This window comes from Paenibacillus sp. YIM B09110, from assembly GCF_037167145.1.
GTDB lineage: Bacteria > Bacillota > Bacilli > Paenibacillales > Paenibacillaceae > Pristimantibacillus.
Window position 1 is genome coordinate 173014 of the sequence record NZ_JBANSP010000009.1, and the last position, 57671, is coordinate 230684.

The window sequence follows — 57671 nt, forward strand, 5'->3', positions numbered from 1 at the left end:
GTGTCCGTGCTCTCCGGCAGCTTGAAGTTCGGATTGTTCTGAATGAAAATCGGGAGCTTGTCGCCCGCAGCTACACGCTCTGCAAGCTGTACCGAGCAGACGCCATTGCGATCTCTTCCATTCGCCTCATAACGAACCGAACGAACGGTAATATGAACTTCTTCAGGGTTTGCGTTCAAGCTGCTTGAGATCGAATACAAGCGAGCTGGGATTTTGCGAAGCAAGGAGACGAATGACTGTGCAGACAATCCCTTAAGCGAATAATCCTTCACAAGATCGATCAAGTCGCGTCCATTCAGGTATGCCTTAAGCTTCTGCTCTTGTCCTTCGCCAACTAGTTCCGTCAACTCTGCGTTTGAAGTTGTCTCCGCGAACTGCTTCAGCAAAGGCTTCGTTAATACAGTAATTTCATAATAAGAGATCAGCGCATCACGCAATGCACGCTGCTCGCCATTTTTGTTGACGGTTACCTTCTCGTCAGCTTGCCAACCCATTAAAGCGATTAGCTCATCGGCAAGCGCCGAGTCGTTCTCAGGAATAATGCCGATGCTGTCGCCCGGCTCATAAGTTAAGTCCGAGCCTTCCAGCGATATTTCGACATGGCGAGTCTCACGATCCGAGCCGCGTCCGTTCAAATTCAAGTTCTCAAGCACTTCCGCTTGGAACGGGTTCGCTCTCGAATATTCCGATTCAACTGCAGCCGCTGCCGGTTGACCGACTGCACTGCCCGCCGCTTGTGTTGCAGCGCCAGATTGCGCTTGCACAAGATTCGCTAATGCGCTAGATACTTGAGAGATCCATTCCGTAGCCGTCTCGTCGAAGTCAACATCGCAATCCGCGCGGTCGACAAGTCTTGTACCGCCCAGCTCCTCAAGGCGTTTGTCGAAGTCTTTGCCGGTTTGGCAGAAGAACTCATAAGACGTATCGCCTAGCGCCAGTATCGAATACTGCAAACCTTCCAATTGCGGTGCACGCTTGGAATGCAGGAATTCATGGAAAGAAATAGCCGTATCAGGCGGTTCGCCTTCGCCATGCGTACTAACGACGATAAGCAAATGACTGATCTTCTTCAGATTGTTAGGCTTGAAGCTGTTCATCGAAGCCGTTGTTACCTCGAAACCTTCGCCTTCCAAACGCTTCGCCATCTTCTTCGCCAGCTTGTCGCTGTTGCCTGTCTGCGATCCGAATAGGATCGTCACGTCTTTTGCAACGGGTGCGAGTGCCTGTACTTGAGCTTGGCCTGCAGCTTGCGGCGCTTCTGCTATCGCAACAGCCGAACCCGCCGATACCAATGCAGCGCTTTGCGCAGCCGATAAATAACCACTTAACCAAATACGTTGATAATCCGTCAGAGTCGGCAGAAGACGGTTAAGCCAATCTGATTGCTCTTGATTAAACGGACTGTTTGTTGCCTGGATTTCCAATAGTATCCACCTCGCGCAGCTTCCTGTTTAGAATTGCTTCATTTTTTCATTAATCGACATTAATCGCATTGAATCTTTCATTACATGACCGTACCATAACTATCGCTATGCGGGCAATTTAAATGAATTTATAACTATTATTAGTTATTCTGATAAAAGGCAAACTCCTTCAAATGGAAGGTTACGCTTGCGGTCCAAAACGCTTGAGATTTCTCGCGCGCGCACGCTCCTGCTCGACCTCGCGATTTCGTGGTTCGGCGCTCGTAACGAGAGAATCCATTAACTGCCGCGCTATGCCTGAAATGTCATCAACTGCCTTATGGAATGCTTCTTCGTTCGCCTTGGATGGCGTATGGAAGCCAGACAGCTTCCGAACGAATTGAAGCGAAGCTTCATGAATTTCTGAATCAGCGACCGGAGGTTCAAAGTTGAATAACGTCTTAATATTTCTGCACATCGACTATTCCCCATTCCTTGACGTACAGGAAAGTATATGATTTTCTCATACATTCTCTATACGTTTCGACGAAACGCTGGCGTCTATAGATAGGACGCCGTCAGCGGTTTCTTCTTAAAATAAAGGAAAGTATGAGTTTCACTCCTATACGTACGCCTATATTTCACCGCGAAACGAAAGCTTACGCCGCCAAAGGACGGCGATAGCCGTTTACGCTTGTCCGACTTCACTACTACATCCTACTACATTCTGCTGCTGTAATCTAGCCATTTCCTACAAGATTAGTGTGGATTCGACTTGACTTTTATCCTTTAGCTCTGGACAACGACCGTTTGCCCGAATAAGAGCTGTACATCCTCCAACCAGTCAATATTGCCGCTGCGAGACATATACATGCCGACACCGTGAATACGGTATGCATGCCGCTTAAGAACAGCTCCGGACGATCAGGGACTAAACCTGTCACCCGGTATCCGGCTTCCCTGCTCATAACGTGGAATAAAATAGAAGTTGCTAATGTTATACCTACAACCATGCCGACATTGCGTACAAGCGAATTGACGCTGCCAGCCGATCCAAGCTGCGTGCGTGGAACTTGCGACATAATAAGTGAATTATTCGGCGATTGGAACAAACCGCTTCCGATCCCGATCATTCCAATCCAAAGTCCTACTAATAGAATGGAGCTTTGTTCATGAAGTCTAGCCAAGCCGAACTGAGCGATGAACATCACGATAAGCCCGGCGAACGTGAGCAGCTCCGTGCCGATTTTGTCGGATAACGCACCGCTTAGCGGCGAAACGACAACCATGCAGATTGGAAGCAGCATGAGAAGCAATCCTGCCTCGAATGGCGATAAGTTCAACATATTTTGCGTATAGAACGGTGCAATAATGTTCACGCAGAAGTTCGAGGCGAAGACAAGAAAACCGCATAAAATACTGACCGAGAACATCGGGTTTTTGAACAGTGACAATTGAAGCAACGGCTCTTCCCTTGTTGTCTCGATTCGCAAGAATATAACGAATGCAATGACTGCAACGGCCAAAGATATAATAATCCATGCATTTCCGTAACCCGTCTGCTGTCCAAGCAATAAACCAGCGAACAAGGTAAGGATGAAGATCGCGAACATTGAGGTGCCGGGAACGTCGATCTTGGACTTTACTTTGACCAAGTCGACAGGAAGCAGCTTCCAGCCCATTACGAGCGCAATAAGGCCGATCGGCACGTTAACCCAAAAGATATATTCCCACCCGATTGAGGAAACGATAATGCCGCCTAGACTCGGACCGGCGATACTTCCAAGCGAGACGAAAGTGCCGATTAATCCAAGCGCCTTGCCGCGTTCCTTAGCTGGGAAAATATCGGTAACGATGCCTTGGCTGTTCGCCATCGTCATCGAAGCGCCTATTGCTTGCACAACTCTGGATACAATAAGGAAAGGCAGCGATTCGCTGAATCCGCAGAGCAGCGATCCAATGATGAAGATGACCGTACCGAGCTTGAATACTTTTATTTTGCCAATCATATCTCCAAGCTTGCCAAAGAAAAGGATCGCCGCGCATATCGCCATGAGATAAGCTGTCGTTACCCACTCAATCTCTGCAATAGGTAGGCCGAGGTCATCCGATAACGCGGGCAATGCAATATTAACGATGCTGCCGTCCAACGTCGCCATAAACGTAAATAAATTAAGGACAATAAGGATAATCCACCGTTTCTTCTGAACGGCGGCGTCCTCTTGATAAGTGCTCATATTCGTCTTCATTTAAAGCGCCTCCTGTTAGCGAATTGCAATTTGTTGCGTACGCAACTATTAACGACGTTATTGTATCACCAGTTAGTTGCGCACGCAACAAAATTCAGTTAAACTAACGGCAGACGTTAGTGGAATGAGGTGCCAAGTTGAAAAATGAACCGATCGGCAAGCTAATTTCTTATATTCACCGGCAAAATCAAAAGGAGCTTAACAAGCATTTTACTCCCTATGGGATCGGAAGCGGCGGCCAGTACAGCTTCTTGAAAGCAGTTCTTGCTACACCAGGGGTAAACCAGGACCAATTGACCCAACAATTGAATTTCGATAAGGCGACAACCGCTAGATCGCTCAAGCATTTGGAATCGGAGGGATATATCGAGCGCAAGCCAGACCCTAATGACCGAAGATCGCTGCTAGTATACCCTACGTCAAAGGCTGAGCAATTTCAGCCGACGCTGCAGCGCATTTTGGACGATACGAACAAAGTGATGCTTTCGCATTTGAATAAGGAAGAAGAAGACCAGATCATCTCCCTGCTTCAGAAAATACGACAAGGGCTTCATGAGGAATGAAGTCTCTTTGTAAATCATTAGCGTGAAATCATTTACCTATCCGCACATCTAGGCATATAGTGGAGCATCTACACGTGGAAGGAAAATGAATATGCATCCCTATTCAAATCCGTATGGCTACACTAATGTTGGCTATGTGCACAATCCTCAATACAATCGTCACCCCCTGCTCCCTCAAATAGCCTGGCCGGCGGCGGCTCAAGTATCCGACACAAGTCTCGGATATGAGCATATCCAGCGGCTAACCTTCGTGCTTGTGCACGGCTCCTGGGCAGATGCCACCTTCTGGCATCCCATTGCTGAGCAGTTAAGAAGGATGGGCCACGTCGTCTATACGCCGAATTTGCCGGGACACGGCTCTGATCCCAATAAGAATGTCACGCATCAGATGATTGTCGACTCCGTGACGAACGATATCGTATCGCATCAACTGCAGGATATTGTTCTCGTTGCCCATAGCTTCGGCGGGACAGTTATCCAGAAGGTAGCGGAACGAATTCCAGATCGGCTTAAGCGGCTTGTCTTCATGAATGCCTTCGTCTTGGAGGACGGTCAAAGCTTGTCCGAACAATTCCCACCTCAGGCGCTTGCACTGTTCGAGCAGCTTAGACAGAGCTCCAAAGACGACACGATTACGCTCCCCTTCCCACTCTTCCGGGAAAACTTCACGAATTTAGCCAGTCTCCAGCTCGCAGAACAGCTGTATCGCACAACTACGCCCGAGCCCGCAGTCCCTGCTTTCACGAAGCTTGATCTCAAGAAGTTTTACAGTCTCCCTACGCCTAAGAGTTATTTGTATTTAACCACAGACAATCTACTTCCCCAAACCGACCAATATAGCTTCCACCCGCTTATGTCGAACAGACTCGGTCTGCATAGGCTCATTAAGATGCCTGGCGATCATATGACGACACCGAAGACACAGCCGAAGCAAGTTGCTTGGAAGCTGTATGAGGCAGGTCGGGATTAGTTCACGAGCAGAAACAAGAAAAGGCTATCATGCGAAGTCTGTTGGACTTTGCATGATAGCCTTCGTATTTCTTGAACAACTAGCCTTTAATCGCTTTGGCGATCATCTCGGCGAAATAGATTGCGCCTTCCTTACCTAAATGGACGCCGTCCTTATTGAACAATTGTTCCTTGTCCTTGCTTGCCGAATACCAATCAATCAGCGATACATTATCGTATTTCTCGGCAGCTTCAGCGAGCGTCTTGTTCACATCATCCTGCCACTCGCGCGGTACGCGCGTATTAATGAGCATAATACGGCGTTCCGAGCCGATGGCGTCCAGCAAAGCGTTCAACACCTTCGGCTTGAATGAGCCATTCGTTCCTAGCTCAAGTATGACGATATCACCTAGTCTGCCGCTTTGGATGAAAGCATCGATGACCTCGGATGCATGCGCCATTTGTCTCCCGACCTTGCCATCGACCGTTAGGTTAGGGAATTGCTTCTCCAAATAAGGTGCAGCATTCAGAATAACCGAGTCGCCAATAATCGTGATATCGTCCTTCACAACCTGCTCCTGCTGAGAACCGTTCGGCGTAGTCGTCGGCTGCGTTAGCGGCGGAGCTTCAGTAGCAGGATGATCCGAAGGGTCAGTTGCATCCGGCTGCGGTGTGCTTGTAGGCTTCGTCGTCGGTACCGGCTTCTCCGTAGGCTGCTCCTCAGGAGGCTTGCTTGTGGGCTCAGGCTTGTAACCGGCATGCGTTCCGTCTCCCGGCTCATTCGGCGGCAAGCTCGGCGTCGGCGTGTTGACTACTTCGCTGTACGGCGGTTCTGGTATCGAGCCAGCAGGCAGTGCAGCCTCATGCAGCAGCTCTGCATGACTAGCGTAGGATACCGACACCGTCACTAACAACGCGGTTGGCAGTAACATCATCATCTTGCGGAAGTTAAAGCTTAGCAGCATCGCGTTGCTTCTGAGCTCGGCGAACAGCTTCGTGAGCGCACCTCTGCGAATCGGCTCTTCGATATAACGCCATGACAATTCGGCAATTGCCAATGTTGCCGCTACCTGGAGCAACGCTCTTACCGCGTGGAATTCCCCGAATTGCGCTTGCGGCGTACTAAGTACGATAATCGGATAATGGTAGAGATAAATGCCGTAGGAACGAACGCCAAGCCACCTCAGGGGCTTAAATCCTATAAGCTTGCCGAGCTTCACGGCAGGATGCACGATTGCGGCCACAATGGCCGCTGTCGCTACTGATGCGACAACCATACCGCCTTGATATAAGAAAGAATCATATTCTTTCGTCATTACAATCATCGCGATCATAATACCGAGTCCGATCGAACCAAGCGTATTCAGAGCGACCCGCGATCTCAAGGAAATGCTGGCCGCAAGTCTTCGGCTAGGCCATACAATTGCAAGCGATGCGCCGATAAGCAGCGAGAACGCTCTAGTGTCCGTTCCGTAATATACACGGCTAGGATCTTCGCCCGGTGAGTAGAGCAGCGTCATCAGACAAGCCGATATAGCTGTTGCAGCGATCGTCCACGATAGCAGTTGACCGCGCATACGCGCGATATGCAGCCCTCCTAACAGCAAAAGAGGCCATATGAGATAAAATTGCTCTTCTACCGCCAATGACCAGAAATGACCAAGCGGTGATGGAGGACCGAAAGATTCAAAGTACGATACATCGTGAAAAATCAGCCACCAATTGCTTATATAGAGCAGCGCCGAGCCAATATCTCCTCCAATGGAGTAAAGCCTGCCCGTATCGGTTAAAAATAACCATAGCGACACTAAGGTGAGCATAATGAACATAGCCGGGAGCAATCTGCGCGCTCTTCGAAACCAGAAGGTTTTGAAATCAATTCGTTTGTGCTCGGACCACTGCGCAAGCAGCAGATCCGTAATGAGATAGCCGGATAAGACGAAAAACATCGTTACTCCTAACAAACCGCCAGGTGTCCAATCAAAGCTTACATGGTAAGCGATTACCGCAAGAACGGCGATCGCTCGAAGGCCATCAAGGCCGGGGATATAACGGGAGCTGTTACCGATTGGTTTAGGCATAATGGTCATTTCCTTTCTTTAAAGGAACGCCATAATGACTTCTCTTTCTTCTTGATGTGTGTGTTGCTCTCCTGCTTCGGCGGTTGTCGTACATGGTGCACAGCCCTTTCTAGTTGCTTCTTGTTTATAGGGTTAATTATATAGCTCATTTATGAAAATGTCGTTACAGAAGAGTAACAAAAAAACGCATTCTTGCCGCCGGCAAAGTCATACCCATTAATCCATATGTATGCGCAACGAAAAAAAGCATGCTTACGCCGAAAAGATCGACATAGACATGCTTTTTGTCGCCGTTCAGATGGCAGCTGCAGCTCTCTATCGCGGAGCTAACCCGTAGACGGGCTGTTTGGCACATGCCCCTTCTGATTTCGGTTCTCGTCCGTCGATGCCGCGACACTATCCTCCGCTTGCTTCGACTTAGCCGCCAGCGCTTGCTGCTCGCCCTGGAAAGAGCGATGTTTATTCCGAGCCATCGTGCAGACCTCCTCGATCTCGATTCGCATGTATGCATATATAGACGTAATTACGTACGCAAGAGCATGCGATCCAGCCTAGAATTCCCGATACGGCTCTTTATTAATCACGAGACCCTAAGGTTACCTTAATCCCATGGATGTGTAACCGTTAGGAAATCCGCCAGCTTCTTGCTCTCTTCGCGGCGCATTTTGCGCATATCTGCGCGTTGCGGCGCAGTCTCGTAAAGCTTCTTTTCTTCCTCGGTTTCCGGTGTAACGCCCGGTACCGGTACTGGCTTACGATCCGCATTCAGCGCAACGAAGGTTAGGAAGGAAGTAGCCGCTATGATTCGATCACCGCTAAGCAAATCCTCCTTGATGACCTTGACGAACACCTCTACGGACGATCGGCCTGTCCACGTCACGAATGCTTCAAGACATACGGAGTCGGATGGCCGAATCGGATGCAGAAAGTCAACCGAATCGGTTGATGCCGTAACGACGGAGCGTCTGCAATGTTTCGTTGCCGCAATCGAAGCAATATCGTCGATATAAGCCATCAACTTGCCGCCGAACAATGTATTATGATTGTTCACATCAGTCGGAAATACGCGAGCGGTTTTGAAGCATTTCGATTCTCTAGAAAAACGTTGTTCCATCGTTATCTTTCCCCTCTACTATATACGGACAGCAGTTGCTGTATCGCTCTCTCTGAATCCACCTCTACGCAGATCTCGACCGCACGTCCCACCGTTGGCTTCACTCGTCGATCGGTTATTATCATCCCTGCCGTCAGGTCGCTGCCGCAATCGATAACGGCTGGCAGCGTCTGGACTTGAACAAGCGATGGATTCAGCGCAACGAGAACCGCAAGAGGATCATGCATCGGGCATTCACCCAAGAAGTTGTTGGACCTATTGTAGAAATCGAAATAAACCTCCATCGATTCCGTTAGAAACTTAACGATCGGCTGTCTCTCTTCTGACGCATGTTGCGACAAGTAGGACAGATGCGATCGGGATAGTCTTGTCTTCTGCGTTACATCAAGACCAACGACAGTAAGCGGTATATTCGATTCGAATACAAGAGCTGCCGCTTCCGGATCGCCGTGCAGATTAGCTTCGCTGACCGGCGTCGCATTGCCCGGCGCGAATACCGTACCGCCCATGACGAACACTCGCTTCAGCTTGTCCGCCACTGACGGATCTTTCATCAGCGCAAGCGCCAGGTTAGTCAGTCTTCCGACCGTAACGAGCGTCAGCTCGCCCGGATTCTCGGATGCCATGCGGATGATGAAGTCAGCCGCCGATTCCTCGAGTAGCTTCTGAGGCGATCTTGGAATGTCCGCATCGCCAATGCCGTTATGTCCGTGAATATGAGGAACAGCTCCTTTGAAAGCACGCTTTAATGGAGCTGCCGCGCCTGCTGCAACCGGAACTTCATAGCCGCAATTAGCGAGCCTAATGACTCGCAGCGTATTCTCCGTCGCTTGCTCCATGTCGATATTGCCGAATCCCGTCGTAATGCCCTCTACTTTAATGTCTGGCGAGAGCAGTGCGAACAATATAGCTGCAGCGTCATCGACGCCTGTATCTACATCTAATATCATACGTAATGGATTGCTCATGTCATAAAACCTCCCTCGTGTACGTCCATTGTAATCGATAGAGGCGAATGTTGCCAAAAACTTTTTATACAGCTCTCTCCCGTCTCCATGTCCGTCTCATTATCCGAAGAAATAGCTAATATAGATCATAACGAGCAGTCCGATAATGAACGAATACGTAGCCGATCGCTCATAACCATGCCCATGTGTCTCTGGTATAAGCTCCTTGTAGACAATGAACAGCATCGCACCGGAAGCAAAAGCCAGACCATAGCCGATTAATTCTTGTATGTAACTTGCCGTGAAGTAACCTACAATAGCCGATACAACCTCCATTAAGCCGGTCAGCGTAACTAGAAGCATCAGCTTCAGCTTGCTTACCTTCGAATGGATCAGGAAAATGGCGAGCACAAGTCCTTCCGGCATATTCTGAGCGCCGATAGCGATTGCAACCATCGGACCTAAGCCGGCATTTTCGCTGGCATAGCTGAAACCAGTGCTTAATCCTTCCGGAATGTTATGGATGAACAGCGCAATGATGACAAGTAACGACTTGGAATCAAACGATGAAATGCCCCGTTCATTCTCGACATCAATATGCGGAATGTTCTTCTCAAGCAGATCGAGCGCTATAATACCGATCATCAAACCGATCGTGAGAGGGATAATGCCTGATTCATTCAGCGCCTGAGGCATTAATCCGAATGTTGAGGCGGACACCATGATGCCCGCGGTAAAAGCGATGAGCACGTCCTTCCATCTCTCGGACAAGCTCTTCACGAACAGCAATGGTACGGCGCCGAGCACCGTTGCCATTGCTGATATAAAGCTGCCTATAAGTGCCGCTGTCATGTTGTTTATGGATTCTCCTTGTCACCTGTTAGGTATGCATTCCGCGTCCGCTGCCCGTAACGCTATTCGCAGGAGCCGTGTCGGCCTGGTCTTTGCGGATTTGCTCCAGCAGTGCCTCGACCTCTTTTCTTGACTTGGCGATTATAATCGTTTTCTCGCCTTCAATAGCTTCAAGCTTCCTGAGTATCGTCGGCCGGTTTCGTTTCCTATAGTTCCATACCCAGACGATGAACGACCAATCCAGCTTCTCCGGGCATTGCTCGTTCAGATCGGGTCTCGTACGCCCTTGATATTGCATTCTGCGCTTAATTATACGATACATACATAATAATCGCGGCGCATCGAGAAAAATTACGGTATCCGCTCGAGAAATGCGCAAATCGAGCGTGCGAGAGTAATTGCCGTCCATAATCCACGCCTCTTGCTCGGCGAACGACTTCACAACCTCATCCCACTCGTCATTTGGAGTCGCTACCCAATTCGGCTGCCAATAATAACGGTCAAGATGAATGACAGGCACCTCAATGAGCTGGCTTAGCTTCCTGGACAAGGTCGACTTGCCAGCGCCCGCCGAGCCGATAATCAGCACTCTCTTCATCGCTTATTCAGCCCTTCGCGGACTAGGTCTAAGAAATAAGAACGATGCTCGCTGCGGCATGCGATCAAGTAAGGTCTACCGCCCGTCCCAGTGAAGGGATTTCCCTCATAGTCCATGACGATGCCGCCGGCTTCTTGCACGATGAGCAGCCCCGAATACAGATCTTCGCCTTCGGAATTGTAAACGATAATACCGTCCAGATCCCCTCTAGCCAGCATCGTCCATTGCAGAGTCGGCGCCCATAACCGCATCATTCTTCGCGATGACGCATCAATGTGGTGACGAAGCTTGGCGGCTGTTTCATCATGCTGCACCTGATGACCTTGGATCCAGCCCACTCTAGCTTTCGCAAGCGCTCCCCGCTCCCCTATCGCTACTCGATTGCCGTTACAAGTCGCTCCCTCACCTGCCTCTGCTACGTATAACCGTTCCGTCATCGGCTCAAAGATAACAGCAAGTACCGGGTTATCATGGTGCACAAGCGTAATCGAAACCGCAAATAACGGTAAGCCGACCGCGTAATTATTCGTCCCGTCTAGCGGATCGACCAGCCATGTCCATTCGCTTGAAGCGGCAATCTCGCCTGCTTCCTCCGACTGAATGCGATGTCCGGGAAATACCGATTGAATTTTATGTAAAATAACGGCTTCGGCCATATGATCCGCTTCTGTTACCAGATCGCCGTGCTCATCCTTCTCGCGAACCTGGTTCAGCATTCCGAATCGATCTCGAATGACCCTACCCGCTTCATAAGCCGATGATATGGCGACCTCTCTTGCAATACGAACGACTTGCTGCTCCATCATCGCACCTCCAAAACTTACTGACTGAGATTACATTGTATATTCAGAAACACCGATCGTATACATGAATTTCTTCTTTTGGATCATCTCATTGCGGTTGCACGGTATAAAAGTGCAGCTTGTTACCTGACGGATCAGTGAGGCTCACTTGATTCCAATGGCTATCGAAGCCTGGCCGGGCGAACTTAAACGTTTTGGCGAGCAAATGCTCTTGTAGCCGCCTCGCGTCTTCAACCTCTACCCGAATCGCGCTGCCCGGATTACAATCTCCGAAATGCTCTGATAGATGAAGAATACAATCATCCTTCGATAGCTGCATATAGAGAGGCATATCCGGCTCAAATCGATGCTCCCAGTCCACCGTAAATTCCAGAAAGTCGATATAAAACCGTTTCGTTAGCGCTTCATCAAAAAAACGTAAAATAGGAACAACTCTCTTCACGGTACGCCTCCTCAATAATTATAGATCTATCGCTGCGACCACGAAGCCCGAACATATCCGATTCGCATGCCAACCTTCTCCATATTGCGATGACTTGACGATAAGAAGCCGCATTGCGCTACAGCTAGCTCGCATCCTAACTGCGCCGCATAATGAATGCGTTCTCGCAACAATCGGCTTTGAAGACCTCTCCTTCGATAGTCGGGAAGTGTCGCGGCGAAGGTGAAGGAAGCGATGAGATTGCTAACATGCATCACGCCGACAGCAGCAGGCTCATTATCGATTGTTGCGATAAAGAACGACCAACCCGGGCGATCATACAGCACCTTGTTGTTGCGCGCGACATGCGGTATGCCGTCATAGGACAGCCCTGTCGACAGACAGTGGATACGCGCATACGATTCGAATTCATCCGACTCAATCATCCGGATTCGAAGCGAGTCCTCATCTGCAAAAATGTGCGGAACGGGAGTCACATACATTGAAGTATGGAAGCCGGATTGATAGAATCCGCGTTCCGTCAGCGCGCCAAGCAGCGACTGATCGACGAGCGACGGGATTATTTCAAAATGAGCTTTGCGGCCTCGCGCTTGATAGAAGTCAATGATCGAATCCAGATGTTCCAGATCTGCGCTTCGCAGTCCTTTTACCGTGTTGAAGCTTGACCAGGGCATCGTCTCGCTGTAGTAACAGGTTGCATTCCCAGCAAGCCGTAACTCGATTCCTTCCGGATTGCCCAGCCTTTGCTGAATGGCAAGCATTCGGTCGGTCATGTAATCCGTCTCCGACTGAACGATACGTGCAATTAAATGGTCCGATAGCCGTTGCTCTTCCATTTGCGAGTTAGTCCTCCTCTGCCTCCGTCTTCGCCTCAACCGAAAGTTTTACTTCAGCTATACGAAGACGCTGCTGGGCGAACGTGTGGAAACGCTGGAACTCCGCATCGTCCTTGAACACATTCCGTAATATTTTGTGCGTATTAACATTGTCTCGTCGAACCATTCGGAAGCTGTTCTCGTCCACGATAATTTCCTTGTAATGCTCCCATTCTTTGAAGCCGCTTTCCTTATTTGTTGTCATCTCCACACCTTCGTGCGAGTAATTCATCCGCACCTCGCCATGTTTTCTCATTCGGAGATAGAAGAAAAGCGGAACAAGTCCCAATGATACGATCAACTTGAGTCCGAAGTAAATCGAAATGAGCCAGCAAACCAAGCTAATCGTAATTAATATTTCCTTCGTGTTCACCGCAAGCAGTATACCGCAAACCGTAATGATTGCATTGCCCATGACGCGATAAGGATGTTTGCCGAACAAGTCTGACCATATTTGCTTAAAACAGTCTGATAACGTATATCGATATTGGATAGAAAATGTGGGATTCGTCAAAGCTGCTGCACCTCTCCTATGTTTCAAATAAAATGCCGTACTATCGCTTTGCCAGCAAGCTTTCTACGACAGCTTGCACTCGCCTAACGCGTGTATCAACCTTCTTCGCATCCTCGATCAGCTGAACCGCTTCCCTCTGCTTCGAGTACGATAGCTTATTACGGAACGTATCTTCCAGTTTGCTGCCGCGAAGCGCTGCCATGAGATCCGCCGGAACGTCGATTACTCGCGGCGCATCGTCTGGGTAGATAACGACATTCACCATATCTCCTGCAGCTAAACCAACCTTGCTGCGGACTACCTTCGGTATGCCGAGACAATGGCAATCCATGCCCATTTTCACAAGCGAGCCTCTGTACTCGGTTCCATCCCGGAATACTGCCTTCACTTTCACTTGCCCCATCGTATTAAACTCCTTATATACATCGTACGGGAATTCAATATAGGCGGCATCCATGCCATCATGCTTAAGCAGCTCCGCTTGCACCTCATAGGATTTCAATGAGCACTCCTCCTCATTTTATAATGTCACGGCAGTTCAGGGCTGCATTTTCCGAGTCAAAATAATCGTACGATTAATTATAGCAACAATACCGAATACAATCGCGAATGTTGCATGACCCAAGTCGAACAGAGCAGCGATTGCCAAGCCGAAGATGATCGTTTCTACCGCTAATACGCCGTAGAACGGCAGCTTGACTGTTGCCTTCGGCGATATGATCTTTCCCCAGGCATAAGCCGCGCTTACCGGAACGCCAAGTCCAACGATAAGCTTAAGCCACAATGGCGCGTCGAGATGAAATCCCCAGTAGCACAAGGCAATCATAATCACGATTTCCAACAAAAACCGCAACGTTAGATTCAAGACTCGAAACATAACGCCCCTCCTTAAGTCTGCTCATACAAATCCCCCTACACCTTACAGGCTATAGAGGGAATGACGTGACCTATACAATCTTGACTATCGATTAGCGCAAAAGGCAACCACTTCGTCATATGACAAGCTGCCTCCGAAAATATCTAACGCGCTGCCGATCGTAAGATCGATCTTGCCTGCTGACAACGAAGCGAACAGCTCCAGATCGGCAAACGATCTAACGCCGCCTGCATAAGTCGTCGTGATCGAAACCCACTCGGCGAGTGACTTCACCAAGCTTTGTTGGAAGCCTTGCTGCTTGCCTTCCACATCGACAGCATGAATGAGAAACTCATCGCAATACTGCTCCAAATACGCGATATTGTCTGGATTGACCTCGAAGTCAGTAAACTGCTTCCACTGATTGCTGACGACGAACCACTTGCCATCCTTTTCCTTGCAGCTTAGATCGATAACGAGACGTTCTTTGCCGACAGCAGCCAGCATGTTGTCGAGGTTATCCTTGTCCAGCTTGCCGTCTCGGAATATATACGATGTGACAATTACATGCGATGCGCCTTGATCCAAGTAATGCTGCGCGTTCTCAGCGTTAATGCCGCCGCCAATCTGCATGCCGTTCGGATACTCATTCAATGCGCGTATCGCTGCTTCCGTATTGCCGCCGCCAAGCATAATAACATGGCCGCCAGTTAGCTTGTCCCGCTTGAACAGCGAGGCGTAATAAGCGGAGTCATGCGTAGATACGAAGTTCTCAATGATGCCTTCTTGATCGGCATGAAGCGTTTCCCCTACAATTTGTTTCACTTTACCGTCATGAAGATCGATACAAGGCTTGAATTTCAAGAGCTGTCTCCACCATTTCCTGTATGTAGTCTAGTCGCCTAGATGGCATAACCATTTTGCTTCATTTTACTTCAGATCGATCATTATGGAAAGATTGAACCTCGCAATTAAGCAAGTCGGCCGTTCCATGATTGATACCAGCGAGGAATTATGCTTGCGAATTGATCGTGATCCGCGACTACTCTTTCTACTTTTGCCATCATGATCTTCAGCTCCTCCGGCTTAACCTTCATAATCCATACAATAGAAGAGATCGTACACATGGCAACATATAGAGCGTAAAGCTGCCAAAAAGCTTCACTTGGCTCATTCAAGTTATGATAACCTCTGATCTGACCAATGGAGAACGGAACGCTCACTTCGGCGCTGAAAAATCCAGTCTTCAAAAACTCATGAACAGGATCGCCCCAATCCATTCGGTTAAAGTCGATCGCTCCTGCAAAAGCTTTATTGCGCACAATTAAGTTCGCTGTATGATAATCGTCATGCTGAAACAGATTTGGACGATTGTTCATCCAATGAAGATGCTCCTCTATAAATGACAATATCGCAGAATCACCAGCAATTCGCACTCCGCAATCTCTGTATTGCTCCACATATCGGAGGTGCTTAGCTGCCTTGCGGCTATACCAATCCTCCACCTTATTGTCGGCCTTCAACTGATGTATAAGCTGCAGCTGTCGTCCCGCTTCCAGTCCGATCTCATATTGCTCCTCATCAGAAAAGCGAGGCAGCATGTCGGAAGCATCTTCACCTTCCACATAAGTGAATACCATAAACCCTAGCGCGACACCCGTCATCCGCCCGATTTCTATTGCATGCGAGCATTTCACGCCAAGCGTCTCCAACTGCTTCAGCACTTCGTATTCGGCTTGCTTCTGATCCATTTCGCTGAGGCTGAAGCATTTTAGGAAGAAACGATTATCCGGCTTGCTGACAATAAACTTCATATCTCCCGAGTAGCCTTTATACACTTGCTCGATTACGGTGTATCCTCTCAAACTTTGTATATCTCGATTAATCCAATCATGTACTTGGGTCGTTTGCATAGCTTTCCCCCTTCCTTAGTCCAAGCTACTTAAACCTCGCGTCGAAAGCGCTCTGATCTCCATTAAACACATTGATATCTACATACGCATCTATTCCATCCACTCTGCCGCGATTGCAATATTGCCATAGCAGCCAATCGCTATCGCCTTTCAAAGATGGAGGCTTAAGGATATCGCGTATCCATATATCGTAATCCTCAAAGCCTGAGGATACATATTTGTTATACGTATCATACGTAACATAAAGAATCGGTTTTTTGGAATAATATGTTTCTACACTGTTACTGAACAACTTGAGTTCCCGCTGAATCTGTTCTACCGGATGATCTAAAGCTATTTCCAGATCGATAACGGGCGGCAATGACTGCTCTTCCTTAGGAACGTTGCTAATGAACAACTCGGCTTGCTCCACGCCAGTACTTCTGGCGGAGAAGAAATGATAGGCTCCGGTCATAAACCCGGATTTCTTCGCTTCCTCCCAATTCCCCTTAAACGTATCGTCTACATAGTCGTGACCTTCCGTTGCTTTCAAATACACGAATTGATATTTACCGCTTGAAGCCACTTTCTGCCAATCGACTTCCCCTTGATAATGCGACGCATCAAGTCCTCGAATTTCATAGCCGGATGCAAATAGACTCGTATGCCATATGTAGCCCTTATATTCTAGGAAAGCTAGAACTGCAGCTGCTACCATCGCAATAATAGCGATCTTTTTGAGCTTCATCTATTCACCAGCTCTCCGTCTCATCTCAGCCCTATCGGGGCCGTACATCAAGGCCTCGTCTTCTCATATTTATAGAGCACGCCGTTATCCGGCTTCATCTTCATTCTCGTTCGGGCTGCATAACCTCTTCTGATAAGCTCCCTGTTCAAAGCGTTCATGAAAGCGCCATGTGAGATGACAAGAACATTCAACTGCAGGTGCGATTCGAGATACATGACGACCTGCTCCGCTCTTGCTTCCGTATGTTTGCGGCTTTCCGTTTGCGAGCGATGGCAACAAAACCATCCTATACGGCTTAGCAGCAGCCATAAATTATAATGAAGCTTTATACGCGAACGGAACAACGGCTCTAAGCCTATTTCTCTTAGGCTAGGCAGTCTAGTTACGATTCCAGGGAACAGAAGATCAGCCGTTCGTTCCGCTCGAATAAGATCGCTGCTGAAGCAGAGCTCCCACTGGGTCCCATCCCACTTCATCTCGTTAGGAATGACGTCTGCTGTATTATAGTGGCTGATCCAATCTTCGAATTCCACCGAAGTTAACCATGAGCGCTCCGATTTGAATGCCACCTTAAAATGCCTGACCAATCCGATTATCATCCTGCACCTACTTTTTGCAATCAAGCTGCTTAGCACAAAAATAACTACTCAATCAAACCAGATTCAAATCTTGCACACAGCTCGTTAATGTCTTTAATTCTAGCAAGAGAATCAATCCATTCGTTCGGCATTGCTTCTAGTCCGTAGTAAATACCTGCCAGTCCACCCGTCACCGCGCCTGTCGTATCCGTATCTTCGCCTAAGTTGATCGCCTTCATGACCGCTTCCCTGTAACTTCTGGTCGTCAGCAGACACCAAATCGATGCTTCCAATGTATGAATGACATACCCACTAGACGCAATATCGCTCTCACCGAGTAAGCGGAAATCGCCAAACAATAGTCTATCGAAAGGTTTCATATGAGGTTCAGTGCGATAGCGTTCCAAAATAACGGCTCTCGTACCGGCCAGCGCTTCGTCTAAAGAATGACCCTCTAGCAAATAAACGGCTATTTCCACGTAAAATTGACAAGCGATAATCGAAATCGGATGACGATGCGTAACCGAGGATACGTCAGCGACAGCTTTCATTCGATCTTCCAAAGAAGCCTCTCGCATGAAAAAAGCCATTGGCAGAATGCGCATTAGCGATCCATTTCCGTTAGAAGATAGGTCGCTGTCTCCCGCTAGCAAAGGACTTATCTTATCTTTACGGACTCGAATAATAGCCGCTTTAGTTGCGTTACCAATATCGAACACTTCTCCATAAGGCGTCCAATAGCCTTCGAACAGCCATTTCGCGAATCGATTCGATAGATCATCGAGATCCACTTTCTTACGGGTCGCTAAGCTCTCCAACAGACAGAACGTCATCGTGCTGTCGTCCGACCATGAGCCGGGAGGCAAATGATAAGTGCCATAACCAATCATATCGACCACCGGGTTATTCGCTATCGTATCGCGATGTTTAAATTCAACAGGCACGCCTAATGCGTCGCCGAGACATAACCCGAGAATACCGTCCTTTACTTTGCTCATCTAGTTATTGCCTCCATTCGAAGATCATGCATGGCTATAGCTCAACCGGCAACCCTTGCGCATACATGTGAAGGGCATTCGTATGTTGATCCAGCACATCCATCGTTTTTGCGCTAGGTGTTGCGAAAATAACCGGATAATCGATCTCCCCATATTGCGGGCGAATCGGAAATGCCAGCTTTTCCTCCTCCAAGCTGAACTCCGCCCCGATACCTTTCTTATTTCCGCGCGCATCCAGCCGGAACCAGCGTCCATGACCGCGCAAATATACCGCATTGAGCGCATGTATGCAGTAGCCTGTATCAGGTGTATCACCTAACGTAAGCTTCTGATAGCAAAAGCCGGTCGGAATCTCAACAACTCTTAAGAGCGCAGCCAGCAGATTCGACTTTGCGTAACAGATCCCTTCCTTGTATCTGAGCACCTCAGACGCCGTCTTTGTTATACGCTCGCTTTGAATGTCCCAGGTGTGTGATATTTCATCACGAACGAAATGGTATGCCGCTTCAGTCATTTCAACTTCATTCATGCCCCGTTGGAAAAGCTTCTTCGCCAACATTTGAATTTCTTGATGACTGTAATCCACCTCATCCAGTTCAGCCAAATAATTCGCCATATGGTTCGATTCAGCTATTAGCTTCATTGACTCACTTCCTCGCTCTTTTTTTCGTGAACCCGTTTATATTTCAACCATTTTGTTATAAAGCAACGTGAGATCGTTAGATAGCTTGCGATCATTATGAAAATGTCCAAAGAACCAATTGTTATAGCTGAGTTGGAGCTTAATCTTCTCTAAATACATATGTAGCTCATCAACTTCAATTGGATATGACACAATATCTTGCAGCTCATTTATGGTAGAAGAAGGGCATGTATGCGTGACGACAAGATCAACTTTCCACTGATTTCGCTCAAGATTGAGGAGACCTTCCATATATTCCTCATGGCTTGGCAATTCCCTCGGCCACCAGCTTACATTTTCCTTGCGGTATGGTTTATCATGCGATGCAGCTCCACCAAAAGTAAAAACTTTCTTCCCATTGAGATTGAATACTTGTCCGCGCATAAGGTGGATAATACTATCATTGATTCGATGGATTTTGCCGCCATTCCATATTTCGATAGGATAAGAATCGAGCAGCTCATGATTCTCGTGATTCCCATCTATGAATAACGTTGTAAAACACTTTTTGGACAACCATTTACGCCAAAATAATTCGTCCTTCTTGTTATCCCACACTAGACCGAAATCACCGGCAATAAGAACATAATCACTTTTCGTAAGGCTTCTGCCTAGTGGAAAACGTCTCGAATTCAGTTTGCCGATATCGAAATACCCATGGATATCACCTGTAATAAACATACTGAACAGCCTCCATCCCTTTAACCCCCGACCGCTTGCAAAACGCCATTGATATATTCATAGTCATAGCTCAAGTTTTCGTCAGCTATATTTCCAACGCGAATACGCGGCGGGGATTGATCCTTATTAAGCGTAGCGAAATCGCCAGGTTTTCTGCCGAATGCATCGACAACCGACGAGCTGATTTCAAGTCCTTCATCCTTAGCTCGAATAACGGTCAAATCCGGCCACGACATATGCAAACCCGGGAACTCAATGATAAATTCCTCCATACCGTCGGCATCGAGATCCATGAAGTTGCCCGCTCCCCAACCCTCGAATGAAAGCAGCGTCGATTCAGTCCTATCGAATACCACAAACAGATTACGCCCCGGTCCATTGGCGAACAGCGGTACGCTGCCGATTAGCTCGTACCTCTCCTGACCGGAAAACAGCTTTTGGATAACACATAATTCTGTGCAATGGCTCAGACCGGATTCCGTTATAGATTGAGATATCTCTCGAATGAGATACGTCTGATCACCGACTTTGAGAATTCCATTATAAATGGTAAACAGCGATTCGTCAGACTTCAATTCTTCGTAGACATCTAGTTGAAACGGCTTACCTTCTAACGATCCGAATGGAATCGATTTGATTTCCTTCCATCCTGGCGCAGTTTCAGTACTAGGCAGCTCGATTAGCTCCAGCGGCTGGAAAGCCAACGAAATCCGATCAGGCATCGCCGGCCTTACTTCGTCTACAGTTTCAATAACTTCAGGCAAGACATGATTTTGAGAACATCCGATTGTTCCAATCACGCAGCAGGCTGTAATAATCCCTGAGATTGCTAACTGAATTCCTCGACTACGATTCATTTTCATTTCTTATAGGTAGCCTCCCTGAATAGGTGGCAGTTGCTTATAGGCTTCATTCGATTCTACCATTTCAATGATGAGCTGCGTAAGTTCTTGCATCTGTATGGCTTTAGAATCGTCTCCGAACCCGCCTATCCAATCAATGAGAAGCTGCTTACCTTTCCACTGAATATCAAACTGAAACCCGCTAGAAGGCTCCATTACTTTACCCTCATTCATGCCTCTATAAGACTCGATATCCATCTGCTCCATCAGCTTGCGAATATCGTTTTTTTGCTCTCTTGTGAGTGATAGATCGGTTGTAACAACACCCTCCATCACTAGATCCTTCGTAAACGTGTTTTCGTTCGTATTCAGCTCATTTTTGTACATAACACCATATTTCAGTACGAATTCAAACGACTCCTCACGATCATTGTTCGAACAGCCGCCAAACATAAGAACGAGACATAGAAGCGCGGAAATGTTAACAGAGAATTTCGCATGAAGTGATCTCATCGCATATGCTCCAAGCAAACAGCTACAGATCTCTCCAAAGAAACTATAACTTCATCAAAAGTTAGAAGCTCAAGCTGTTGATCCATCGTCTCATCTTTTCTTTCAAAATCACCATATAAATCATCAACCAACATGGGCAACATCCGGTAATCGATCTCATCTATGTCGACAGGTGCAACGTCCAATTTTTGCAGCACTAAGCCGTAATGGTCAATAAGCATGCCATTCAACCGCACGAAATCCCGATAATAGCTCTCTTGCGCGCGTTTCTTTTCTGGCTGCGGCAAATACTTGATTTTAGGGTAATAAATATCCTCTACCCACACCTCATCCGATATGAGATGACAATAATAGCCAAGATAGAAGGGCAACTGCTGCTCCGACATATACTTTTGCCTGAACGCTCGTAAGTCAGACTTAACGATACCATCCGCACCCGTTAGGAGAAAATGAGATTCGATCTTTGGCCCGCCTGGAGGTTTATTGGCATCAGGAGCGATTCCGCCAAGAAAAAACTGAGGGTCGTTAATATCTAGCCGCTCGCTTAATAACGATTGTATACAGTAATGCATCACTCTCGAACCCATCCTAACTCCCCCTAGCTTACTCGATTATTGAAACCAAAACATTTACTTGACTACCGCTCATTGCGATACCTTCCTTTCGTTTCACTTCACAACGTCTTGACGAAACGGTAGCCCGTTGTTTCAAAGCCTAGGTTTCGATAGAAGGTATGCGCTCGCTCACGTTCCGGCTTTATGCCGCTAGTCAAATACAATGCGTTTGCGCCTTGTTTTCTAGCCCAACTCTCGGTATAAGCCATTAACTGTTTGCCAACACCTCGGCCTTGATATTCATGCTTCGTGACGAGCACATTAATATGTACGACAAATCCATCAGCTTCATAGTAATACAATTTACGAAATCCAATCATGCCTACCACTATATCCTCAATCACCGCAACGAATGTTTCGTTCTCATTGCTTGCACCCAAACGGTCCATTCTCGATTTCATCTGTTCAGTCGTAGACGGATAACCTAGATCCAGCATTAACTCTGCTATAGCTTCAATATCTTCCGGAAGATAACTGCGTATCTGTATCATATCTATAAGTCCCCCTATGAAAAATGAATACGAAAATCTAGATTTTTGACGCTGCATCAATAGGATTAGAAAAGTGCGAGATCAAGTCATCATCCTTGTAAATCGTACAATGCTCTGACCTTTCGATGATGTCGTTAACGTTTAGGGTAGAATCTTCTTCATTTCACTAAAATGACCTAGTGCCGGTTCTCCCTCATCCAAACGTTCGTCCCAAGGCTGATTACCTCGGTACCAGATCGATTGAAGTCCTGCGAGGCGCGCTCCTAATACATCATTAACGGGGTGGTCGCCCACATAGATCGCATCGGCTGGATCTACGCCAAGCCTCTGCACAGCGATAGCGAAAATCGCAGGATCAGGCTTCTTCTTCTGCACTTCGTCCGATACGATGATCGCGTCAAAATAATGTCTTAATCCGGCGAAATCAATTTTCGCATTTTGTGAATGCACCGAGCCATTCGTAATAAGTCCCAGCTTCAAGCCGTTATCCCTTACCAAATCAAGTGCTTCAATGGCGCCATCCATGACTTCGGTACAGCGGAAAAACTCCGAAAACCAATAAGCGAGCAGCGATTCTGGCGTAACGCCCTCCTTCCATCGGTATGTGTTATACAATTCCGCATAAAGCTCTCTTTTGCCCCGATACCCCTCACGATCCGCAATTCGTATCTCTTCTATGATGACTGGTTTGTCCGAATCAAGCTCAATAATCATATAATTGTCTATCAACCGCTCTGTAAATCTACGAAAAGCAAGTCTACGGTCCAATAGCGTATTGTCCAAATCAAATAGAATCGCTTTCATGATCAACACATCCCCTCCTACCCATTTAATTTCACCAAGCAGGGCGCAATAACCTTCCAAAAAAGTGCAAACGTGCTAGCTATAATGGATTTCTGCAGCATAGACACCTCTTAAAACCCCCGTCATACAGCTATACTGGATATCTGCATCAACTTTGCTCTCGATGGGCTGAAATGGAGCTTTATTATGAAAAGTTAGTGCAGAAATCCAACATAGCCTTAGAACGCCCTCTGAATTGGAAAAAGTTGATGCAATTATACAACATAGGAATCCGTTTTACTCTAGCCCGCTTCGACTAACAGCTTCGTGCCCGCATCCTGCAAGCTGATCCATTCCTCAGAGCCGTCACAGGATAGATGCGCATAATCAGCGTACACCTCCATCGAAAGCTGCTCACCATAGTAATAGAACGTAAAATGGTCTAGTATATCTCCAGTTTGAACAGGTTCGTCCTTCAAAAGCTCCCCTTCTGCCAAAGGAGCAACTCGCGACTGCACTCGAAAAGACGCGAACTGCACGTAGCTTTCCCCTCGCTTCACTGCGCCGCTTGAAGCCATTTTGGCCACTAATCCATCATGCTTCAAGAAGTCAGGCTTGGGCATGAATGCAGCACCTAACTGATGGACATTGCTATCCACCTCGAACAACAACTCATTCGCTGCAGCCTGTATGATACCTCGTTTAACAACCTGAACGGTGTAAACCTGGCCTTGTTCGTACAGCTCATAAACGTACGAGCCAATGTCCGATTGATAGCCGCTTGGAAAGTCTGAATAGCTGAGTGCCCTTAAATGAAGCAGCGAACCAACATTCGCTAGAAATAATGGATCGGTAATGGTAACGGCTTCGGCATCGCCATCAAATCTTCTAACGACAACTTTGTCCCATTGAACATCCGCCTGCAGCTTTTGAAGCCATTCATATTGTTGTATCGTTTGATCGAATTCGGATAAAGTCACTTCTGTTGGTTCTGGTTCTAATATGATCTTCGTTTCCAGTTGCTGCTGCAACTCGCCAATCATACGATCCTTCTCTGCCAGCTTATCCTCAAAACGCTGCGCATTCGAACAACTCGCGTACGCGATAAGCGAACATAGCAAAACAATTCCGCTAACCCGATAATAAACGGTTTTCATCCAATGACTTCCTTCCCTTATTCGATGCGAGGTTCATCCTGCCGTGGTTCCTTACTCCTATAGACTTTCAGGATATATGATAAGTTGCAACGTGAACCAAATAAATCCACCAATAAAATACAAAAAAGCCATGAATGCCTGTCACCAGGCATTCATGACTTTCTAACTGCAACCCCCTTAACGAACAGCCAGCTTCAGCCCAAGCGCTGACAGCTCAAGTTCGAATTGCTTCACAAGCTCGTCCTTTCGGTCATCCTCTAGAAAAGCAGCCTTTACACCATTCATGACTATCACTGCAATATCTTGAAGCGACAGCCCGCAATGCTCCATAAGCGCCGAATATTCCTTCGTTATCGTCGTATCCGACACCGTCATATTATCGGTATTGACTGTGACGATAACGCCTTCTTGCAAATATTTCCGAAGCGGATACGACGCCCAGCTCGCTACCGCCTTCGTCTGGATATTGCTAATCGGACACATCTCCAGCGGAATCTTCTTTTCCTTCACCAGCTCGATGACCGCCGGGTCTTCCTCCATCCGCACACCATGGCCGATCCGCTCCGCGCCCAACTCTTCAATCGCTGCCCGCACATTGAATGCGCCTGCGGCTTCCCCGGCGTGAATCGTAACCGGCAGCTTAAGCGCCTTTGCCCTCTCGAAGAGCGGCGCGAATTGATGCGCAGGATAGGAGGCTTCATCACCTGCGAGATCGACCGCAACGACTCCCTTCGTATAGAAAAGCGACGCTGCCTCGATAGCCTTCAAGTTAAGATCGAAGGAGTGGTTTCTCATACAGATGACGATCACTCTCGCTATTGTTCCGAAAGCAGCTTCTCCCCTGCGTAATCCGTTCACCGTACAGCGGATGGCATCTTCGATCGACAAGCCTTGATGAGTATGAAGCCACGGAGCGAAGCGAACCTCGATATAGCGGACTTGCTGTTCCGCCGCTTGCTCCACTAACTCATAAGCGATCCGTTCGATCGCCTCCGCCGTCTGCATATAGGGAAGAACAAAGCTGAACTTGCTCAAATATTGCGTCAAGCTTGTCGTATCGGGATCAGCTTTCATTAGAGCTAAGAGCTCATCTTCGCTCTCAGGCAGCAAGGAATGGGCTTCAGATCCCGCTAACTCACGTATCGTGGATGCCTTCACGCTTCCGTCAAGATGGACGTGCAGCTCTACCTTTGGCATTCGGCGCAGCGTGTCATCGATCGAAGGTTCATCTGATTGGTTAATCTTATTCATCATCGAATCCCCCTTTATTGCTCTATTCATACACATCTAGTGCTGCTTGTATACGTGAGCTTGCTTTACTTATTGGCGTGCGGTCGTCAGCTTCCGCGATAGGTACTAAATCCCCCAGGGGCAACGAGCAGCGGCACATGATAGTGTCCAATCTCGTCAGCTACATGGAATCGGATTGGAATGGCATCGAATATCGAATCGGTCACGAGCGACAGATGCGGAGCGCTGCGGAAGTAATCGCCCGCCATGAACAGCAGCTCATAAGTTCCGCGCTTCAATGCCTCCCCTTCCAGCAGCGGCTGATCAACACGACCGTCACTGTTCGTCGAGTAAGTCCCGATTACAACTTTAGCGCATTCGTCCGTCTCCCCATCGCCAAAGTAAGTTAATGTAAGGATAAGACCTTCTACCGGCTTGCCTCCTGCTGTATCCAGAACATGCGTCGAAATCCGTCCACCCATCTATCATTCGCTCCTTTATTCTCATAAGTCATCGCGTGTCATGGTGAAGCCTTGGAAGCCGTATGGCGGCCGCGGCTCCGTATACACGCCAGCCGATGTCGGCGCAGCAGGCTCGACGATCGTCTCCCATGTCCGATTGTTCGATTCGAATCGAACCTCGGCTAGTTGCGGGAACAGCGTCAATACTCGATGCCCGATTTTATAAATCAAATGCTGGATCGACGGTGTATTCTCTGCATGAAACACCGTGTGTGCGATATCATGCACCTGCTCGGCCGATACGTATCGGCCGCGGTCGCCATTAATCGCATTCGAAGCATCCTCGTATGTCCAATTGATCGATAAAAAAATAAATAGAGGTCTATCGAAGCTCTCGGGCAGCGTCGTGAATTCATCCCGCACGAAGCCGTTGAAAGAGCTGCCATGCACCTTGATGAGTTGAATATGAGATAATGTGCTCTCATGCTCGACAAGCTCTACCGTCTCGCCATTACGCTGCCACGTCATCGTCGCGCTCCCATGCTCATTGTGTGAACGGCGATAGACAAGCTCGCTGGGCACGAAGCTCCCATCGCTGCCGCTTACGGTGACGGCATCGAACGGAAGCCGATCCGCGCTGATCTCTACCGCATCCAGATGCGGATAACGCTCGAGAAACTTCTCGCTGATGAATGCGAGAAGACCTTCCGTCGTGCTTCCCTCGTATTCGGCTGTCTGCCGAAGAATGAAGTTTTTCATCGAGTCCGTCGCTACAACAAGCGTGTTATCCCCTTCCGTGAAGGAGGGAAGCAACGACTCGCCGCTTACCGAGAACTTAATATTATGCGCGAAAATAACGTTGCTGCAGCCTGTGTACGTCGATTCAGGAATTGCGCTTACGGCGAGCGGAGAAGCGTAAGTGCGATAGCTCTGCACATCTCCTTTGCCATAATAAAGCGTTCTGCCGCCTCGAAGCTTCAACATCGTCATCCGTCCCTTCTCTAGCCCGTGATGAGATCCAGAATGCGGAATTTCGTTATTTTCTCGATTTCCGACAACGCCTGCGTCGTCTCTTCTTGCATGCTATGATGAATCCTCGACTCCATCGCCGTCAATATATGTTCCTTCGACTTCCCGCGAACGGCCAGGATGAAAGGAAAGCCGAATTGCTCCACATATTTGCGGTTCAGCTCGGAGAATACCTCGAATTCCTCGCTTGTGAGCTGGTTAAGTCCTGCACCCTGCTGTTCTTTGGCCGAATACGGCGCAACCGCAAGCCGCGTGCCTAGATCGGGATGTGCGCGAAACAGTTCAATCAGTTGATCGTTCGACGCTTCCCTTACAACGTTAGCCATCGCTTCATGCAGCGCCTCCTTCGAGACGAACGGCCGCATCTCCCATGCCGAGCTTGCTATCCACGGGGAATGCTCGAAAATTTCTCCTAGCACGGCAACGAATGCTTGTCGATCAAGTTCGTTAATTTCATTTATCGTTGTCATATCCAGTACCCCTCGTGAACGGCAATAATGGACGATTCCACCTCAGGAATCGGTCCGATGACCTGAATTGGTTTGTTTCCTTGCGCAAAAACAACTCGACACGGCAGATCGAGCGTTGGATTCTGCTCATTATCACCTGTCATCTCAGCCAGCTTTTTCTCTGAGATGCCGTAGACGACCGTACCGACATTTCCCCAATAAATCGAACCCGAACACATCGCGCACGGCTCTACTGACGTATACAGCGTGAATTCCCATAACTCCGCCTTCGCGAACGCTTTGGACGCCGCAGCCATTAATGTTGTTTCTGCATGCCCGGTGCAATTGGATTCCGTAATTTCGATATTGCCTTGCTCGAGCACAATCTCGCCTTCGCGATTGACGAGCAGAGCACCAAACGGTGTATTGCCTGCCCCCCGGGCCATAGCCGATATTTCTACGCATCTCTGTAAATAAGGAATATGATTAATAGGATTGCTTCTATTCGTATGATTGTGACTCATGACGTATGACGTCTCCTTTCAGCTGCAAGCTTTACCGCTCTCCATATGCCCCCGTAACCGGTACATCGGCATATATTGCCTGAGAGCGCTTCGGCTATTTCATCATCATTTGGATCGGGATTGCTGTCCAATAAAGCTTTTACCGAAATAATCATGCCGGGTGTGCAGTATCCGCATTGGAAACCGCCTTCCTCTAGAAAGGCTTGTTGGATCGGATCTATGCTGCCGGCCGATACGCCTTCCACGGTTTCAATCGACTTGCCTTCGCACTGATAAGCCATCGTCAGACAAGAGTTGACTGCTTTGCCGTCTACAAGCACCATACAAGCGCCGCAGCGACCGATCTCGCAGGATCTTTTGGTACCGGTTAGCGCCAGGTCATCCCTCAATATATGGAGTAGCCTCCTAGCAGGCGCCGTATCTACTTCTGTTGCTGTGCCGTTAAGCGTGCAAGCAAGCTTATAGGCTGTTGATGTTTCTTCTGTATGATCCCCCATGATCACTCCACCGCCTTCTGCAAAAATGCCGGCTGTTCCTGCAAAAACGACGGCTCTACCGGAAGCTTCGTCACCCATTTGCCCGTCGCTGCGCGAATGGCCGACGCAATAGCGGGGGCAAGCGTTACGGAGCCTACTTCACCGATGCCGCGCGGCCCGTAAGTATCGCCTTCCGGCAGTTGCTCAATGGCAACAACCTCCACTTCACCGCGCTGATCCGCAATCGTCGGCACGAGATAGGTGTCAAGGTTGCGAGTCATATAATAACCTTTGTCCATAACGGCATCTTCGGTAAGCGTGAAGCCAAGCGCCATGCTGCTTCCGCCCTCGATCTGTCCGAGAAAGCCTTGCGGATTAACGACCGGTCCTGCGGCAACTGCATGCAATTGATTAAGCACGTTCACCCTGCCTGTTAAAGTATTCACTTCGACTTTGACCGCTACGGCCGAGTACGTGTACATAAAGTGTGCGCCAACACGCTCCACCGGTGATGTCGGGAAGTGGAACGATGTCTCATATTTAATCGGCTCGCCATCAAGCTGTGCAAGCTGCTCATAGGAGATGACCATAACTTCACTATCCTTCCTCATCACACCGCCTTCGCCCAATCGCAACTGATCCGCAGCCACATTCAACGATTGCGCTGCGCGACCGAGAATCGCCTCCTCGAATGGAGCGCGCATGCGCTGCAAAGACTTCCACATCATCGCTGTCGCCCTCGACGCGGTCGTTGAACCGCTATCCGGTACGACATCCGTATCGCCAATGATAATCCGGATATCCCCGCCGGCGAAGCCGAATTGCTCGATCAGCATCAGTTCCAGTGAAGCGATTAGCCCCTGACCGAATTCCTCGTAGCCGAATACGGCTTCAATCTTGCCATCTTTCGCGAGCTGAAGACGTCCTCCCGCCGGATCGGGGATGCCAACGCCAAGTCCGGCGCCATGCATCGTGAAAGCCGCGCCGACGCCAGTCTTGATCCAAGGCGGTGCATTAACAGCAGGAACCGCATCCTTTGTTTTCCACAGGTCGCTTCCCGCGATTACGTTCCACACCTGCTCCGCGCCATCTGTCTGCGCAATCGGCTGATTGAATGGACCGGCATCGCCCAGCTGTCTCATATTGAGCTTGCGGAACGTCCAGGAATCCATCCCGTGCAGCTCCGCCAGCCGATCCAATTGACCTTCCAAGGCGAAGATCGCCTGATTGCCGCCGAATCCTCTGAACTCTCCTGACATTCCATTATTCGTGAAAGCCGAGTATCCATTCACATCCAAGTGTTCATATACATAGGGGCCGATGACATGCTCAACGGCAAAGTTAAGCACTTCAGCGCCGAGCGTTGAATAAGGACCCGTATCGGCAACGATTCGCACTTGATGCGCGATCAGCTTGCCTTCCGCATTCGTGCCGGTCTTCATCGTTATTTTCATCGGATGCCGCTTCAATCCCGCACGTACCGATTCCCATCTTGAATTGTGGAACTTAACCGGCATTCCTGTTCGGAGGGCGAGCAATGCGCCGTACGGCTGAACGTTCAGCTCGTCCTTGCCGCCGAAGGAGCCGCCGATAGGGCTCGATACGATGCGAATTTGCTGCTGCGGCATATCCAGAATGCGCGACAGCTGCATGCGATCCATGAAGCCGTGCTGCGTCGGCGCATATACCGTCAGCCGCCCGTCCTCGCCAGGTATGAATAAGCCGCCCTCTGTTTCCATGTAAGTATGCATTTGTCTCGGCGTATAGTACGTCTCCTCTACAATGTGAACGCATTGCGGGAATCCTTCAGCTAAGCTGCCTTTGCTATATCCAGTGTGATGAAGCAGATTGCCTTTATCGTGCAACTGAACCGTATCAGGGGCAAGCGCTGCTTCGGCATCGTCCACGACGGGCAACAGCTCGTAATCGACATGAATAAGCGTTATTGCATATTCCGCTTCTTCTAATGAATCTGCGGCGACCGTCGCTACGGCATCGCCTACATAGCGAACGCGATCCTCGCACAGCACCGGTTGATCAGGATGCGCAATTCCGAATGCGTTAAGACCCGGCACATCCAAATAAGTAAGAACAGCCCGTACGCCTGGCGCTTGCTTCGCCGCTTCTGTATCTATCGATACAATGCGGGCGTGTGGGTGTTCGCTTCGAAGCACTAAGCCATACAGCATCCCTTCTGCCGTCATATCCGTCAAATACGATAATTGTCCAGTTACTTTAGCGGGTCCGTCCGGCCTAATGCGCCAACGGCTTCCGCTTCCGTCTCGGTTTAACAGCATATCCTCACCTTCCCCCGTTAACAGCTTCTGCCGCCGATTTCCACAGCTCCGTCACAATCAAATTAGCGGCTGTTGACTTGCGGTATTCGGCAGATGCGAATAGATCGCCTTTTGGCTCAAAGACATCAAGCACACCGTCGTAAATTCGCTTAAGAGTAGCTGAGTTAAGCTCCGTGTCCGCGAAGGCAGCTTCCAGCTCCTTCAAACGGCGAGGAATGGTTTGGCCGCCGCCGACGGCCAGCTTCAAATACTCCAATACACCGTCGGCGTTAATCGTACCGCTAACAGCTGCCGTAACGACGGACGGCGTGAACGCCTCGCGGCGTCCGACTTTATAATAAGCGCCGAAGCGCTTCGTATTCGAGTCCATAACTTCCATTGCATCAGGCTGAGGAACAGAAATACCAATCAGAAGACGACCGCTTATTGGTGTAGAAGGCGTTGATTGCTCGATTGCGGCCAGCCAATCGGACAGCTCCTCCCAGTGCTCTCCTGCTCCGCCGTACAGATGCAGCTGCGCATCATAGATGAGAAGCGCAGGCAACGAATCGCCGACTAATGAGCTTATGTTGCCGCCGATCGTCGCAAGCTGACGAACCGACGGGGCAGCGATCTGTTTGGTCGCCTCCGTAAGCAGCGGCAGCTTCTGTGCGATTAGCTCATGGTTTCTGCATACAGCCAGCAATGTCGAGGCATCGATTGCGATACCCGCTGCATGCCCTCGAATCGACTCCTCTTCTCCGCTTATTCCGCTGACATCAATAAGATGGGCAGGCACCTTGGCCAACCCCGATTCCCATTGCGTACGCAGCAGCGTGCCGCCCGCAGTATAGACGGCGTCTGCTCCGTAATTTTGTTTCAATTGCCACGCATCCGCCGCTGATTGCGGATGCCATACAAGAGGAGACTTAATGGTCCCCTGTGCCCGTGCGTTTGCGTTTGTCCCCATGCTGTTCCCCTCCTGCTACTGCTAGAATCGTTGTTCTCTTATATAAGGCGCGCCGAGCGACTCCGGCGAGCCAGACGGTTTGTTGCGATTGCGCCATCCCAAGTACATAAGTACAAGAATCGTTACGATATACGGAATCATTTTCAAGAAATAGGAAGGTATTTCACTGCCTATAAGCTGAATGCGGAAGCCGAGCATATCGAGCGCACCGAAGAAATAGGCGCAGAACAAAGCTCGAACCGGATTCCATCGTGCAAAAATAATAAGCGCAACCGTAATCCATCCGCGTCCGGAGGTCATCCCTTCCGTCCAGGTTGGCGAGTACACGAGCAGCAGATCTGCACCTGCAAAGCCGATAAGCGCAGAGCCAGCGACGATATAAGCATATCTAAGCAGTTGTACGCGAATGCCCATTACGTCTGCTGTTGCCGGATTGTCTCCGATCGCTCGCAGATGCAATCCTGCCGATGTCTTATGAATGTAAAGATGAAGGACAATAACAAGGACGAAGCTGAACCAAGTCAGCACATCTAAATGCGCGAACACGGGACCGATGAACGGGATGGACTCGAGCCACGGCATATCGAGCTTCGGTACAGCGCCATTCACAGGTTGACCGCTGATCGGCTTGCCCAGATATGCGCTAAGCCCCGCACCGAACAACGTCATCGCAAGACCGCTTACGATCTGGTTCGTTCGAAGCGAGACGCTAAGGAAAGCATGCACGAATCCTAGCGCCATACTGACACCGCACACGGCGAGCAGCGTAAGAGTCAAGTTGCCTGTATGCAAATAAGTCAAGCAGGCTGTTACTGCCCCCATCAGCATGAGACCTTCAGCACCAAGCTGGATAATACCCGAGCGTTCAATCAATATGCCTCCGAGTGTCGCGAACAGGAGCGGCGTACCGGAAGAGATAGCCGCCAGCACCATTTGTATAACAATATCCATGTCTAATCCGCTCCTCTAGTAACTGTTCTTGCGAATTCGGAACTTGCTGATCGTGCCGCCGGCAATTAAGAAAAATAAGATGGCTCCCTGAAGCATTTCCGATATGGAAGACGGCAGCCCTATCGTCTGTACGCTGTAGCCGCCGACGATTAACCCGCCGAACAAGAATGACGAAATAATAAGTCCAACCGGATGCAGCTTGGCTAACCATGCAACGATGATTGCCGTATAGCCGTAACCAGGCGATATGCCGTACATTAGTCTATGCGAGACACCCGACACTTCTGCCATTCCCGCTAGACCGGCAAGCCCCCCGCTAATAAGCATGACGAGCAATATATGTCTGCTGATCCGAATGCCCGCATTGCGCGCAGCCTCTGGATTAGCGCCAATCAGACGAAGCTCGTAGCCCCATCTCGTATACTTAATGAACAGGAAATACAGGATGACAGCGATAATACCGAATACAAGACCAAGATGAAGTCTCGTATCGCCGAGCACAGGCAGCGACTGCGCCTCTGTAAAAATCGGCGTACCCGGGAAGTTCATCCCCTGCGGATCCTTCCACGGACCGAAGACGAAATAGTCCATCGCGAGCAGCGCCACATAGTTTAACATCAAGGAACTGACAAGCTCGTTAACTTGGAAATACGTTCGCGGAATGGCGGTCAGCAGTCCCCATATTCCGCCAGCGACGATACTTAAAACAATCATCGCAGGAATGATCAGAATGCCCGGCAGGTTCGGCATATAGATCGTTACTGCTGTAGCCGCCATCGCTCCTGCGGCGAATTGTCCTTCTGCGCCGATATTCCACACCGATATGCGATAAGCGATCGCAACGCCGAGACCGCAAAGCAATAGCGGTATCGACTTGACGAGCGTCTCCGTGATGCCGTATTCGGTGCCGAAAGCGCCCGTGAACATTTTTTTGTACACAGGAATAGGATTCATGCCGTTCGCAGCTATGAAGATGCCGCAGGCGATTAACGCAAGCAGAACAGAAGCGAACGGGATCCACCAGGCATTGCCTTTCTTCGAAGGATCGATTTCGATCCGATAGGCGAACAGGTTCATGCCCTTCGGCGCTCTGGATTTACCCGGGGGAGGCGTACCGACGCTCGTGCTGGTTAAGGCCGCTTTGTCGCTCATACCGCCGCCTCCTCTTTCTGGGCGTCCACTACCCGCAGTCCCGCCATATACATGCCAATCGTTTCGCGATTCGCTTCCGAGCGAGGAAGCTCGCCAACGATCTGTCCGTTGTAAATAACTAATATCCGGTCAGACAGTTGCATAACCTCATCCAGATCCTCTGATATTAGCAGCACGCTTTTACCTTCGCCGCGCATATCGGTCAGCAGCCGATGAACGCCTTCCGTCGCGCCGACGTCCAATCCCTGTGTAGGATGAACGGCTACCATCAACAGCGGCTGCTGGTGGACCTCCCTAGCAAGCAGCAGCTTCTGTTGATTGCCTCCCGAGAGCTGCTGGACCGGTGTGTCCAAGTTCGGCGTCTTCACGTCGAATTGCTCCACTAGACTTTGCGACCATTCACGATTATGACCGGTGCGCAAGAAGCCAAAGCGTGAACGTTCCTCTGACCGATACGACTTAAATAATAGATTATCAACAACGCCGAGACTCCCGGCTAGCCCGCTCTTCATCCGGTTCTCCGGTACATGAGCGATGCCTGCCTCAATGGCCCCTTTGACTGATCCATTCTTCAATGCTTCTCCATTAAAATGAATCGCACCGCGCTTCCAGCTGCGAAGCCCGGTCAGCACCTCAGCCAGTTCCTTCTGCCCGTTGCCTGCAACGCCAGCAACGCCAACAATTTCACCTTCATTTACATGCAGCGTGAAACCGTCAAGCGTCTTGCGCCCATGATCGGCGAATACGTCAACCTGCTGAACCGTTAGCAACGGCTTGCCTGACTGACGCGGCGCAAGCGGGCGAGGTTCTCCGATTTCCTTGCCGACCATCAGCTTCGCGAGATCACGCTCATTCGTTTCGCTTTTGGCCATCGAATGGATCATCTTTCCTTTCCGCATAACCGAGATATGGTCGGATACCGCCATGACTTCTTTCAGCTTATGCGTAGTCAGAATAACAGTCTTGCCTTCCCGCTTCATATGCTGCAGCGTCTCGAAGAGCTGCTCCGCCTCGCCTGGCGTCAATACGGATGTAGGTTCATCCAATATAATAAGGCTGGCGCCTCTGTACAGCGTCTTCACGATCTCGACGCGCTGCTGCTCGCCGACAGACAGCTGCCAGATCGGGCGGTCAACCGGGAATGCAAGCCCGAATCGATCTGCAATGCCTTCAATTTCCTCCTGCTTATCGCGCAGCCACTTCGCCCCGCGCCAAAACGACGATTTCTCGCCTAAAATAATATTTTCCGCCGCCGTCAGCGTCTGCACGAGACGGAAGTTTTGAAACACCATACCGACGCCAAGCTTCATCGCGTCCTTCGGCGAGCGAATACGAGCCTTCTCGCCATGGATCAGGATTTCTCCGCTCGTAGGACGATAAACGCCCGACAGCATGCACATCATCGTACTTTTGCCTGCTCCATTCTCTCCAAGCAGCGCATGGATCTCGCCGGGTTTGGCATAGAAATCGACGTTGTCATTGGCTACAACTGAGCCGAATCGCTTCACAATCTGCTGCATCTCTACCGAGTATATGGACTCCATAGGCGTTCTTCCTCTCAATAAATCTTTCCTTTGAATCGCCTCATCTTGAAAAATAATACGGTTATAAATCAACAAATCCCTTAGGGAAGGGATTTGTTGATTGACTGTTATTTAAGAATATACAAGCTATCAAAGCTGCTATTTATTTCGGAATCGTGCCGTCTACGCCTTTTACAAACCAATCCATAACTAGAATTTCCTCGAGAGTCAGCGTTTTACCTTCTTCTACCTTGACTGCGCCGGTCGGATCAACGATAGGTCCTTTGAATACGCTCATCTCGCCGCTCGTCAATTTCACTTTCGTGTCGTCAACCAGTTTCTTCACATCATCCGGAACGCTAGGTCCCATCGGGGCGAGATCGACCATGCCATCGGAGAGCGATCCGGAGAATTGCTCGCTCTTCCATGTGCCGTCGATAACCGATTGTACGACTTGCGTATAATACGGACCCCAGTTCCAAATCGGGTTAGTCAAGTAAGCTTCTGGAGCGAAGCGTGTCATATCGGAGTCGTTGCCGCCTGCCATTGCGCCTCGCTCAGCCGCCGCTTGAAGCGTTGCCGGCGAATCCTGATAAGCGAGCAACACATCTGCGCCTTTGTCCAGCAAGCTGACTGCCGCTTGACGCTCCGTCGTTGGATCGTACCATGTGTTCGTCCATACGACGCTTACCGTAGCATCCGGGTTCACGCTTTGTACGCCGAGCGTGAAAGCGTTAATGTTGTAGATAACTTCTGGTATCGGGAACGCGCCTACGTAGCCGATCAAGTTCTTCTTCGTTACTTTGCCTGCCGCAATACCGCTTAGGTAGCTGGCATCGTAGTTTTTGCCGAAGTACGTGCTCATGTTGTCATTCGTCTTGTAGCCGCCGGCGTGCAAAAATTTCACATCGGGGAACTTCTTGGCAACGTTCAGCGTAGGGTCCATGTAACCAAAGCTTGTCGTAAAGACGATGTCGTGATTCTGGGCAAGCTCTGTTATGATCCTCTCTGCATCCGCGCTCTCCGGCACGTTCTCAACCGTATCCGCTTTGATGCCTAACTTCTCTTCCATGTACTTGCGGCCTCTATCGTGTTCGAATGTCCATCCGCCATCTCCTGGAGGGCCGATGTAGACGAAAGCAACTTTAGGAAGCTCAGCAGGCGTATCTGTCGCAGCTCCGTCCGAAGCTTTATCGGTCGGTGCGTTCGTCGCGCCATTGTTGCCGCCTTCTGCCGGATCGTTTTTGTTATTGCTGGAACAACCGGATAATACGAGTACGAGCGTTAAGATGAGGGCCAAGCTTACGGACAATACTCTGTTGCGTTGCTTCATTGCGTTCCACCCCGACTCTCTATTTTTCATCTCTCAACTGTGTTCGAGATGTAACTTCAATATATATTCACGTCATCATGACGTCAATATACATGACATTATATTGGTCGAGAGTCTAAAAACAACGTTGTCCATTGTGCGTGATGCACTAAACGAACTTTATAGTGTTATATTACCTTACACATAGGAGGTGTTTCACGGACGAACAGACCTATTGAACGCAATAGCAAGCTCTAAATCTATCGGATTGTCCACATCTAGCAACACTTCATTCGCTATCGCGGAGACAGCTTCTCCGCGATAGCGAGCGTCTGCAAATAATTTACGAGCCCCCGTATCACCTTCCAGCTTAGTTACAGCCGCAAACATCGATTTCGATAAAATTGCAGGCGGCATCAGCGCATAGGTTCCATTCTCTTCATTCCATGATGAGCTTGCAACGTAATCGAGGTTAGACTGCTTGCTATATCGATCCATAAGCCGCTCTAAGTGAACCTTATCAACGAATGGCTGATCAGCTAGCACAACAAGGATCGCATCCGGCAACGCATGCTCCACATTAGGTTGAATGCCCGAACCCAATAGCGCTTCAAATCCCGCATGCAACGAATAAGCCATTCCGTCATCCGCCCTCTCGCTAATGACGATCTGAACGGAAGGAGAGTCTTGAGACGGCATGCCGGGAATGCTCTCAACCAACTCCATAGACAGCCACTTCAGGGGGTCGCATGGATGTACGACAACGACGATTTTCTCAACGCTGCATTGATGAAGCGCATGAAGAGCCATGCTGCCGAGCGTCATCCCCGGCATCAGCTCCAATTCCTGCTTGCGCCGTCCCATTCGCCTGCTCCGGCCAGCCGCCAAATAAATAGCTGTTATGACCATCAGCTCTCGCCCCTCTCCGCGCGCGTTCGGTCCGGCCTGCCCGCACAGCGATTAGCTCCGCAACAACGCTCACCGCAATCTCATAAGGACCGTCGGCACCAATCGATAAGCCGATAGGCGCTCTAACGTTCGACGGCATCAAGAAGGTTTCGAACAGCATGCGTATTCTATTCTTTGATCCCATTATTCCGATATAGGCTAATCCAAGCGGAAGAGCAATTCCTAACAGTTCTTTATCCTGCTGCAGCTGATGACTGCAAATAATTAAATAATCATTGCGACTCATCGCCAGCTCAGCCACTATCTCCGCCGGAGCGCCAATGGCAATCAGCGCTTCCGGGAAACGTTCATTCGTGCACATACCGGCTCTCCAATCTGCGATAACAAGCTGAAAGTCGGCATTTCTAGCTATTGAATAAATAGCCTCGGCATCCTTGCCTGCACCGAATATAACGAGTCTTGGCCGCGGTCTGATGGTAAAGAACATTCGATCAGGCACATTATCGATTTCTGTGAAGCGGACAGGCTCGGCGGTATCATTCACCCTCTCTCGAATACGGTACGTGATATCCGAATGAACCAAACGCCGCTCCAAGGTTACGCTTCGTCCGCCGCCAACAATAGCAGCAGCTTCAATAAGCAGCTCACGCAGCAGGCCCGTAACCGGCTCCAGCAGAACCCTTATCTCGCCTCCGCAGCCGAGCGCTTCTCCCCATATCGCATCTTCTTCAGGCTTCATATTATATTGCGCAATCTCGAACTGACCTTCGCCCGACAACCATACCCGTTCTGTGCGTTCGAGCAAATCATGCTCTAGACAGCCTGGGCTTATGGTGCCAATCTGCTCACCGTCAAGCTTGAACAGCATACATGCGCCTGGCTTACGATAGGAATGTCCATTCACATCGATAATCGTAGCGAGCACGGACGGTTCTTCGCTATCCACAATCGATTGCAATAGCCGATGCACATCCATATGCCGTTCCTCCTATTCTAGCGGACCATTTGTCCGTTCCTTCATGGATAATCGATTATAATCTAGCTATAAGACGGCGAAGCGATTGATCCGCTTCCTTTAGCACGACCGACTTGTCAACCGTCCTCACAAGCTTTTGTTCCATTACCACTTGACCGTCAATAATGACCGTATCGACATCTCCTCTAGTCGCTGCATATACAACACGGGAATACCAATCCGCATCGAATGATGGATAGACGTGGAAGTCCTCTAGATCAAGCAGCTGTATATCGGCAAGCTTGCCGACCTCAATGCTGCCGATCTTCTCCTCCATACCAAGCACTCGCGCTCCGCCGATCGTCGCCAGCCGCAATACTTGTCTCGCATTCATGACCGTCGGACCATGTTTCACCTTTTGAATATACGCAGTTAGCCGCATTTCCTGAAACATATCAAGGTTGTTGTTGCACGGCGCTCCGTCTGCGCCAAGTCCTACAGCAATTCCTTGCTCCAGGAGCAGCGGAACCTCTGCAATGCCTGATGACAGCTTCAAGTTCGAGCCTGGGCAATGCGTTACCTTGACACCGCGTTCGCGAATAATGCGTTTCTCTTCTTCATCCAGCCATATACTATGAGCGAGAATCAGATTAGGACGTGCCAGACCAATGTGGTCAAGATAGACGACATTGCGCATTCCGCGTTCTGCCTCCACCATCTCGATCTCCCCTAAATTTTCCGATGCATGCGTATGCACCATAACGCCATATTGCTCAGATAAGTCACGAACGCCGACAAGCAGTTCCTCCGTACACGAGACGACAAAACGCGGACAGAACGCATACTGTATTCGACCATTCGCTGCGCCGTGCCACTTCTCAAGCAAATCCACGCTATCTTGCAGCGACTTGGCTGTATTCTCTTGCAGCGGAAGCGGCACCTCCGAGCCATGATCCATCATCACCTTGCCGGATACCGCCCGTATGCCGCTCTCCATAATAGCTTGGAATGCAGATTCCGTATAATGAACCGTTTCCATATCTAGAATCGTCGTCGTTCCGCTTCGAATGAGTTCGCCAATGCCTAACATGGCAGAGTAATATACAGAATCCTCGCTATGCGCCGCTTCAAGCGGCCATATTTTCTCCTTCAGCCAATCAATTAAAGCAAGATCGTCCGCACGCCCGCGGAACAATGTTTGGCATAGATGAATGTGCGTCTGAATAAACCCCGGCAGCAGCACTTTGCCGCCCGCATCGATTATCCGGTCTGCAAGCGGGGCGTCGATGACGCCGCCTACTTGCTTAATTACATTTCCTTCTATTAAAAGATCGCCTTCTACAATGTCATGCTGTTCGTTCATTGTCATAATAACGGCATTGCGAATCCATATTGTAGCCATGGCTATCTCTCCTTTATTACTTTCCGACACGCAGCGTTTCTTTGACATGAACGCTGCCGCTCGTTGCGAACGGCTGGTTATGAAGCATACGGCGGAAAATAAACGCAATTTTCAGACGCATAAAATCATCCATCTTCTTTAAATCAACTTCCAGCAGCTCGCTTATCTTCTCAATACGGTATGTCGCAGTGTTGCGATGAATGAACAGCTTTTTGGCCGTCTCATTTAATTGTCCGTCGTTTTCCAAGTAGGCTTCAAGCGTGCGCAGCATCTCAGAGGCGTATTCCGGTTCTTTGTTCAACAAGGAACCTAACCAGCGATTGCAGAACGTCTCCATTCGTTCTTTGGTCACATGCTCGAAGATTAGCGCCAGATCCATTGTCTCGAAGCTCAGGATCCGGCTGCCGCCCCATTCCGCTGATAAGCGATTACACTCCTTGCATTCCTCGAACGCTTCGGCAAGCTGGTTAGCACGCTTCTTCGCACTGCTAATAGAGGCCCTGATCTCATAGCCGCCCTTCGTTTTCACCGAAGCAAAAAATGGAGCAAGCGCCGAAGCGATTGCTTCATCGCCATTGTCCGCGTCAGCAGGGAACACCGACAGCAGCCCTTCTTCCATTACGATATGAGTGCCCTTTAATTGTTGAATACTCGAATTACACAAATATTCCGACTTCAGCAGCTCCAGCTTCTCCGTCCTCAACTCCTTATGCATCAGCCCGCTGAAATCCGTTAACACACAGCGATACCACGGGCGGAACAGATCGATCTCGAAGCGCTCCGCATACTCTTCTATTGTCTCAACAGGAAGTCCGTTCAATAGAAATCGTTTGATAAGCAGCCCGAAATCCTTCTGCACAGATAGTTCAAAATAATCCTCATAGCTAAAATTCATATGATAGGCAATCAGCTCAGCGGCTTGATAATATAAACCTTCCTCAATTGGCGTTACGAGCAGCTCCGATTGAAAGAACAGCACGCAACCGGAATCGGGCGTATGCTTGATGAGCGGAATGCGAAGCGCCTCGACCCGCTTGCAGGAGATCCATCCCTCTGCTCGTTGCCCTTTCATCCCGCATGCGATCTCTTCGGCAGACAATAACGTGCCATTATAAACAATCTGTCCGCGCGACCCAACTACGGCAAGCGGAATTTCCACTACTTCAGCAATCGAGTCGAACATTTGTTGAATGGGATTCGGCTTCAATGCGAATCTCATCAATTGAATTTGTTTATTAACGACATCGGTCAGCACACCGGTGCTACGCTTCATCTCCGCCCGGAACAATCCATTCATCTGGTCTGAGAAGGTGAACGGGTACGGCAGCTCAATAATCGGAAATCCAAGCTCGTTCGCTAGGTCGATCAACTGCTGCGGCACCTCCGTCCAGAACCTCCCCAGCTTAATGCCAAGCGCCGCCGATCCGCGTTCATGCAGCGTTCGCAGCAATTGACAAGCATCCTCTGGATGATCCTTGATGAGATACGCTGTTGTCAGCAGCATCTCGCCTTCTTTAATCCAATCCGTAATATCAGGCGCATCCATCACATTAACGGATGTAATAATTCTGTTCTTCCCTTTGATACCGGCAATCAGTTTCCCTTCCGATAACGGATACACCGATAAAGCTTGCTCGACGGTCATATGCAATCGACACACCCCGCTCTCGAATGATTGCTGCTCCCTATCGCCTGCTCAAGCATCCCATTTTTCAAGCAAAACGTAAGCATTTATGTTAGTTTATCTAACATATTATATTAGGATTTGGCTTATGGCAATACAAATCATGAGATTTAAAAAGGTATTCAGAAAATATCGCAAATAAAACCTGACGCATATATTACGTCTTCTGTAATTCGGTATAGTGCGCTTTTGACTCCTCCCTCAACACCCGCGCAGCTTGCCCAACGGTATCACCATCGGCACCTGCGATGCCATCAAGCCGTTATAAATCGAAGGACCGCGGCAAAAATCAAACGATCGTTCAATAATCGCCGTCACCATGGCTAACGGACATACAGGTCACTAATGGCCATTATTCGGCCGCTGCTGCATCGTTACGGACACAACAGACCCTAACTGCACCAATCGATGCGATTTCGCTGCCAAACACAACTGTTAGAGTCTTATGTGTCCGTAAGACCAGCTAAGATCGTCAATCAAGCTTATAAGGACCTCTGGTGTCCATTAGCAGGAGCAGCTTTTCGTATGCTAATTCGATCAGCCGTAGAATAGAAAAGGACTTCGACCGAAGTCGAAGCCCTTTCTATTACGCGCGTTATTGAGCATTCGAGCTGAACATAGGCAGCAGCTCCTCGAAGATGAGTCGCCTCGAAAGATCGGCATCATTCCGCTTCGTGACCGTTTTGCGTATGACGATTATGAGATCATGTTCAGGTGCGATGAGCAAATATTGTCCGCCGTGTCCAAAAGCAAAGTAACAATCCGTGTTTCCGTTATGACTTGCCGGAGTGCGCCACCAATGATAACCGTATTCTCCGTAAATCGGCGGCTCGTAATGCAGCAGACCGCGATGATGCATCTTAGTGGAGAGGTCGATCCACTCTGATGACAGCAGTCGCTCCCCCTCCCAGACGCCTCCTAGCTTATACAACAGACCGAACTTCGCCAAATCCATACCAAATAAGCTTAGTCCGGTGCCGCCCTCATTGATTCCATCCCTCTCGGTCCATCTCGCCTTGCGGAACCCAAGCGGTTGGAATAGCTTCTTGCTTGCATAATCCAGCGCAGGTACGCCGACAGCCTTCGTCAATAGGGCTGATAACAAATGCGATGCCCCCGAATTGTAAGTATAGGCTTGTCCTGGCGGCGAAATGATCGCTTTCTCCAATACGAACCCGATCGGATCGCTGGCTGCCCGCAATGCTCGGTACGGCTTATCGAAGTCTGGCCACTGAAATCCCGGCGTCATCGACAGTAGATGTTTAATCCGTATTGCCGCCTCGCTTGAATCCGCCAAACGTGCCGCAGCCGGATGTTCCAAATAATCCGAGATCGGATCATCAACACTGCCAATCCGACCTTCATCGATGGCCATTCCAATCAAACATGACAGTACGCTCTTGGTACATGAATAGAGGCTGCCCATTGTATCCGCTCCGTGCTCATACCATTCCGCTGCCGTCTCGCCGTTATGAAGAACGATGACCGTATTCATTTTCCAAGCGCGAAGCTGCTCGTCCAACGATTCCAGCCTGCTATGTAATTTCATGCTCATGCTGTCTCAGACTCTCCTCTACGAAACGCTGCTTTGCTGCTCTGCGGCCGACTGGCGATTAGGCAATGCCGTCGAGACAAGCAATATAACAACCGCTATTAGCGCTACCCAAATAAAGATCGTATGCAGGCTGCTTTCAAGAAGACCGGCATCAATGCTATTCGTACTGCCTGTATTAAGAAGCATGCCGAATACGGTAATGCCAATCGTCTGACCAAGCGTACGTATGAAATTGTTGCTGGCAACCGCCGAGCCGCGCAGCTCCCACCCGACGGCAGAAGATACAGTAACGGTCAACGAAGTCAGCGACAAACCGAATGACAAGCCTGACAACAGAGTGTAGACGATGAACCAAAAGAACGGCGTCTCCGCGTTCATCAACGCCAAGCCAATCCCGCTTATAAGCAACAAGCTAGCACCTGTAACCGTTATAAGGCGGACACCTAGCTTTGCAATCCAATTGCCCGCCAGTATAGCACCAAGCGGCCAAGCAATAGAAAGCGGAATCATAACTAATCCCGAATAAGTTGCCGGCTTGTTATATACCCCTTGTATCCATAACGGCAAATAAAAAATAATAACGACGTTTACGACACAAATTAGAAAGCCAGCCAAGTTCGCTACGCTAATAATGCGGCTTCTGAATAATTCGAACGGAATAATCGGCTCCGGCGACCGTCTTGATGCCGCGACAAATAAAGCAAGGAACAATACCGAAGCCGCGAACAGCATGCCGATTGCAAGCGTGGAAATGCCGTTTGCATCTTTATCGCGCAGCAGCGTCATCCCATATAAGAAGGCGAACATGCCAATCGTGAATAATACAATGCCTATGTAATCGATATGATGTTTCTTCTTTACGAATGATTCACGAAGCGCTGCGGAAAGCAAATAAATCGCTGCGATGCCAAACGGCAAGTTCATGTAGAATATTGCTCGCCAAGATACGTAATCAACGAGCAATCCGCCAAGCAAAGGTCCCGATATGCCTGCTATCCCCCAAACACTGGACATCCAGCCCTGTACTTTGGCCCGCATCTCATACGGGTACAGATCGCCAATAATCGTATACGGAATCGTCGTTAACGCCCCTGCGCCAAGTCCTTGCAGCGCGCGAAACCATATAAGCTGGTTCATCGATTGCGCCACGCCAGACAGCATGGAGCCCGCTAGAAAAATAAGCGCACCAATAATAAAGATCTTTTTGCGTCCATAGAGATCGGATAGTTTGCCGTATACCGGAGTTGTAATAACCGTTGCCAGCAAATAAATAGAAATAATCCAGCTATATTGCCTAATCCCTTCAAGCTCGCTTGTAATGCTTGGCATTGCGGTACTGACAATCGTTCCTTCAATTGCGGCAAGGAAAGTAGCGACGAACAAAGCGATCGTCACTTGCTTTCGATTTTGTTGTGCTTGCATGCTTCACCCTTTCCCGTCTATCCAGCTATTCATCTTGGAAAATAGAGTCGTCACTCTATACTATAATCTATTCTGTTCTTTACCGTGTGTAAATATGAATGATCATTAGGAAGTTTGCAGTAGATTCTCCCTCCAGAAGCGCAGACACTCCGCCTTCGTTGCCTTTACCAAATAATCGTTGCGTTCCGCTTCGCAAGCCGTCCAAAAGACTGTATCGCGGAACAAGCGGCACATCAGCAGCTCCGCTGCCTTGCATGCTGCAAGCTCATCTGCCAGCAGCTTGATGCATATCGTAAATACGAGCGACTCGTATCGCCGTAAATATTCAACCTTTTGCTCAAAACCAAGCATCCTAACAGCCGCCTTTCGACCTATTGCCAAAATCTTCTGCAACTATTGTAGCTCAGTCTTGAAAGGAATTAGTTACGAAAAGGTTAAAGTTGAATCCTGCCTCAATTGCCAACGTATAATAGGTATCCATTAGCAAGTCATTATGATAAGCTAACGGTTAGACGAAATATCCGGATGTAATTATTTGGAACAAATATATGAACGATAGGATGCGTTTATAATGGGTGCCTATGACTTATTATTATCAATTATTGAACAGGTAGGCTATGCGGCCTTATTTCTAGTATTATGTCTTGGACTAATCGGACTGCCTATTCCGAACGAGGCGGTTGTTATGACCGGAGGAGCATTAGCAGCTTCCGGAGTTCTCTCTCCGATTCCAGCCTTTATTATGACTTGCCTTGGCATATGCTCCGCGATGAGCTTCGGTTATAGCATCGGAAGGTTTGCCGGCAGCCGGTTGTCCAACTGGTTCAGCAGCAAAAAAAATATTAATCGCTTCGTAACGCGAGCGGAAGAGCTGAGCGGCAAGTACGGCGGTTATGCAATAAGCCTCAGCCTCTGTCTCCCATTCCTAAGACATGTAACGCCTTACGTAATGGGTATTAACAAAATGCCGTTCAAACGTTTCATCTTATTCGCTTATCCTTCGGCTTTTGTCTGGACGCTTATTTATTTCATTATCGGCACGTTAGTCGGCGAGCAAGTCCAGAACATCGCCAATGCCATATATCAATATGGAATATGGATCGTTGTTGCGCTTGCTGCAGCCGCAGCTGTCTACCTTGGCTTCCGAATTACGAAGCAGCGCAGAATGAGCAAAGAGAACGTCGAGCGTACGATGTGAGCAAGAACAAACATAATCAGAATACATGAGAAGCATCGCATAAAAGCGATGCTTCTTTTAATTGTTGCCTATTACGCAGTAAAGAGAAGAATTAGAGAGAATTAGAGAGATTTAGAACTATGTAAGCGCTTATTTGACAATCGCGATCAAAGATTCCTAGTCATGTGATCAAGTATAATGACCATTAGTGCACATCGGCCCCGACTTTTCTGAAAGAGGAAAGTCATATTATTTTCTTAGGGAGGTATATTTGTTTTGCTCTTCAACCTTAGACAAACCTGGTTTTCCAATACCCGCAACGATATTTTATCCGGAATTACCGTTGCTCTTGCTCTTATTCCAGAATCGATTGCCTTCTCGCTTATGGTTGGCGTCGATCCTATGGTCGGTATATACGCATCGTTCTGCATTGCCGTTATTACGGCTTTCGCTGGCGGCCGTCCCGGCATGATCTCGGCAGCGACTGGCGCAATGGCGCTTATAATGGTCAGCCTCGTTGATAAGCATGGCATCGAATATATGTTCGCCGCAACCATATTAGCAGGTGTGCTGCAGTTCATCATGGGTGCGCTTAAGCTAGGCCGCTTCATTCAGTTCGTTCCGCATTCTGTGATGCTCGGATTTGTGAACGCGCTAGGCATTCTCATATTTACGACGCAGCTCGTTCACTTTGTCGGCGCAAGCTGGATCATGTACGCGCTCGTCGGCTTGACGCTGCTCATTATTTATATTTTACCGAAGTTTACGAAAGTCATTCCTTCACCGCTTGCGGCGATCATTATCGTATCGCTGATCGCGATTGCGATTGGCGCAGATCTGAAGACGGTTGGTGATATGGGCAAAATCGAAAGTATCATGCCGTTCTTCCATTTGCCTGACGTCCTATTCTCTTTCGATACGTTAGCCATCCTATTCCCATATTCGTTCTCGTTAGCCATTGTCGGTATTCTTGAGTCATTATTAACGGCTTCGGTTATCGATGAGATCACGGATACGACGAGTAATAAAAACCGCGAAGTAAGAGGTCAAGGGATCGCGAATATCGTTACTGGCTTCTTCGGCGGAATGGCGGGCTGCGCATTAATCGGGCAATCGGTCGTCAACATGAAGTCTGGCGGTCGGACAAGGCTGTCAACGCTTGTTGCCGGGGCATTCCTGCTTTTCCTCATTCTCGCGCTCAGTGATATGGTTCGCGCGATCCCGATGGCTGCCCTAGTCGGCGTCATGATCATGGTAGCGATCAGCACCTTCGATTGGAGGTCGGTGCTTCATCTTCATCGAGCACCGCGAACGGATGCGTTCACGATGATCGTTACCGTCATTATCGTATTAGCGACACATGATTTGTCCAAAGGCGTTATGGCAGGCGTTGTGCTTAGCGCCCTATTCTTCGCATGGAAGATCGCTAAGATTAAAGCATCAGTCAAATTGGATGCAGAAAACGTTAAGACATATACGCTCCGCGGTCAATTGTTTTTCGGTACGACGACCAGCTTCGTCAACCTATTCGATTACATGAATGATCCGCAAGCGATTGTGTTGGACTTCGGCGGTTCGCATGTGTGGGATCAATCAGCCGTAACCGCGATGACGAAAGTGAAAGCAAAGTATGAGCTGCTGGGTAAGCAAGTCTCGTTTATCGGACTTAACGAAGAAAGCCAAACGATCATTCATAGGACGGGCTTAACCTCATCAAGCAGTAAGTAAAAAACGCGTACTCTCTGACATAAAGATTTCAGAGTGCACGCGTTTTTTCATATTGTTATTTTTCCAGCTTCGCCTTTGCCGTATCTACTAGCAGGTCGAACAGCTCATCGTCTTCCTCAAGCTGATCCTCCAAGGCCAGAAGCTCTTCTTCCTTGCCCGATTCATGAAGGAAGAACAACCCGTAGCCCCAATCTCTAGTACCGCGCTTGCTCGCAAGAGCGATCTCGTATTGATTGCTATGCCCTTCTGCTTCAAACTGTACTTTGCCGACATACCCATCTTCCTTCGAGTACGTCATCTCCGCGTTCAAAATCGTAATTTGCATGTTCAAATTTCTTCCTCTCGGCATTGTAACTGTCACTATTGCGGTGTTAGTTGATTTAATTGATTGAGCAGCTCATTGATCTTATTAATCGTATCCGGAATTCCAGTCGCTTCGAATGCTGCCCGGCCTTGCTCGATATTCGTCAGCGCCTTATCGATGCTTAGATTCAACTGTGCATTATATTCGGTAATCGACTGATGCAGGTCCTTCGCATAATCCGGAACGGTCAATGCCCCGTATTCCTTGATCTGCTGCTTGAGCGCCAGCAATTGCTCCTTCAGATCGGTTCTTGCATTCAAATCGGTTAATGCTTGCTCAGCCATTGTCTGCATGTTTTGTCCGAAGTTCGTAATCGACTGCAAATAAGTCGTTGTTTCTGCTGCGAAATTGACGGTTTGAGTTGCTTCCTCGATAATGCCGCACCCTGCGGCAAATACCATAGCTGCGACTACAATCAGCATTAAGCTCCTTCTCATCATCAGTAAACCTCTCCTTATGACCATGCTTAAGTAGAATAGCATAGCCTCTAATCAGCTTGCAACCGTATAGGAGATTCATGATGAACGCCTATCCAGCCCCTTGCATACATTACAATACGATTCTGACACAGCTCGGTTTCGTGTATCCCATGAGAGGGTGATTTGGATGGTTATTCAATTAACGGCGCTGCACTGGGTATATCTAGGCTTCATAGTCGCCATTATTGGATTCATGCTAATGAGACGCGATACGACGTTAATCTGTATCGCGGGCATACTCGGCATCGGTTTGCTTGCAACCACATCGGCAAGCGGCTCGGTAAGCGGTATTTTCGATAGCTTTATTTTTGCCATCAAAGAATTAATAGGCACGATACTCATCATATCTATCATCGTTGCCATGAGCCGCGTGCTTATACGCACCGGAATAAATGAGATCATGATCTCGCCATTCACTTGGTTCATGAAAACGCCGGCGCTTGCTTTCTGGGGAATCGGCATCATCATGATGGTGACATCATGGTTTTTCTGGCCGTCGCCAGCCGTAGCGCTTGTCGGGGCAGTGCTTCTGCCCGTCGCCATTCGCGTCGGATTGCCGGCTCTCGGCGCTGCCGTCGCCATGAACTTGTTCGGGCATGGCATCGCATTGTCCGGCGACTATATTATTCAAGGCGCGCCAAAGCTGACAGCTGACGCTGCAGGATTGCCAGTCAGCGAAGTGATGCAGGCGAGCATACCGCTTGTTATCGTAATGGGTGTCGTGACGACCGTTGCAGCCTATTGGATGATGCGCCGCGATCAGCGGCTCGGCAAATGGAATGACGGGCTCGTCGCCGCGACACCGGATGAGATCAAGGCAGACAGCAAGGATCAGGCCGAAGGAGCTGCCAGTCTATCGCTGCGAACGAAGCAAGTGCTCGCTGTCCTCATTCCCGTCTTGTTCGCGATTGATGTCATAACGATGTTCCTGTTAGATCTGCAAGGAGGAGAAGCTACCGCACTCATCGGCGGTACCTCCATCCTGATCATGCTGCTGATCACGATGCTGTCGCATCGAGGCAAAGGGCTTGAGAAGACGACCAGCTATTTAATAGAAGGATTCCTATTCGGCTTCAAGGTGTTCGGCCCCGTTATTCCAATTGCCGCATTCTTCTACCTTGGCGATTCGGGCTTCCTGTCCTTGTTCGGCGAGAAGCTGCCTGACGGCTCACTAGGTATCGTCAATGATCTTGGTCTTGCTCTCGCACATGTCGTACCCGTTAATGGCGCAGTGGGTTCTGTAACTCTGACTGTAGTTGGCGCGATTACCGGACTCGACGGCTCAGGCTTCTCCGGCATTTCGCTTGCCGGTTCCATTGCCCAGCTGTTCGGCCACGCGATCGGATCAGGTCTAGCGACACTGACCGCGCTTGGGCAAGTCGCCGCCATCTGGGTCGGAGGCGGTACGATCATTCCTTGGGCGCTTATTCCGGCAGCGGCCATCTGCGGCGTAAGCCCATTCGAGCTCGCTCGCCGCAACTTAAAGCCGGTACTGCTCGGGCTTACCGTTACGACGATTGTTGCGATGTTCTTGATTTAAGTCGTTTTTTCTTCCTGACGTATAGTAAAGCTATCGTCCCTATAGTGAGCAGCAGCAGTATGAGCGGGATCATATAGCTGCTGCTTGCTTCGTTATTAAGCCCAGTCTGTGGTACTGTCGGTATAGAGCCTTTGCCTAGCGCAGCTAGGTCTTCACCTGCATCGCTGTACAGGGCTGTTCGGCTGCACAAGCTGACCTCCAATGATTTGCCCGTATCGCGGGCATATACGACGTACCGCTGCCCGCTCTTGAATTCGAATCCGCAGCTATCGCTGCCGTTAGCGGATACGACCGCAATATCGGCTGTTACAAGACCTTTCCATACCTCGTTAACGTGAAAATTCGTTTTGACAGCTTCTGCCGACGATTGGAACAACGGCAAGCCGGATTTCTTAACCGAGACAGCCGTTCCTGCGAATACAGCGTCATTACGGTCACTTGCGGCCCTTACATCACCAATTTCCGCACATGAACATGCATACGTCATCTGCGGCGCGGACAATAAGCCGCCGGATACAAGCATCGCTCCAACCAACATCAACCAAATCCATTTTGTTCTCACTATCTTTATTCCCCCATTTTCTAATGACTCTAAACCAATTCTCTATTCAATATATAACGTTTGAGGATGGAAAATTGTTTCAAGTACTCCTATTTCTTAGTTGGAATGGCGCAAAAGAAAATGCCTCGGCGACATCGAATGTCTGCCGAGGCATTGTTATTCATTTATTATTGACGTGCAGACACTGCCGGTTGCTTCTTCTTCGGCTCCTCGATCAAATCCGCTTTGCCTGGCCAAAATGCTTTTTTGCCAAGCAACGCCGTAATTGCAGGAACTAGGAACGGACGAACGATGAACGTATCCATGAGCACACCGATTGCGGTTATTAAGCCGAATTGGACAAGCACTTGAATCGGAAGCGTCGCAAGCACCGCGAACGTCGCAGCCAATATGAGGCCTGCCGAAGTAATTACGCCCCCAGTCTCGCCAACCCCTTCTTGAATCGCTTGCTTAAGCGGCATCTTCTTGCGCTTCTGCCAAATACTCGAGATCATGAAGATGTTGTAATCCTCGCCAAGCGCTATAAGGAACACGAACGCGTATAGCGGAATAGCCCCTTGTATGGCGTCGACGCCCATGAAGTAATGCAAAATGATCCAGCCTAGTCCTAACGCCGCTCCATAGGATAATAGAACTGTGGCAATCAGATAAAGCGTTGCGGTAATGGAGCGTAAATAGATCAGCAGCAATATCATAATTAAAATGGTAACGAGCGGAATGATAACCGTGTTATCACGATCGGTCAGCACCTTCGAATCATGCTGGGCAGCCGTCTGACCTCCGACCCATACTTTTTCGTCCGAATCACCAATGCTGGCATCGGCAAGAGCATCACTTGCCGCTTCCTTGATCGCCGGAATGAGCGCCATCGCTTCTTGCGAATACGGATTAATATCAAGCACCACCGAGTAGGCAAGCAAATTAGGATCTTCCGAACTAACCTGCGGTTCAGCAACATGATCGATATGGGCAACCGACTGCAGCTTGGAAGCGACATCGACCTGCTTCCCATCCGTATTCACGACTACGGTTACCGGAGCAAGATCGCCCGGCGTGAACGAAGCGGAGATGACGTCGAAGCCTTCTCTCGATTGCATATCCTTCGGAAATGAAGACAGCAAATCATACGTATACTTGATTTGCGTCGAGAACGTTGCCAATGCGCCAAGAAAGACAAGGCAGACGAGGACGACTGTCCACGGCTTCGTGACGACGAGCTTGCCGACCTTCATACCAAGCTTCTTATTTGCATTCGGCTTGATGTAAGTTTTGCCGCGACTCGCAGCACGAGCTTGATGCTCCTCCTCCGTACGCGGAACGAACGGATAGAATGAAGCGCGGCCGAAAATCGCGAGCAGCGCAGGTACGAGCGTCAAGCTGGCGATACCCATAATGAGAATAGACAGGCTGAACGGAACCGCAAAGCGGTCATAGGCGCCGTACCTGGCTGCCAGCAGGGCGAACAAGGACAGAACGACCGTAAAGCCGCTCATCGCTATGGCGCCGGACGCATCTTTGAAGGCACGCTTTAAGGCCAGGCCCTTATCCTTCTCGCGCGTCAATTCCTGACGGTAATGTGAAATGAGGAATAAGCAATAATCCGTGCCTGCTCCGAAAAGAAGTACGGTCATAATAGAGATCGCCTGCGCGTCAACCGTGATATATCCTTCTCCTGCCATCCAGCCGAGTATCGGGCTTGTTACCAAATAAGCGAATCCAACGCCGACAAGCGGAATAATAGCTAGAATCGGCGACCGGTAGATGAGCAGCAATAGGATGAGGACGAGCAATACGGTAGCGATCATCAACGATACGTCTGCGCCCTTGAACAAGTCCGTGGCGTCTACCGATATGCCGACCGGTCCGCTAAGGCGAACCGTAAGCTGCTCGGCATCGTTGATCGATGCAGCGAACGGGTCTTGGCCCGAAGCCTCGCGAATAATCGTCTTGATTTCTTCCAAATTCTCTTTCAGTACTTCCGTTTCTGTCTGCTCGGCGAACGAGACAGGCTGTACGAAAGTCGTTTTATCCTCGGATACGAATTGCTGCAAGGCAGGCAGCGGCATTGTATGGAGCGGAATAAGCTCGCCCTGCGCTTCAAGCGGATGATCCGTTAAAGCTTGGGAGGTTTGCCCAATGTAAGTCAAATCGTCATTCGTTAATCCGCCTTCGCGATGCCAAACAATAAGAGCAGGCACACCGGAGGCATTAGGGAACTTCTCTTTAATAAGCCGATCAGCCAGTAATGACGGACTGTTGTCTTCCAGATTTTGCGCGTTGTTCTGCTCATTGTCACCAACTGCTGGCAGCGTCAGCGTCAGTATGGCCGCAAGTACAATCCAAATCCCGAGCGTTATCCACCTAGTACGGCGCCCGGCAACGATTTCGCCTATTTTCTCAATCATGACTCCATCCTCCATTTCACATCTTCATTCAAATCGTTTAATATAGTATTACGAGCTCAAATTAATTATATATACCCGAAGGTTAATTAATCAACCTATAAATATTACGATTTCATGAATGAGGTGCAACGATTGAAAGAAGAACAGCCAAGACGCAAACCGGGACGCCCTAAACGTTCCGAAACGATACAGCCCAATCAGCTTATTTTGCGCACCGCCGCCATGCTGTTCATGGAGCACGGCTTCGAGAAGGTGTCGCTTGAAGGCGTGGCGAAAGCATGCCGCATAACGAAAGCAAGCGTCTATTACTATTTCGACAACAAAGCGAAGCTCTTCACGGAATGTCTGTTATTCGTGCTTAAGATTGCTTACGACCAGACCGCTCTAATCATGCGTGGCCCAGGAACGCTAAAGGAACGTCTGCTCATTGTTGCGGAACGTCATATGAATAATGCGCATGTCGAGTTCGAGACGATGATGCGCGAAGCCGCGGCTGGCTTGTCGGAGGAACAGATTATGCAGATCCGGGATGGAGAAGCACAGCTTCATATTCTTTTGAGTGAAATTTTCGCGCAAGCGATGGAAGAAGGCGTGATCACGAAATCCGATCCCCTGCTGCTCTCCCATACGTTCACGGCCATGATGACGGTACGCAATCACAAACAATTATTAAATGATCAAAAATCGGTGAAACAAGCTTCCGCCGAAATCGTACAATTACTTTGGGACGGATTACAGCCTCGTTCTTAAGGCAATGGTTCGTTTCATCGATACTGCGATTATGTAATTGGAGGTGTTATTTTGTTCAAAACCGCTATCGGCCGTTTAAGAATTGTCGGATTTTATGAGGGAATCTCGTTTTTGGTATTATTGCTGATCGCGATGCCGCTCAAATATTGGGCTGACCTGCCGCATATGGTTACCGTCGTCGGCAGCCTGCATGGTTTGCTGTTCACTCTCTACGGGCTTGCCTTGCTTCACGTTTGGATTAAGCACCGATGGTCATTCTTGAAGGTTGTTGCTGCATTTATCGCCGCATTCCTTCCCTTCGGCACGTTCATATCCGATGCTAAGCTGTTGCGCAATCATCCTTAATTAGCGCTATAAAGAAGCGCCGTCCCGTCATCAAACGATGACCTCGACGGCGCGTCTTTATGTTCAACACTATACGATTTAAGCATGACCGAACGCTTCGGCATCCGACTCATTCATAGCGATCTCGATCTCTACCTTGCGAATCCGATTATCGTCCCGCTCCCTAATCGTAAACGTCATATTATGATAACTCCACGATTCGCCGACTGGCAGATCTGGCTTCTGATTAAATAACCAACCGCCGATGGAGTCCACTTCCTCGCTATCCAGATCCGTGCCGGCCGTGTCGTTGAATTCGACGATCAATGCTTTGCCGTCCACCATATAACGATGCTCGTTCAGCATCTCGATCTCCTTCACTTCATCGGCGTCAAACTCGTCTCGAATCTCGCCAACAATTTCCTCGATGATATCCTCGATCGTAATAAGGCCCGATGTCCCGCCATACTCGTCGAGCAAAATAACGATATGTACGCGCTCCAGCTGCATTTTTCGCAGCAGCTTGTTAATCGGCATCACATCGGGCACGGACATCACAGGCTGCAGCAGCGATTTGACGTCCAGCGCTCGGTCGCTGTCGTAGCGCAGAAAAAACTGCTTCGTATTCACGATGCCAATAATATTGTCCTTGCTTCCGCTCGCATACGGAAACCGCGTATATTGCTCCTTCTTGATGACTGCGAGGTTCTCGTCGTGAGAATGTTCAGCGAACAGACATACCATGTCCGTACGCGGTACCATGATTTCACGCGCGAGCCGCTCGTCGAACTGGAAAATACGATTCACATATCCGTATTCGCTTTTGTTGATTTTGCCGCTCTCATAGCTCTCCGATAGGATGATCCGAATCTCTTCCTCCGAATGGGCTTCATGCTCTTGGGCCGGCTTGAAGCCAAGCAGCCTGACGAGGCTGTTAGCCGAGCCGTTAAGCACCCAGATGAACGGATACATAACCTTATAGAAAATAATAATGATCGGCGCGGTTAGCTGGCTGATACGCTCTGACATAATGATAGCCACCGTCTTTGGCGCCAGTTCGCCAAGAACGACATGCAAGTAGGTAACGAGCACGAAGGCAATAAGGAATGACAGAACCGAGCTTACCTCATCCCCCAGCTCTAGTCGATGGAATATAGGATGCAATATTAGTTCAACCGTAGGCTCCCCTAGCCAACCGAGACCGAGAGCTGTAATCGTGATCCCTAGCTGACAAGCGGATAAGTAGCCATCCAGCTTCAAGGTAACCTGTTCAACCGCCCTAGCATTTTTCAACCCTTCCGCAACCATCTGACTGACGCGACTTGAACGCATTCGGATGATTGAGAATTCCGTTGCAACGAAAAAAGCGGTAAACACAAGCAGCAGCACAAATATGACAAGCTTTAAAACCATCGTCTTCTTCCTTTGCTAGGTAATGTGGCTAGTAACCGACCTCCACCGACGCATTCACGATGTAGATGAGATCGTTTTTGTCATCTTTGTCCGGCAGTATGACGCCGCTCGTCGTAACCATGCCGCCATCGATAATCTCGACGGTTACTTGGCCGTATGGCAGCGCGGCCTTTACCTGCTCCACGTCGAGCAGGTCGCGATCGCAAGGAATAGCAAGCTTCACATGAACCTTCATGTTATCAAGCGTGCCGCCTGGCAATACAGAGCGCAGACCGGGCATCGAATTATGGTGAATCGCATTTTGAACGGCGCGCACCGATGCTTTTGTAATATTTTGACCGTGCAGATCGCAACCCATGCCTATTTCTATGAAAAATAACTTGTCCACTTATACAGCCTCTCCTTTAATTGTCAAATAGATACATGCTAGCTTGCATAACTTTACCAAGGCACATCGTCGTCATTCACGTTAGTCGTACCGCCGCTGTTGTCGTTATAGCTATAGCCTGAACCGTCAAACTCATCTTTCGGCTGTTTGCTTCCGATGATTGGCAATACATCGGATAGATCGGGCGGCTGCAGCAGCTCGACCGGCGACATCCCTTTATCGAATTGGAACGCATCGCCTTCGATCACGACAACATAACGTCCGTTATGCTTCGCGATATGGAGCGATTCGCCGAAATCTGCGAGCAAGCCCTTTATCGTAATGCTGTCCAGCTTGAACGTGAACGGCAAGTCCGGCTTCTGCTCGACGAGCGCCGCCGATGCGACAGCCACCTGCTCCTGAGGCCACCATTCTTGAATGTCGCGTTTCTCGCTGGCTGCCCATACTTCCACCGCATTCTCCTCTTCGCGGCGCTCCGTGCTCTCATCATCCTGCCACTTGTCCGATATGTATTGCTGTACCATCTCAATAACCTGCTCGCCCATTACCTCAGGCAATGGCTTCTCGTAAGTAACGTATTTCAAGAAATCTTCGAAATACCGAGCATGCGACGATTGATGAATCTTCAGCTCCCAATGCTCGAGCATGCCTTCCTCCGGCATATGCGGATACTGAATCGACTTGATGCTGCGGGAGCTGATGGCCATCTCGACCTGCGAGATTAAGCTGCGCTCATCCGCAATTCGCGCAATCTTCGGCTCGAAGTCGCATTTAAGCAAAAATAAAAAAGGCTCGTCAAAATACGTGTTCAGCTTGGATAGAGCAATAATGAACGCTCCGCCGCGCACCGCGCTAGTATCCATATAAATACGAACAAGCTCGTCGGCGATGCCAAAGAATCGCTCCTTCGTATCTGCATCGCGCAGCCTTTGGAACAGATTGTAGTTCTGATTGCTGCCGAGCTCATAACCCGGTTCAACCGCGAAGCGGCCGATCTTCGTCGGCGCGTTCGCCGTATTCGGATTGCGCTCGACCTTGCGCTTCACGATCCTCGTGAACTCATCGTCTAGAAACTTCTTAATCTCACTGTCCTCATACGTATCCTCATCAAGCGTCTGATAATGCTTGAAGCGCTTGCCTGACGATGAAGCACTCTCTTCGCCGTCTGTATGAATAACGAAAAACGATAAATATTGCATATGAAAATCCACGGCTGCTACTCCCCCCTGTTTTTCTGATTAGGAATTGATGGCACGTATTTACAGGAACTATAGCCTGTTTGCTTTGCTCAATAAAGCGGCTGTTGATAGCGGAACTGCGGACTCCGCTCCGTGTCGTCATAGCTGCGATGCCAGATAGCTGTCGTTGCCGGAGACATCGGAGGTATTAACCACGACCATCTTCCAGTCACGGTTCTGCCGTTCTCCTGCTCCTGTTTCTCGAATCTGGCGAATTGCTCGGCGGCCGTATGATGATCGACAATACTGACGCCGTTTTTCTTAAACGAGTGCAGCACTGCGATATTTAACTCCATTAATGAACGGTCTTTCCATAAGGATAGGTTCGTTGAAGTATCTAGGCCGAACAGCCGCGCGACTTGCGGAAGCTGATTGTAGCGGTTATTGTCTGCCAGATTGCGTGCACCAATCTCCGTTCCCATATACCAACCATTGAAAGGAGCTGCCGAATAGCGGATGCCGCCGATCTCTAGCTCCATATCGGATACGAACGGAACCGCATACCACCGCAGTCCTAGCTGCTCGAATCCATCATGCTCCGGGTGCGTAAGCTTCACTTCAAGCGTCGTCTCCGCCGGCAACCCGTACCATCTCGGCTCATGGTCGCCTCGTTGGATAACAAGCGGCAATAGGTCAAACGACGTTCCTGTCCCGCGCCAGCCTAGCTTCTCGCAAGCTTCAGTCAAAGCAAGGGAAGCCGGATCGCCGACCATACCGTCCTCCAGCTGATAGCCTGCGTATCGGACAAGCTGATGATTCCATATCCGAATACAGCTGCCAGCATGCGTCTCCCTCGGCG

62 protein-coding genes (2 of these 62 only partly in view) are annotated in these 57671 nt (G+C 49.3%); 7 read left to right on the forward strand and 55 right to left on the reverse strand.

From position 1 onward, the window contains the following. The 3 genes from V8F51_RS15645 to V8F51_RS15655 form a co-directional block, all read right to left on the reverse strand. A protein-coding gene (locus V8F51_RS15645; protein ID WP_337101215.1) for an assimilatory sulfite reductase (NADPH) flavoprotein subunit crosses the window boundary here: on the reverse strand, window positions 1-1424 show its 5' portion. The gene continues 442 nt to the left of window position 1, outside the view; 1424 of the gene's 1866 nt are visible here — the first part of the coding sequence; it begins with the start codon at window positions 1422-1424; its stop codon lies beyond the left edge, outside the window. Window positions 1425-1605: 181 nt separating this feature from the next. Then, a complete protein-coding gene (locus V8F51_RS15650) occupies window positions 1606-1881 on the reverse strand; it encodes a DUF2277 domain-containing protein (protein WP_337101216.1) in 276 nt (91 codons plus the stop codon). Between the two features lie 304 nt (window positions 1882-2185). Beyond that, window positions 2186-3652, reverse strand: coding sequence for an MFS transporter (locus tag V8F51_RS15655; protein WP_337101217.1), 1467 nt, complete (start codon window positions 3650-3652; stop codon window positions 2186-2188). A 137-nt stretch (window positions 3653-3789) separates the two neighbouring features. Between V8F51_RS15655 and V8F51_RS15660 the strand changes: the two genes are divergently transcribed. Together V8F51_RS15660 and V8F51_RS15665 are read left to right on the forward strand one after the other, a co-directional pair. Further along, window positions 3790-4215 (forward strand): MarR family winged helix-turn-helix transcriptional regulator, encoded by a 426-nt coding sequence (locus V8F51_RS15660; RefSeq protein WP_337101218.1) that lies wholly within the window; start codon window positions 3790-3792, stop codon window positions 4213-4215. Between the two features lie 91 nt (window positions 4216-4306). After that, on the forward strand, window positions 4307-5185 hold the full coding sequence (locus V8F51_RS15665; protein ID WP_337101219.1) for an alpha/beta fold hydrolase: 879 nt from the start codon (window positions 4307-4309) through the stop codon (window positions 5183-5185). A gap of 79 nt (window positions 5186-5264) precedes the next feature. Here V8F51_RS15665 and V8F51_RS15670 read toward each other — a convergent pair whose 3' ends face one another. From V8F51_RS15670 to V8F51_RS15885, 44 genes are all read right to left on the reverse strand, one after another. After that, complete coding sequence (locus V8F51_RS15670; RefSeq protein ID WP_337101220.1) at window positions 5265-7244, reverse strand: acyltransferase family protein; 1980 nt, start codon at window positions 7242-7244, stop codon at window positions 5265-5267. Between the two features lie 326 nt (window positions 7245-7570). Then, window positions 7571-7717 carry a hypothetical protein gene (locus tag V8F51_RS15675; RefSeq protein ID WP_337101221.1) on the reverse strand — a complete coding sequence of 49 codons (147 nt, stop codon included), beginning with the start codon at window positions 7715-7717 and terminating at the stop codon, window positions 7571-7573. Window positions 7718-7845: 128 nt separating this feature from the next. Further along, a complete protein-coding gene (locus V8F51_RS15680; RefSeq protein WP_337101222.1) occupies window positions 7846-8358 on the reverse strand; it encodes an acyl-CoA thioesterase in 513 nt (170 codons plus the stop codon). Between the two features lie 2 nt (window positions 8359-8360). Next, window positions 8361-9326 carry a nucleoside hydrolase gene (locus tag V8F51_RS15685; RefSeq protein WP_337101223.1) on the reverse strand — a complete coding sequence of 322 codons (966 nt, stop codon included), beginning with the start codon at window positions 9324-9326 and terminating at the stop codon, window positions 8361-8363. A 99-nt stretch (window positions 9327-9425) separates the two neighbouring features. Beyond that, complete coding sequence (locus tag V8F51_RS15690) at window positions 9426-10157, reverse strand: ZIP family metal transporter (RefSeq protein WP_337101224.1); 732 nt, start codon at window positions 10155-10157, stop codon at window positions 9426-9428. Window positions 10158-10185: 28 nt separating this feature from the next. Beyond that, window positions 10186-10755, reverse strand: coding sequence for a DNA topology modulation protein (locus V8F51_RS15695; RefSeq protein WP_337101225.1), 570 nt, complete (start codon window positions 10753-10755; stop codon window positions 10186-10188). Then, window positions 10752-11558, reverse strand: a complete 807-nt coding sequence (locus tag V8F51_RS15700; RefSeq protein ID WP_337101226.1) for an inositol monophosphatase family protein — start codon at window positions 11556-11558, stop codon at window positions 10752-10754. The genes V8F51_RS15695 and V8F51_RS15700 overlap by 4 nt, the downstream gene beginning before the upstream one ends. Before the next feature lie 88 nt (window positions 11559-11646). Next, window positions 11647-12000 carry a glyoxalase superfamily protein gene (locus tag V8F51_RS15705; protein ID WP_337101227.1) on the reverse strand — a complete coding sequence of 118 codons (354 nt, stop codon included), beginning with the start codon at window positions 11998-12000 and terminating at the stop codon, window positions 11647-11649. Window positions 12001-12026: 26 nt separating this feature from the next. Then, the gene (locus tag V8F51_RS15710) at window positions 12027-12836 is read right to left on the reverse strand and encodes a GNAT family N-acetyltransferase (protein WP_337101228.1); all 810 of its coding nucleotides are present in this window, start codon (window positions 12834-12836) and stop codon (window positions 12027-12029) included. Between the two features lie 7 nt (window positions 12837-12843). Beyond that, window positions 12844-13389 carry a hypothetical protein gene (locus tag V8F51_RS15715; protein ID WP_337101229.1) on the reverse strand — a complete coding sequence of 182 codons (546 nt, stop codon included), beginning with the start codon at window positions 13387-13389 and terminating at the stop codon, window positions 12844-12846. 40 nt (window positions 13390-13429) lie between these two features. Continuing rightward, window positions 13430-13891, reverse strand: coding sequence for a YdeI/OmpD-associated family protein (locus V8F51_RS15720; protein ID WP_337101230.1), 462 nt, complete (start codon window positions 13889-13891; stop codon window positions 13430-13432). A 36-nt stretch (window positions 13892-13927) separates the two neighbouring features. Further along, on the reverse strand, window positions 13928-14266 hold the full coding sequence (locus V8F51_RS15725) for a YrdB family protein (RefSeq protein WP_337101231.1): 339 nt from the start codon (window positions 14264-14266) through the stop codon (window positions 13928-13930). 84 nt (window positions 14267-14350) lie between these two features. After that, entirely contained in the window at window positions 14351-15109 is a 759-nt protein-coding gene (hisA, locus tag V8F51_RS15730; protein WP_337101232.1) for a phosphoribosylformimino-5-aminoimidazole carboxamide ribotide isomerase, read from the reverse strand. A 107-nt stretch (window positions 15110-15216) separates the two neighbouring features. Continuing rightward, window positions 15217-16158, reverse strand: coding sequence for an aminoglycoside phosphotransferase family protein (locus V8F51_RS15735; RefSeq protein WP_337101233.1), 942 nt, complete (start codon window positions 16156-16158; stop codon window positions 15217-15219). A 25-nt stretch (window positions 16159-16183) separates the two neighbouring features. Then, window positions 16184-16885, reverse strand: a complete 702-nt coding sequence (locus V8F51_RS15740) for a GH25 family lysozyme (RefSeq protein ID WP_337101234.1) — start codon at window positions 16883-16885, stop codon at window positions 16184-16186. Window positions 16886-16932: 47 nt separating this feature from the next. Beyond that, window positions 16933-17454, reverse strand: coding sequence for a histidine phosphatase family protein (locus tag V8F51_RS15745; protein WP_337101235.1), 522 nt, complete (start codon window positions 17452-17454; stop codon window positions 16933-16935). Between the two features lie 74 nt (window positions 17455-17528). Continuing rightward, window positions 17529-18461, reverse strand: coding sequence for an ADP-ribosylglycohydrolase family protein (locus V8F51_RS15750; RefSeq protein ID WP_337101236.1), 933 nt, complete (start codon window positions 18459-18461; stop codon window positions 17529-17531). Window positions 18462-18495: 34 nt separating this feature from the next. Next, window positions 18496-19104 (reverse strand): transglutaminase-like domain-containing protein, encoded by a 609-nt coding sequence (locus V8F51_RS15755; protein ID WP_337101237.1) that lies wholly within the window; start codon window positions 19102-19104, stop codon window positions 18496-18498. A 36-nt stretch (window positions 19105-19140) separates the two neighbouring features. After that, a complete protein-coding gene (locus V8F51_RS15760) occupies window positions 19141-19824 on the reverse strand; it encodes a metallophosphoesterase (RefSeq protein WP_337101238.1) in 684 nt (227 codons plus the stop codon). Between the two features lie 20 nt (window positions 19825-19844). Continuing rightward, window positions 19845-20588 carry a hypothetical protein gene (locus V8F51_RS15765; RefSeq protein WP_337101239.1) on the reverse strand — a complete coding sequence of 248 codons (744 nt, stop codon included), beginning with the start codon at window positions 20586-20588 and terminating at the stop codon, window positions 19845-19847. A 102-nt stretch (window positions 20589-20690) separates the two neighbouring features. Then, window positions 20691-21179, reverse strand: a complete 489-nt coding sequence (locus tag V8F51_RS15770) for a hypothetical protein (RefSeq protein WP_337101240.1) — start codon at window positions 21177-21179, stop codon at window positions 20691-20693. Further along, the gene (locus V8F51_RS15775; RefSeq protein ID WP_337101241.1) at window positions 21176-21766 is read right to left on the reverse strand and encodes a hypothetical protein; all 591 of its coding nucleotides are present in this window, start codon (window positions 21764-21766) and stop codon (window positions 21176-21178) included. Before V8F51_RS15775 ends, V8F51_RS15770 begins: the two co-directional genes overlap by 4 nt. 86 nt (window positions 21767-21852) lie before the next feature. Then, window positions 21853-22284 carry a GNAT family N-acetyltransferase gene (locus V8F51_RS15780; protein WP_337101242.1) on the reverse strand — a complete coding sequence of 144 codons (432 nt, stop codon included), beginning with the start codon at window positions 22282-22284 and terminating at the stop codon, window positions 21853-21855. 141 nt (window positions 22285-22425) lie between these two features. Then, the gene (locus V8F51_RS15785) at window positions 22426-23088 is read right to left on the reverse strand and encodes an HAD family hydrolase (protein ID WP_337101243.1); all 663 of its coding nucleotides are present in this window, start codon (window positions 23086-23088) and stop codon (window positions 22426-22428) included. Window positions 23089-23369: 281 nt separating this feature from the next. Next, the gene (locus V8F51_RS15790) at window positions 23370-24224 is read right to left on the reverse strand and encodes a hypothetical protein (protein ID WP_337101244.1); all 855 of its coding nucleotides are present in this window, start codon (window positions 24222-24224) and stop codon (window positions 23370-23372) included. Window positions 24225-24401: 177 nt separating this feature from the next. Then, entirely contained in the window at window positions 24402-25475 is a 1074-nt protein-coding gene (add, locus tag V8F51_RS15795; protein WP_337101245.1) for an adenosine deaminase, read from the reverse strand. Window positions 25476-25561: 86 nt separating this feature from the next. After that, window positions 25562-25936, reverse strand: a complete 375-nt coding sequence (gene uraH, locus V8F51_RS15800) for a hydroxyisourate hydrolase (protein ID WP_337101246.1) — start codon at window positions 25934-25936, stop codon at window positions 25562-25564. Window positions 25937-25957: 21 nt separating this feature from the next. Further along, window positions 25958-26899, reverse strand: coding sequence for a factor-independent urate hydroxylase (gene pucL, locus V8F51_RS15805; protein ID WP_337101247.1), 942 nt, complete (start codon window positions 26897-26899; stop codon window positions 25958-25960). Window positions 26900-26916: 17 nt separating this feature from the next. Beyond that, complete coding sequence (gene uraD, locus V8F51_RS15810) at window positions 26917-27414, reverse strand: 2-oxo-4-hydroxy-4-carboxy-5-ureidoimidazoline decarboxylase (protein WP_337101248.1); 498 nt, start codon at window positions 27412-27414, stop codon at window positions 26917-26919. Next, the gene (locus V8F51_RS15815; RefSeq protein ID WP_337101249.1) at window positions 27411-27917 is read right to left on the reverse strand and encodes a nucleoside deaminase; all 507 of its coding nucleotides are present in this window, start codon (window positions 27915-27917) and stop codon (window positions 27411-27413) included. Before V8F51_RS15815 ends, uraD begins: the two co-directional genes overlap by 4 nt. Continuing rightward, window positions 27914-28414: a (2Fe-2S)-binding protein gene (locus tag V8F51_RS15820; protein WP_337101250.1), complete on the reverse strand. Its 501-nt coding sequence runs from the start codon at window positions 28412-28414 to the stop codon at window positions 27914-27916. The genes V8F51_RS15815 and V8F51_RS15820 overlap by 4 nt, the downstream gene beginning before the upstream one ends. Before the next feature lie 2 nt (window positions 28415-28416). Continuing rightward, window positions 28417-30690, reverse strand: coding sequence for a xanthine dehydrogenase subunit D (gene pucD / locus V8F51_RS15825; protein ID WP_337101251.1), 2274 nt, complete (start codon window positions 30688-30690; stop codon window positions 28417-28419). Between the two features lie 4 nt (window positions 30691-30694). Then, window positions 30695-31639, reverse strand: coding sequence for an FAD binding domain-containing protein (locus V8F51_RS15830; RefSeq protein WP_337101252.1), 945 nt, complete (start codon window positions 31637-31639; stop codon window positions 30695-30697). A gap of 21 nt (window positions 31640-31660) precedes the next feature. Continuing rightward, window positions 31661-32590, reverse strand: coding sequence for an ABC transporter permease (locus V8F51_RS15835; RefSeq protein WP_337101253.1), 930 nt, complete (start codon window positions 32588-32590; stop codon window positions 31661-31663). A 15-nt stretch (window positions 32591-32605) separates the two neighbouring features. Continuing rightward, a complete protein-coding gene (locus V8F51_RS15840) occupies window positions 32606-33667 on the reverse strand; it encodes an ABC transporter permease (RefSeq protein ID WP_337101289.1) in 1062 nt (353 codons plus the stop codon). 71 nt (window positions 33668-33738) lie between these two features. Next, entirely contained in the window at window positions 33739-35286 is a 1548-nt protein-coding gene (locus V8F51_RS15845; protein ID WP_337101254.1) for an ABC transporter ATP-binding protein, read from the reverse strand. 142 nt (window positions 35287-35428) lie between these two features. After that, entirely contained in the window at window positions 35429-36598 is a 1170-nt protein-coding gene (locus V8F51_RS15850; RefSeq protein ID WP_337101255.1) for a BMP family ABC transporter substrate-binding protein, read from the reverse strand. Between the two features lie 195 nt (window positions 36599-36793). Beyond that, entirely contained in the window at window positions 36794-37420 is a 627-nt protein-coding gene (locus V8F51_RS15855; RefSeq protein ID WP_337101256.1) for a nucleotidyltransferase family protein, read from the reverse strand. Continuing rightward, window positions 37353-38462 carry an XdhC family protein gene (locus V8F51_RS15860; RefSeq protein ID WP_337101257.1) on the reverse strand — a complete coding sequence of 370 codons (1110 nt, stop codon included), beginning with the start codon at window positions 38460-38462 and terminating at the stop codon, window positions 37353-37355. Before V8F51_RS15860 ends, V8F51_RS15855 begins: the two co-directional genes overlap by 68 nt. Window positions 38463-38517: 55 nt before the next feature. Beyond that, window positions 38518-39843: a 5'-deoxyadenosine deaminase gene (locus tag V8F51_RS15865; RefSeq protein ID WP_337101258.1), complete on the reverse strand. Its 1326-nt coding sequence runs from the start codon at window positions 39841-39843 to the stop codon at window positions 38518-38520. Between the two features lie 16 nt (window positions 39844-39859). Next, complete coding sequence (locus V8F51_RS15870) at window positions 39860-41488, reverse strand: PucR family transcriptional regulator (protein ID WP_337101259.1); 1629 nt, start codon at window positions 41486-41488, stop codon at window positions 39860-39862. Window positions 41489-42122: 634 nt separating this feature from the next. Beyond that, window positions 42123-43082, reverse strand: a complete 960-nt coding sequence (locus V8F51_RS15875) for a serine hydrolase domain-containing protein (protein ID WP_337101260.1) — start codon at window positions 43080-43082, stop codon at window positions 42123-42125. A gap of 18 nt (window positions 43083-43100) precedes the next feature. Further along, entirely contained in the window at window positions 43101-44504 is a 1404-nt protein-coding gene (locus tag V8F51_RS15880; protein WP_337101261.1) for an MDR family MFS transporter, read from the reverse strand. A 105-nt stretch (window positions 44505-44609) separates the two neighbouring features. Continuing rightward, entirely contained in the window at window positions 44610-44855 is a 246-nt protein-coding gene (locus V8F51_RS15885; RefSeq protein WP_337101262.1) for a hypothetical protein, read from the reverse strand. A 220-nt stretch (window positions 44856-45075) separates the two neighbouring features. On the opposite strand from V8F51_RS15885, the gene V8F51_RS15890 reads away from it, so the two are divergent. Continuing rightward, on the forward strand, window positions 45076-45702 hold the full coding sequence (locus V8F51_RS15890; protein WP_337101263.1) for a DedA family protein: 627 nt from the start codon (window positions 45076-45078) through the stop codon (window positions 45700-45702). A gap of 255 nt (window positions 45703-45957) precedes the next feature. After that, window positions 45958-47409, forward strand: coding sequence for a SulP family inorganic anion transporter (locus V8F51_RS15895; RefSeq protein ID WP_337101264.1), 1452 nt, complete (start codon window positions 45958-45960; stop codon window positions 47407-47409). Window positions 47410-47464: 55 nt separating this feature from the next. Here the strand turns inward: V8F51_RS15895 and V8F51_RS15900 are convergent, their stop codons facing one another. Together V8F51_RS15900 and V8F51_RS15905 are read right to left on the reverse strand one after the other, a co-directional pair. Further along, window positions 47465-47734 carry a hypothetical protein gene (locus V8F51_RS15900; protein WP_337101265.1) on the reverse strand — a complete coding sequence of 90 codons (270 nt, stop codon included), beginning with the start codon at window positions 47732-47734 and terminating at the stop codon, window positions 47465-47467. A gap of 35 nt (window positions 47735-47769) precedes the next feature. Continuing rightward, window positions 47770-48213: a DUF6376 family protein gene (locus V8F51_RS15905; protein WP_337101266.1), complete on the reverse strand. Its 444-nt coding sequence runs from the start codon at window positions 48211-48213 to the stop codon at window positions 47770-47772. A 166-nt stretch (window positions 48214-48379) separates the two neighbouring features. Between V8F51_RS15905 and V8F51_RS15910 the strand changes: the two genes are divergently transcribed. Continuing rightward, window positions 48380-49792: a hypothetical protein gene (locus V8F51_RS15910; RefSeq protein WP_337101267.1), complete on the forward strand. Its 1413-nt coding sequence runs from the start codon at window positions 48380-48382 to the stop codon at window positions 49790-49792. Here V8F51_RS15910 and V8F51_RS15915 read toward each other — a convergent pair. Together V8F51_RS15915 and V8F51_RS15920 are read right to left on the reverse strand one after the other, a co-directional pair. Next, window positions 49761-50354 (reverse strand): hypothetical protein, encoded by a 594-nt coding sequence (locus V8F51_RS15915; RefSeq protein WP_337101268.1) that lies wholly within the window; start codon window positions 50352-50354, stop codon window positions 49761-49763. The two genes, V8F51_RS15910 and V8F51_RS15915, sit on opposite strands and share 32 nt — an antisense overlap. A 167-nt stretch (window positions 50355-50521) precedes the next feature. Then, the gene (locus V8F51_RS15920) at window positions 50522-52759 is read right to left on the reverse strand and encodes an MMPL family transporter (RefSeq protein ID WP_337101269.1); all 2238 of its coding nucleotides are present in this window, start codon (window positions 52757-52759) and stop codon (window positions 50522-50524) included. 114 nt (window positions 52760-52873) lie between these two features. Here V8F51_RS15920 and V8F51_RS15925 point away from each other — a divergent pair, with 114 nt between their 5' ends. Together V8F51_RS15925 and V8F51_RS15930 are read left to right on the forward strand one after the other, a co-directional pair. Beyond that, a complete protein-coding gene (locus tag V8F51_RS15925) occupies window positions 52874-53509 on the forward strand; it encodes a TetR/AcrR family transcriptional regulator (protein WP_337101270.1) in 636 nt (211 codons plus the stop codon). Window positions 53510-53560: 51 nt separating this feature from the next. Then, window positions 53561-53854: a DUF3817 domain-containing protein gene (locus tag V8F51_RS15930; RefSeq protein WP_337101271.1), complete on the forward strand. Its 294-nt coding sequence runs from the start codon at window positions 53561-53563 to the stop codon at window positions 53852-53854. A 78-nt stretch (window positions 53855-53932) separates the two neighbouring features. Here V8F51_RS15930 and V8F51_RS15935 read toward each other — a convergent pair whose 3' ends face one another. The 4 genes from V8F51_RS15935 to V8F51_RS15950 form a co-directional block, all read right to left on the reverse strand. Then, window positions 53933-55246: a hemolysin family protein gene (locus tag V8F51_RS15935; RefSeq protein ID WP_337101272.1), complete on the reverse strand. Its 1314-nt coding sequence runs from the start codon at window positions 55244-55246 to the stop codon at window positions 53933-53935. 28 nt (window positions 55247-55274) lie between these two features. After that, window positions 55275-55634, reverse strand: a complete 360-nt coding sequence (locus tag V8F51_RS15940) for a Lin0512 family protein (protein ID WP_337101273.1) — start codon at window positions 55632-55634, stop codon at window positions 55275-55277. A gap of 53 nt (window positions 55635-55687) precedes the next feature. Continuing rightward, window positions 55688-56845, reverse strand: a complete 1158-nt coding sequence (locus V8F51_RS15945) for a DUF3900 domain-containing protein (RefSeq protein ID WP_337101274.1) — start codon at window positions 56843-56845, stop codon at window positions 55688-55690. Window positions 56846-56922: 77 nt separating this feature from the next. Next, window positions 56923-57671: the 3' portion of a nitric oxide synthase oxygenase gene (locus V8F51_RS15950; RefSeq protein ID WP_337101275.1), read on the reverse strand. The gene runs 346 nt beyond the window's last position; only the last 749 of its 1095 coding nucleotides appear in the window; the start codon falls outside the window, past its right edge; the stop codon is at window positions 56923-56925.

Bases quoted from the DNA above. Each gene is read 5' to 3' on its own strand.
- V8F51_RS15780 (WP_337101242.1), bottom strand. From the start codon at position 22,284: ATGATACAGATACGCAGTTATCTTCCGGAAGATATTGAAGCTATAGCA.
- V8F51_RS15880 (WP_337101261.1), bottom strand. From the start codon at position 44,504: ATGCAAGCACAACAAAATCGAAAGCAAGTGACGATCGCTTTGTTCGTC.
- V8F51_RS15815 (WP_337101249.1), bottom strand. From the start codon at position 27,917: ATGAGTCACAATCATACGAATAGAAGCAATCCTATTAATCATATTCCT.
- V8F51_RS15830 (WP_337101252.1), bottom strand. From the start codon at position 31,639: ATGGGGACAAACGCAAACGCACGGGCACAGGGGACCATTAAGTCTCCT.
- V8F51_RS15875 (WP_337101260.1), bottom strand. From the start codon at position 43,082: ATGAGCATGAAATTACATAGCAGGCTGGAATCGTTGGACGAGCAGCTT.
- V8F51_RS15935 (WP_337101272.1), bottom strand. From the start codon at position 55,246: ATGGTTTTAAAGCTTGTCATATTTGTGCTGCTGCTTGTGTTTACCGCT.
- V8F51_RS15870 (WP_337101259.1), bottom strand. From the start codon at position 41,488: ATGACCGTCGAGCAAGCTTTATCGGTGTATCCGTTATCGGAAGGGAAA.
- V8F51_RS15850 (WP_337101255.1), bottom strand. From the start codon at position 36,598: ATGAAGCAACGCAACAGAGTATTGTCCGTAAGCTTGGCCCTCATCTTA.
- V8F51_RS15770 (WP_337101240.1), bottom strand. From the start codon at position 21,179: ATGAGATCACTTCATGCGAAATTCTCTGTTAACATTTCCGCGCTTCTA.
- V8F51_RS15685 (WP_337101223.1), bottom strand. From the start codon at position 9,326: ATGAGCAATCCATTACGTATGATATTAGATGTAGATACAGGCGTCGAT.
- V8F51_RS15690 (WP_337101224.1), bottom strand. From the start codon at position 10,157: ATGACAGCGGCACTTATAGGCAGCTTTATATCAGCAATGGCAACGGTG.
- pucD (WP_337101251.1), bottom strand. From the start codon at position 30,690: ATGCTGTTAAACCGAGACGGAAGCGGAAGCCGTTGGCGCATTAGGCCG.
- add (WP_337101245.1), bottom strand. From the start codon at position 25,475: ATGAATAAGATTAACCAATCAGATGAACCTTCGATCGATGACACGCTG.
- V8F51_RS15750 (WP_337101236.1), bottom strand. From the start codon at position 18,461: ATGAGCAAAGTAAAGGACGGTATTCTCGGGTTATGTCTCGGCGACGCA.
- V8F51_RS15860 (WP_337101257.1), bottom strand. From the start codon at position 38,462: ATGGATGTGCATCGGCTATTGCAATCGATTGTGGATAGCGAAGAACCG.
- V8F51_RS15655 (WP_337101217.1), bottom strand. From the start codon at position 3,652: ATGAAGACGAATATGAGCACTTATCAAGAGGACGCCGCCGTTCAGAAG.
- V8F51_RS15920 (WP_337101269.1), bottom strand. From the start codon at position 52,759: ATGATTGAGAAAATAGGCGAAATCGTTGCCGGGCGCCGTACTAGGTGG.
- V8F51_RS15680 (WP_337101222.1), bottom strand. From the start codon at position 8,358: ATGGAACAACGTTTTTCTAGAGAATCGAAATGCTTCAAAACCGCTCGC.
- uraD (WP_337101248.1), bottom strand. From the start codon at position 27,414: ATGACAACGATAAATGAAATTAACGAACTTGATCGACAAGCATTCGTT.
- V8F51_RS15865 (WP_337101258.1), bottom strand. From the start codon at position 39,843: ATGGCTACAATATGGATTCGCAATGCCGTTATTATGACAATGAACGAA.
- V8F51_RS15695 (WP_337101225.1), bottom strand. From the start codon at position 10,755: ATGAAGAGAGTGCTGATTATCGGCTCGGCGGGCGCTGGCAAGTCGACC.
- V8F51_RS15735 (WP_337101233.1), bottom strand. From the start codon at position 16,158: ATGCAAACGACCCAAGTACATGATTGGATTAATCGAGATATACAAAGT.
- V8F51_RS15755 (WP_337101237.1), bottom strand. From the start codon at position 19,104: ATGAAGCTAATAGCTGAATCGAACCATATGGCGAATTATTTGGCTGAA.
- V8F51_RS15665 (WP_337101219.1), top strand. From the start codon at position 4,307: ATGCATCCCTATTCAAATCCGTATGGCTACACTAATGTTGGCTATGTG.
- V8F51_RS15925 (WP_337101270.1), top strand. From the start codon at position 52,874: ATGAATGAGGTGCAACGATTGAAAGAAGAACAGCCAAGACGCAAACCG.
- V8F51_RS15775 (WP_337101241.1), bottom strand. From the start codon at position 21,766: ATGGGTTCGAGAGTGATGCATTACTGTATACAATCGTTATTAAGCGAG.
- V8F51_RS15905 (WP_337101266.1), bottom strand. From the start codon at position 48,213: ATGATGAGAAGGAGCTTAATGCTGATTGTAGTCGCAGCTATGGTATTT.
- V8F51_RS15700 (WP_337101226.1), bottom strand. From the start codon at position 11,558: ATGGAGCAGCAAGTCGTTCGTATTGCAAGAGAGGTCGCCATATCATCG.
- V8F51_RS15675 (WP_337101221.1), bottom strand. From the start codon at position 7,717: ATGGCTCGGAATAAACATCGCTCTTTCCAGGGCGAGCAGCAAGCGCTG.
- V8F51_RS15900 (WP_337101265.1), bottom strand. From the start codon at position 47,734: ATGCAAATTACGATTTTGAACGCGGAGATGACGTACTCGAAGGAAGAT.
- V8F51_RS15740 (WP_337101234.1), bottom strand. From the start codon at position 16,885: ATGAAGCTCAAAAAGATCGCTATTATTGCGATGGTAGCAGCTGCAGTT.
- pucL (WP_337101247.1), bottom strand. From the start codon at position 26,899: ATGTTGAAGCTTCGAGGCGGCAGAACGCTTTATTATGGCAAAGGAGAT.
- V8F51_RS15760 (WP_337101238.1), bottom strand. From the start codon at position 19,824: ATGTTTATTACAGGTGATATCCATGGGTATTTCGATATCGGCAAACTG.
- V8F51_RS15710 (WP_337101228.1), bottom strand. From the start codon at position 12,836: ATGGAAGAGCAACGGCTATCGGACCATTTAATTGCACGTATCGTTCAG.
- uraH (WP_337101246.1), bottom strand. From the start codon at position 25,936: ATGGGTGGACGGATTTCGACGCATGTTCTGGATACAGCAGGAGGCAAG.
- V8F51_RS15725 (WP_337101231.1), bottom strand. From the start codon at position 14,266: ATGTTTCGAGTCTTGAATCTAACGTTGCGGTTTTTGTTGGAAATCGTG.
- V8F51_RS15790 (WP_337101244.1), bottom strand. From the start codon at position 24,224: ATGAAAACCGTTTATTATCGGGTTAGCGGAATTGTTTTGCTATGTTCG.
- V8F51_RS15910 (WP_337101267.1), top strand. From the start codon at position 48,380: ATGGTTATTCAATTAACGGCGCTGCACTGGGTATATCTAGGCTTCATA.
- V8F51_RS15820 (WP_337101250.1), bottom strand. From the start codon at position 28,414: ATGGGGGATCATACAGAAGAAACATCAACAGCCTATAAGCTTGCTTGC.
- V8F51_RS15885 (WP_337101262.1), bottom strand. From the start codon at position 44,855: ATGCTTGGTTTTGAGCAAAAGGTTGAATATTTACGGCGATACGAGTCG.
- V8F51_RS15835 (WP_337101253.1), bottom strand. From the start codon at position 32,590: ATGGATATTGTTATACAAATGGTGCTGGCGGCTATCTCTTCCGGTACG.
- V8F51_RS15670 (WP_337101220.1), bottom strand. From the start codon at position 7,244: ATGCCTAAACCAATCGGTAACAGCTCCCGTTATATCCCCGGCCTTGAT.
- V8F51_RS15785 (WP_337101243.1), bottom strand. From the start codon at position 23,088: ATGAAAGCGATTCTATTTGATTTGGACAATACGCTATTGGACCGTAGA.
- V8F51_RS15845 (WP_337101254.1), bottom strand. From the start codon at position 35,286: ATGGAGTCCATATACTCGGTAGAGATGCAGCAGATTGTGAAGCGATTC.
- V8F51_RS15840 (WP_337101289.1), bottom strand. From the start codon at position 33,667: ATGAACCTGTTCGCCTATCGGATCGAAATCGATCCTTCGAAGAAAGGC.
- V8F51_RS15650 (WP_337101216.1), bottom strand. From the start codon at position 1,881: ATGTGCAGAAATATTAAGACGTTATTCAACTTTGAACCTCCGGTCGCT.
- V8F51_RS15890 (WP_337101263.1), top strand. From the start codon at position 45,076: ATGGGTGCCTATGACTTATTATTATCAATTATTGAACAGGTAGGCTAT.